The sequence below is a fragment of the Geodermatophilus sp. SYSU D01119 genome (genome assembly GCF_054049975.1).
The window spans coordinates 54346-112016 of record NZ_JBJGYL010000009.1 but is presented as its reverse complement, the minus strand read 5'-3'; the positions used below and the strand labels follow the sequence as shown (position 1 = coordinate 112016).

General features: G+C 73.7%; 51 protein-coding genes and 4 tRNA genes (2 of these 55 only partly in view). 48 read left to right on the top strand and 7 right to left on the bottom strand.

What is annotated here, in order from left to right:
- From ACI79X_RS09435 to ACI79X_RS09350, 18 genes are all read left to right on the top strand, one after another.
- Window positions 1-431 carry the 3' portion of a phosphoribosyltransferase family protein gene (locus ACI79X_RS09435; protein ID WP_457025139.1) on the top strand. Its footprint begins 244 nt before the window's first position, so 431 of the gene's 675 nt are visible here — the last part of the coding sequence; the start codon falls outside the window, past its left edge; its stop codon occupies window positions 429-431.
- A 53-nt stretch (window positions 432-484) separates the two neighbouring features.
- Entirely contained in the window at window positions 485-1759 is a 1275-nt protein-coding gene (locus tag ACI79X_RS09430) for a geranylgeranyl reductase family protein (RefSeq protein ID WP_457025138.1), read from the top strand.
- A gap of 152 nt (window positions 1760-1911) precedes the next feature.
- On the top strand, window positions 1912-2274 hold the full coding sequence (locus ACI79X_RS09425) for an NADH-quinone oxidoreductase subunit A (protein ID WP_425432421.1): 363 nt from the start codon (window positions 1912-1914) through the stop codon (window positions 2272-2274).
- Window positions 2275-2293: 19 nt separating this feature from the next.
- Complete coding sequence (locus ACI79X_RS09420; RefSeq protein WP_457025137.1) at window positions 2294-2971, top strand: NuoB/complex I 20 kDa subunit family protein; 678 nt, start codon at window positions 2294-2296, stop codon at window positions 2969-2971.
- Entirely contained in the window at window positions 2968-3705 is a 738-nt protein-coding gene (locus ACI79X_RS09415) for an NADH-quinone oxidoreductase subunit C (RefSeq protein ID WP_457025136.1), read from the top strand. Before ACI79X_RS09420 ends, ACI79X_RS09415 begins: the two co-directional genes overlap by 4 nt.
- On the top strand, window positions 3702-5036 hold the full coding sequence (locus tag ACI79X_RS09410) for an NADH-quinone oxidoreductase subunit D (RefSeq protein WP_457025135.1): 1335 nt from the start codon (window positions 3702-3704) through the stop codon (window positions 5034-5036). Before ACI79X_RS09415 ends, ACI79X_RS09410 begins: the two co-directional genes overlap by 4 nt.
- Window positions 5033-6052, top strand: coding sequence for an NADH-quinone oxidoreductase subunit NuoE (gene nuoE, locus ACI79X_RS09405; protein WP_457025134.1), 1020 nt, complete (start codon window positions 5033-5035; stop codon window positions 6050-6052). The genes ACI79X_RS09410 and nuoE overlap by 4 nt, the downstream gene beginning before the upstream one ends.
- A gap of 3 nt (window positions 6053-6055) precedes the next feature.
- Window positions 6056-7384 (top strand): NADH-quinone oxidoreductase subunit NuoF, encoded by a 1329-nt coding sequence (gene nuoF, locus ACI79X_RS09400; RefSeq protein ID WP_457025133.1) that lies wholly within the window; start codon window positions 6056-6058, stop codon window positions 7382-7384.
- Between the two features lie 79 nt (window positions 7385-7463).
- Window positions 7464-9932, top strand: a complete 2469-nt coding sequence (locus ACI79X_RS09395; protein WP_457025132.1) for an NADH-quinone oxidoreductase subunit G — start codon at window positions 7464-7466, stop codon at window positions 9930-9932.
- Window positions 9932-11446, top strand: a complete 1515-nt coding sequence (nuoH, locus tag ACI79X_RS09390; protein WP_457025131.1) for an NADH-quinone oxidoreductase subunit NuoH — start codon at window positions 9932-9934, stop codon at window positions 11444-11446. Before ACI79X_RS09395 ends, nuoH begins: the two co-directional genes overlap by 1 nt.
- Window positions 11439-12077: an NADH-quinone oxidoreductase subunit NuoI gene (gene nuoI / locus ACI79X_RS09385; protein ID WP_457025130.1), complete on the top strand. Its 639-nt coding sequence runs from the start codon at window positions 11439-11441 to the stop codon at window positions 12075-12077. Before nuoH ends, nuoI begins: the two co-directional genes overlap by 8 nt.
- Entirely contained in the window at window positions 12074-12886 is an 813-nt protein-coding gene (locus ACI79X_RS09380; protein ID WP_457025129.1) for an NADH-quinone oxidoreductase subunit J, read from the top strand. Before nuoI ends, ACI79X_RS09380 begins: the two co-directional genes overlap by 4 nt.
- Complete coding sequence (gene nuoK, locus ACI79X_RS09375; protein ID WP_073421291.1) at window positions 12883-13182, top strand: NADH-quinone oxidoreductase subunit NuoK; 300 nt, start codon at window positions 12883-12885, stop codon at window positions 13180-13182. The genes ACI79X_RS09380 and nuoK overlap by 4 nt, the downstream gene beginning before the upstream one ends.
- 17 nt (window positions 13183-13199) lie before the next feature.
- Window positions 13200-15104, top strand: a complete 1905-nt coding sequence (gene nuoL / locus ACI79X_RS09370; protein WP_457025128.1) for an NADH-quinone oxidoreductase subunit L — start codon at window positions 13200-13202, stop codon at window positions 15102-15104.
- 37 nt (window positions 15105-15141) lie between these two features.
- Complete coding sequence (locus ACI79X_RS09365) at window positions 15142-16794, top strand: NADH-quinone oxidoreductase subunit M (protein ID WP_457025127.1); 1653 nt, start codon at window positions 15142-15144, stop codon at window positions 16792-16794.
- Window positions 16794-18341 carry an NADH-quinone oxidoreductase subunit NuoN gene (nuoN, locus tag ACI79X_RS09360; RefSeq protein WP_457025126.1) on the top strand — a complete coding sequence of 516 codons (1548 nt, stop codon included), beginning with the start codon at window positions 16794-16796 and terminating at the stop codon, window positions 18339-18341. The genes ACI79X_RS09365 and nuoN overlap by 1 nt, the downstream gene beginning before the upstream one ends.
- A complete protein-coding gene (locus tag ACI79X_RS09355; protein ID WP_457025125.1) occupies window positions 18341-19396 on the top strand; it encodes a polyprenyl synthetase family protein in 1056 nt (351 codons plus the stop codon). The genes nuoN and ACI79X_RS09355 overlap by 1 nt, the downstream gene beginning before the upstream one ends.
- A gap of 40 nt (window positions 19397-19436) precedes the next feature.
- Entirely contained in the window at window positions 19437-20648 is a 1212-nt protein-coding gene (locus tag ACI79X_RS09350; protein WP_457025124.1) for a PQQ-dependent sugar dehydrogenase, read from the top strand.
- On the opposite strand, the gene ACI79X_RS09345 is transcribed toward ACI79X_RS09350, so the two are convergent.
- Window positions 20632-21291 carry a pyridoxamine 5'-phosphate oxidase family protein gene (locus tag ACI79X_RS09345; protein WP_457025123.1) on the bottom strand — a complete coding sequence of 220 codons (660 nt, stop codon included), beginning with the start codon at window positions 21289-21291 and terminating at the stop codon, window positions 20632-20634. The genes ACI79X_RS09350 and ACI79X_RS09345 overlap by 17 nt on opposite strands.
- Before the next feature lie 90 nt (window positions 21292-21381).
- Here ACI79X_RS09345 and pdxR point away from each other — a divergent pair, with 90 nt between their 5' ends.
- A complete protein-coding gene (gene pdxR, locus ACI79X_RS09340; protein WP_457025211.1) occupies window positions 21382-22947 on the top strand; it encodes a MocR-like pyridoxine biosynthesis transcription factor PdxR in 1566 nt (521 codons plus the stop codon).
- Here pdxR and ACI79X_RS09335 read toward each other — a convergent pair.
- Window positions 22842-23954, bottom strand: a complete 1113-nt coding sequence (locus tag ACI79X_RS09335; RefSeq protein ID WP_457025122.1) for a 2-oxoacid:ferredoxin oxidoreductase subunit beta — start codon at window positions 23952-23954, stop codon at window positions 22842-22844. The two genes, pdxR and ACI79X_RS09335, sit on opposite strands and share 106 nt — an antisense overlap.
- On the bottom strand, window positions 23951-25879 hold the full coding sequence (locus ACI79X_RS09330; RefSeq protein ID WP_457025121.1) for a 2-oxoacid:acceptor oxidoreductase subunit alpha: 1929 nt from the start codon (window positions 25877-25879) through the stop codon (window positions 23951-23953). Before ACI79X_RS09330 ends, ACI79X_RS09335 begins: the two co-directional genes overlap by 4 nt.
- Before the next feature lie 235 nt (window positions 25880-26114).
- On the opposite strand from ACI79X_RS09330, the gene ACI79X_RS09325 reads away from it, so the two are divergent.
- Entirely contained in the window at window positions 26115-26963 is an 849-nt protein-coding gene (locus ACI79X_RS09325; protein ID WP_457025120.1) for a M48 family metalloprotease, read from the top strand.
- Window positions 26964-26975: 12 nt separating this feature from the next.
- Here ACI79X_RS09325 and ACI79X_RS09320 read toward each other — a convergent pair whose 3' ends face one another.
- Window positions 26976-27467, bottom strand: a complete 492-nt coding sequence (locus ACI79X_RS09320) for a GtrA family protein (protein ID WP_457025119.1) — start codon at window positions 27465-27467, stop codon at window positions 26976-26978.
- Window positions 27468-27550: 83 nt separating this feature from the next.
- A complete protein-coding gene (locus tag ACI79X_RS09315) occupies window positions 27551-28042 on the bottom strand; it encodes a YajQ family cyclic di-GMP-binding protein (protein WP_457025118.1) in 492 nt (163 codons plus the stop codon).
- Between the two features lie 90 nt (window positions 28043-28132).
- On the opposite strand from ACI79X_RS09315, the gene ACI79X_RS09310 reads away from it, so the two are divergent.
- Window positions 28133-28214 (top strand) — tRNA-Tyr (locus tag ACI79X_RS09310).
- 64 nt (window positions 28215-28278) lie between these two features.
- On the opposite strand, the gene ACI79X_RS09305 is transcribed toward ACI79X_RS09310, so the two are convergent.
- On the bottom strand, window positions 28279-28719 hold the full coding sequence (locus tag ACI79X_RS09305; protein ID WP_457025117.1) for a pilus assembly protein TadG-related protein: 441 nt from the start codon (window positions 28717-28719) through the stop codon (window positions 28279-28281).
- A 505-nt stretch (window positions 28720-29224) separates the two neighbouring features.
- Here ACI79X_RS09305 and ACI79X_RS09300 point away from each other — a divergent pair.
- From ACI79X_RS09300 to ACI79X_RS09270, 7 genes are all read left to right on the top strand, one after another.
- A complete protein-coding gene (locus tag ACI79X_RS09300) occupies window positions 29225-31774 on the top strand; it encodes a putative bifunctional diguanylate cyclase/phosphodiesterase (RefSeq protein WP_457025116.1) in 2550 nt (849 codons plus the stop codon).
- A gap of 69 nt (window positions 31775-31843) precedes the next feature.
- Window positions 31844-31916: transfer RNA gene (locus tag ACI79X_RS09295), tRNA-Thr, on the top strand.
- A 45-nt stretch (window positions 31917-31961) separates the two neighbouring features.
- Window positions 31962-32035: transfer RNA gene (locus ACI79X_RS09290), tRNA-Met, on the top strand.
- 106 nt (window positions 32036-32141) lie between these two features.
- Complete coding sequence (gene rpmG, locus ACI79X_RS09285; RefSeq protein ID WP_073421301.1) at window positions 32142-32306, top strand: 50S ribosomal protein L33; 165 nt, start codon at window positions 32142-32144, stop codon at window positions 32304-32306.
- Window positions 32307-32338: 32 nt separating this feature from the next.
- Window positions 32339-32785, top strand: coding sequence for an FAS1-like dehydratase domain-containing protein (locus ACI79X_RS09280; RefSeq protein WP_457025115.1), 447 nt, complete (start codon window positions 32339-32341; stop codon window positions 32783-32785).
- Window positions 32782-33210, top strand: a complete 429-nt coding sequence (locus ACI79X_RS09275; protein ID WP_457025114.1) for a MaoC/PaaZ C-terminal domain-containing protein — start codon at window positions 32782-32784, stop codon at window positions 33208-33210. The genes ACI79X_RS09280 and ACI79X_RS09275 overlap by 4 nt, the downstream gene beginning before the upstream one ends.
- A complete protein-coding gene (locus ACI79X_RS09270) occupies window positions 33207-34667 on the top strand; it encodes a M1 family aminopeptidase (RefSeq protein ID WP_457025113.1) in 1461 nt (486 codons plus the stop codon). Before ACI79X_RS09275 ends, ACI79X_RS09270 begins: the two co-directional genes overlap by 4 nt.
- On the opposite strand, the gene ACI79X_RS09265 is transcribed toward ACI79X_RS09270, so the two are convergent.
- Window positions 34664-35908: a pyridoxal phosphate-dependent aminotransferase gene (locus tag ACI79X_RS09265; protein ID WP_457025112.1), complete on the bottom strand. Its 1245-nt coding sequence runs from the start codon at window positions 35906-35908 to the stop codon at window positions 34664-34666. The two genes, ACI79X_RS09270 and ACI79X_RS09265, sit on opposite strands and share 4 nt — an antisense overlap.
- 262 nt (window positions 35909-36170) lie before the next feature.
- Between ACI79X_RS09265 and ACI79X_RS09260 the strand changes: the two genes are divergently transcribed.
- The 20 genes from ACI79X_RS09260 to ACI79X_RS09165 form a co-directional block, all read left to right on the top strand.
- Window positions 36171-36243: transfer RNA gene (locus ACI79X_RS09260), tRNA-Trp, on the top strand.
- Between the two features lie 163 nt (window positions 36244-36406).
- The gene (gene secE / locus ACI79X_RS09255; RefSeq protein ID WP_457025111.1) at window positions 36407-36955 is read left to right on the top strand and encodes a preprotein translocase subunit SecE; all 549 of its coding nucleotides are present in this window, start codon (window positions 36407-36409) and stop codon (window positions 36953-36955) included.
- A 44-nt stretch (window positions 36956-36999) separates the two neighbouring features.
- Window positions 37000-37905 (top strand): transcription termination/antitermination protein NusG, encoded by a 906-nt coding sequence (gene nusG, locus ACI79X_RS09250; RefSeq protein ID WP_457025110.1) that lies wholly within the window; start codon window positions 37000-37002, stop codon window positions 37903-37905.
- Window positions 37906-37993: 88 nt separating this feature from the next.
- Entirely contained in the window at window positions 37994-38425 is a 432-nt protein-coding gene (gene rplK, locus ACI79X_RS09245; protein ID WP_073421309.1) for a 50S ribosomal protein L11, read from the top strand.
- A gap of 118 nt (window positions 38426-38543) precedes the next feature.
- The gene (rplA, locus tag ACI79X_RS09240) at window positions 38544-39263 is read left to right on the top strand and encodes a 50S ribosomal protein L1 (protein WP_457025109.1); all 720 of its coding nucleotides are present in this window, start codon (window positions 38544-38546) and stop codon (window positions 39261-39263) included.
- A 378-nt stretch (window positions 39264-39641) separates the two neighbouring features.
- Window positions 39642-40259 (top strand): 50S ribosomal protein L10, encoded by a 618-nt coding sequence (rplJ, locus tag ACI79X_RS09235; protein WP_457025108.1) that lies wholly within the window; start codon window positions 39642-39644, stop codon window positions 40257-40259.
- 16 nt (window positions 40260-40275) lie between these two features.
- Window positions 40276-40671 (top strand): 50S ribosomal protein L7/L12, encoded by a 396-nt coding sequence (rplL, locus tag ACI79X_RS09230; RefSeq protein WP_457025107.1) that lies wholly within the window; start codon window positions 40276-40278, stop codon window positions 40669-40671.
- A gap of 220 nt (window positions 40672-40891) precedes the next feature.
- On the top strand, window positions 40892-42013 hold the full coding sequence (locus tag ACI79X_RS09225; RefSeq protein WP_457025106.1) for an ABC transporter ATP-binding protein: 1122 nt from the start codon (window positions 40892-40894) through the stop codon (window positions 42011-42013).
- Window positions 42010-42825 (top strand): MlaE family ABC transporter permease, encoded by an 816-nt coding sequence (locus ACI79X_RS09220; RefSeq protein WP_457025105.1) that lies wholly within the window; start codon window positions 42010-42012, stop codon window positions 42823-42825. Before ACI79X_RS09225 ends, ACI79X_RS09220 begins: the two co-directional genes overlap by 4 nt.
- A gap of 4 nt (window positions 42826-42829) precedes the next feature.
- On the top strand, window positions 42830-43699 hold the full coding sequence (locus ACI79X_RS09215) for an MlaE family ABC transporter permease (RefSeq protein ID WP_457025104.1): 870 nt from the start codon (window positions 42830-42832) through the stop codon (window positions 43697-43699).
- Between the two features lie 31 nt (window positions 43700-43730).
- Entirely contained in the window at window positions 43731-45098 is a 1368-nt protein-coding gene (locus tag ACI79X_RS09210) for an MCE family protein (RefSeq protein ID WP_457025103.1), read from the top strand.
- Window positions 45095-46132: an MCE family protein gene (locus ACI79X_RS09205; protein WP_457025102.1), complete on the top strand. Its 1038-nt coding sequence runs from the start codon at window positions 45095-45097 to the stop codon at window positions 46130-46132. Before ACI79X_RS09210 ends, ACI79X_RS09205 begins: the two co-directional genes overlap by 4 nt.
- On the top strand, window positions 46132-47166 hold the full coding sequence (locus ACI79X_RS09200; protein ID WP_457025101.1) for an MCE family protein: 1035 nt from the start codon (window positions 46132-46134) through the stop codon (window positions 47164-47166). The genes ACI79X_RS09205 and ACI79X_RS09200 overlap by 1 nt, the downstream gene beginning before the upstream one ends.
- The gene (locus tag ACI79X_RS09195; RefSeq protein ID WP_457025100.1) at window positions 47163-48404 is read left to right on the top strand and encodes an MCE family protein; all 1242 of its coding nucleotides are present in this window, start codon (window positions 47163-47165) and stop codon (window positions 48402-48404) included. Before ACI79X_RS09200 ends, ACI79X_RS09195 begins: the two co-directional genes overlap by 4 nt.
- On the top strand, window positions 48401-49669 hold the full coding sequence (locus tag ACI79X_RS09190; protein ID WP_457025099.1) for an MCE family protein: 1269 nt from the start codon (window positions 48401-48403) through the stop codon (window positions 49667-49669). The genes ACI79X_RS09195 and ACI79X_RS09190 overlap by 4 nt, the downstream gene beginning before the upstream one ends.
- On the top strand, window positions 49666-50934 hold the full coding sequence (locus tag ACI79X_RS09185) for an MCE family protein (RefSeq protein WP_457025098.1): 1269 nt from the start codon (window positions 49666-49668) through the stop codon (window positions 50932-50934). The genes ACI79X_RS09190 and ACI79X_RS09185 overlap by 4 nt, the downstream gene beginning before the upstream one ends.
- Window positions 50935-50992: 58 nt before the next feature.
- Window positions 50993-51700: a hypothetical protein gene (locus ACI79X_RS09180; RefSeq protein WP_457025097.1), complete on the top strand. Its 708-nt coding sequence runs from the start codon at window positions 50993-50995 to the stop codon at window positions 51698-51700.
- A 5-nt stretch (window positions 51701-51705) separates the two neighbouring features.
- Window positions 51706-52482: a hypothetical protein gene (locus ACI79X_RS09175; RefSeq protein ID WP_457025096.1), complete on the top strand. Its 777-nt coding sequence runs from the start codon at window positions 51706-51708 to the stop codon at window positions 52480-52482.
- Window positions 52483-52840: 358 nt separating this feature from the next.
- Window positions 52841-56350: a DNA-directed RNA polymerase subunit beta gene (rpoB, locus tag ACI79X_RS09170; RefSeq protein WP_457025095.1), complete on the top strand. Its 3510-nt coding sequence runs from the start codon at window positions 52841-52843 to the stop codon at window positions 56348-56350.
- A 95-nt stretch (window positions 56351-56445) separates the two neighbouring features.
- Window positions 56446-57671: the beginning of a DNA-directed RNA polymerase subunit beta' gene (locus ACI79X_RS09165; RefSeq protein ID WP_457025094.1), read on the top strand. 2680 nt of this gene lie beyond the right edge of the window; 1226 of the gene's 3906 nt are visible here — the first part of the coding sequence; it begins with the start codon at window positions 56446-56448; its stop codon lies beyond the right edge, outside the window.

Here is a 57671-nt window from a genome sequence, read left to right as displayed (position 1 = left end):
CGGTCGGGGAGACCGTCGAGAGCGTCGCCGTGGAGGAGGTGCTGGCGCGGGTCGACGTCGACGAGGCGGCCGCCGCGGAGGTCCGGCGCGCGGAGCTCGCCGAGTTGCACCGCCGCCGCGCGGCCTACCGCGGCGACCGCCCGCCTCCGGAGCCGGCCGGGCGCACCGTCGTCCTCGTCGACGACGGGCTGGCCACCGGAGCCACGATGCGCGCCGCTCTGGCCGCGGTGCGTCGCGCCGGTCCGGCGGCGGTCGTCGTCGCCGTCCCGGTCGCCGCGCCCGGCGTCGCCCTCGACGCCGACGCCGTCGTCCGCCTGCTCGTCCCGCGGCCGTTCGGCGCGGTGGGCCGCTGGTACGACGACTTCGGCGAGACCGGCGACGACGAGGTGGTCGCCGCGCTCGCCTCCGCCGCCCGCCGGGGCCCCGCCTAGGCTCGGACGGTCGGTCCGCCCGGGCCGCGACCGAGCACCGAGGGGGCCAGCGCGTGACGAGTCCGACCGCCGGGGGCAGTGCCGACGTCGTCGTGGTGGGTGCCGGCCCCGCGGGGTCGGCGGCCGCCTGGGCGCTGGCCACCGCCGGGCTCGACGTCGTCGTGCTGGAGAAGGCCCGGTTCCCGCGCGAGAAGGTCTGCGGCGACGGCCTCACGCCCCGCGCGGTCAAGGCGCTCGACGAGATGGGCGTCGACGTCTCCCCGGCGGCGGGCTGGGTGCGGCACCGGGGGCTGCGCGTCTTCGGTGGCGGCCAGGTCGTCGAGGTCGACTGGCCGCAGCTGGACTCCTGGCCCTCCTACGGCCTCATCCGCGCTCGCCGCGATCTCGATCCGGTGCTGGCCGAGCACGCCGTCGCCGCCGGCGCCCGGCTCGAGCAGGAGGTCACCGTCACCGACCCGCTGCTCGACGACGCGGGCCGGGTCGCGGGCGTGCGCGCCCAGGCCGGGCCGGGGAAGGAGCCGGTCAGCTGGCGGGCGCCGCTGGTGGTCTCCGCGGAGGGGCTGTCGGGCCGGCTGGCCAAGGCCATCGGGCTGACCCGCCGCGAGGACCGCCCGCTCGGCGTCGCCGTCCGCCGGTACGTGGAGACGCCGCGCGGCGAGGACGACTACCTCGACATCTCCTTCGACCTCTCCGCCGAGGGCCCGACCGCCGACTCGATGCCCGGCTACGGCTGGTCGTTCGGCATGGGCGACGGCACCGCCAACGTCGGCTTCGGCCTGCTCGACACCCGCCGCGGCGGGGAGACCGACGCGCGCACCGTGCTGCGCCGCTGGCTGGCCACGCTCCCGCCGGAGTGGCAACTCGGCGAGGAGCACGCGGTCACCCCGCTGCGCGGCGCCGGCCTGCCCATGGCGCTCAACCGCGGCCCCGCCTACACCCGCGGGCTGCTGCTGGCGGGCGACACCGCGGGCGTGGTCAACCCGTTCAACGGCGAGGGCATCAGCTACGCGCTGGAGACCGGCCGGATGGCCGGCGAGACGGCCGCCGCCGCCCTGCGCGCGCCGGAGGGGCCGGCCCGCGAGGCGGTGCTGCGCGCCTACCCCGAGCGGCTGCGCGAGGCCTACGGCCGCCACCACCGGCTCGGGACGGCGTTCCTGGCGCTGCTCGACCGCCCCGGCCTCGTCCGCTTCGCCACGGCGCACGGGCTCAAGCGCCCGGCGATGGTGAACGCGGCGCTGCGGCTGATGGGCAACCTCTCCGACGGCCGCGACGGCGACCGGTTCGACCGCGCCGTCGCCGTCCTCACCCGGCTGACGCCCTCCGTCTGAGGCCTCGTCGCGGCGGTCCGTGACCGGACCGTGACCGCCCGATGTGAACTCACTCACCCCCGGCGCTTCCATCCCCCGGGGACGCGGCATAGGCTCGATGCACCAGTTTGTGAAATTCTTCACAAGCGTCTGAGTCGCCGAGGGAGGCGCCGGTGCTGTCGGCCTACGTCCCGATCGTGGGTCTGTTCGCGCTCGCCGCGGCCTTCGCGCTGTTCTCGGTGGCGGTCGCGCCGTACGTCGGCCCGCGCCGCTACAACCGGGCGAAGCTCGAGGCCTACGAGTGCGGCATCGAGCCGGTCGACCAGCCGCTCCAGGGCGGCCGGTTCCCGGTGAAGTACTACCTGACGGCGATGCTCTTCATCGTTTTCGACATCGAGATCGTCTTCCTCTACCCGTGGGCCGTCGCCAACGACGCGCTGGGGCTGTTCGGCCTGGTCGAGATGGTCGTCTTCATCGCCACCGTCTTCCTCGCCTACGCCTACGTCTGGCGCCGCGGCGGCCTCGAGTGGGACTGACGGCGGGGAGCTGACACACATGGGTCTCGAGGAGAAGCTGCCGAGCGGCTTCCTGCTCACGACGGTCGAGAAGCTCGTCAACTGGACGCGCAAGTCGTCGCTGTGGCCGGCCACCTTCGGCCTGGCCTGCTGCGCCATCGAGATGATGGCCACCGGCGCCGGCCGCTACGACCTCGCGCGCTTCGGCATGGAGGTCTTCCGGGCCTCCCCGCGCCAGGCCGACCTGATGATCGTCGCCGGCCGGGTGAGCCAGAAGATGGCGCCGGTCCTGCGGCAGATCTACGACCAGATGCCCGAGCCGCGCTGGGTGCTCGCCATGGGCGTGTGCGCCAGCTCCGGCGGCATGTTCAACAACTACGCGGTGGTGCAGGGCGTGGACCACGTCGTCCCCGTCGACATGTACCTGCCCGGCTGCCCGCCGCGCCCGGAGATGCTGATGGACGCGATCCTCAAGCTCCACCACAAGATCCAGAACGAGCCGCTGGGTGCCAAGCGGGCCCGCCAGCTCGAGCTCGACCGGGCCGAGGGCCGCGCCCGCGACCTGCTGGTCGAGATGCCCTCGAGCATCCGCGCCGACAAGGAGGCCCGCCGGGCCTACGAGGAGGCCGCGGCGGCCGGCCGCACCGGCCAGTTCCTCATCGAGCGCCGCGGTGGCAACGCCGTCCTGCTGCCCGAGCAGTACGGTGGCACCCGGTGACCGGCCCCGGCGACCGCAGCGGCGCCGACGCGAGCCAGGGCGTCGCGGCCCCGTCCGGGGGCTTCCGCAAGGGCGCGTTCGGTGTCTCCGGCAGCGGCGACACCTCCGGCTTCGGCGGCCTGGTACGGGTCGAGCCCGGCGGCGCGGTGGCGCTGCACTCCACCGAGCGGCCCTACGGCGGCTGGTTCGACGAGGTCACCGACGCGCTGGCCGAGGCGGTCGGCGAGGCCACCTACGCCGCCGCCGTCCAGCGGGTGCTGGTCGACCGCGGGGAGATCACCTACTTCGTCGCCCGCGAGCACCTGCTCAGCCTGATCCGGGCGCTGCGCGACGACGACGCGCTGCGCTTCGAGTTGTGCAGCAGCGTCTCCGGCGTCGACTACGAGGGCAGCGGCGGGCCGGTGACCACGCCGGGCCGGCCGCGGCTGCACGTCGTCTACCACCTGACGTCGATGACCTACCGGCGCCGGATCCGGCTCGAGGTGGCCGTCACCGTCGAGGACCCGCACGTCCCGTCGGTGTCGTCGGTCTACCCGACGGCGGACTGGCACGAGCGGGAGACCTACGACATGTTCGGCATCGTCTTCGACGGGCACCCGGCGCTCACCCGGATCCTCATGCCCGACGACTGGGACGGGCACCCGCAGCGCAAGGACTACCCGCTGGGCGGCGTGCCGGTGGAGTACCACGGCGCCACCATCCCGCCGCCGGACACCCGCCGGAGCTACCGGTGACCGCCACCACCCCGGCCGGCGCAGACCCGTACGCCGGGTCGCGCGAGACCACCGAGGGCCGCGTCTACACGGTCACCGGCGGCGACTGGGACCAGGCCTTCGGCAGCGACCTCACCGGCGAGGAGCGCCTCGTCGTCAACATGGGGCCGCAGCACCCCTCCACGCACGGCGTGCTGCGGCTGGTGCTCGACCTCGAGGGCGAGACGGTGACCAAGGCGCGGGTGGTCATCGGCTACCTGCACACCGGCATCGAGAAGAACACCGAGTACCGCACCTGGACGCAGGGCACGACCTTCGTGACGCGGATGGACTACCTGGCCCCGCTGTTCAACGAGGCCGGCTACTGCATGGCCGTCGAGAAGCTGCTCGGCATCGAGGTGCCGCAGCGGGCGCAGACCATCCGCGTCCTGGTGATGGAGATCAACCGGATCGCCTCGCACCTGGTGTGCCTGGCCACCGGCGGCATGGAACTCGGCGCGCTCACCGGCATGACCAACGGCTTCCGTGAGCGGGAGCTGTGCCTCGACCTGCTCGAGGAGATCACCGGCCTGCGGATGAACCACGCCTACATCCGCCCCGGCGGCGTCGCGCAGGACCTGCCCCCCGGCGCCGAGCAGTCGATCCGCGAGTGGCTGCGGATCATGCCCGAGCAGCTGGCCGGCTACCACAAGCTGCTCACCGGGCAGCCGATCTGGCAGCGGCGGCTCAAGGACGTCGGCTACCTCGACGTCAGCGGCTGCCTGGCCCTCGGCGTCACCGGCCCGCCGCTGCGCGCCACCGGCCTGGCCTGGGACCTGCGCAAGGTCGAGCCCTACCTGGGCTACGAGACCTACGACTTCGAGGTGCCGACCGCCGACACCTCCGACGCCTGGGGCCGGTTCCTGGTCCGGATGGCGGAGATGCAGGAGTCGCTGCGCATCGTCGAGCAGGCGCTCGACCGGCTCGAGCCCGGCCCGGTCATGGTCGAGGACAGGAAGATCGCCTGGCCCGCGCAGCTGTCGCTCGGCGCCGACGGCATGGGCAACTCCCTCGACCACGTCCGGCACATCATGGGCACCTCGATGGAGGCCCTGATCCACCACTTCAAGCTGGTCACCGAGGGCTTCCGGGTGCCGGCCGGGCAGGTGTACGTGCCGGTCGAGTCGCCGCGCGGGGAGCTCGGTTACCACGTGGTCAGCGACGGGAGCACCCGCCCGTGGCGCGTCCACGTACGCGATCCCAGCTTCGTGAACCTGCAGGCCACCGCGGCCATGAGCGAGGGCGGCATGATCGCCGACGTCATCGCCGCGATCGCCTCGATCGACCCGGTGATGGGGGGTGTCGACCGGTGACCGCACTGCCCGGATCGGCGGAGGGCGCGGCGACGACGGGGCTGGTCGACAGCCCCGTCGAGCCCGCGCACGCCGACCTGCCGCCGCTGACCGAGCAGACCCGGCTCGAGGCGCGGGAGATCATGACGCGCTACCCGCAGCCGCGCTCGGCGCTGTTGCCGATGCTGCACCTGGTGCAGAGCTACCAGGGCTACGTCAGCCCCGAGGGCATCGCGCTGTGCGCTGAGGAGCTGGGCCTGACCCGCGCCGAGGTGGGCGCGGTCGCGACCTTCTACACGATGTACAAGCGCCACCCGACCGGCCGGCACATCGTGAGCGTCTGCACCAACACGCTGTGCGCCGTCCTCGGCGGGCAGCGGATCATGGACGCCCTCTCCGACGACCTCGGCGTCCACCACGACGAGACCGCCGCCGACGGGTCGGTGACCCTCGAGCACGCCGAGTGCCTGGCCGCCTGCGACTACGCCCCCGTGGTCACCGTCGACTACGAGTTCTACGACCAGCAGGACGTCGACAGCGCCCGGGCGCTGGTGGCGGCGCTGCGCCGCGGCGAGAAGCCGCTCCCCACCCGGGGCGCGCCGCTCACCGACTTCCGCGGCGTCTCCCGCCAGCTCGCCGGGTTCTCCCAGCACGCCGACCCCGCGGCCGCGGCGGCCGCCGTCGACGCGCCGGGGGAGTGGGGCCCCACGCTGGCCGGCGTCCGGCTGGCGGCCGAGCGCGGCGAGGCCGCCCCGCCGATGACCGGCCCCGAGCCGCAGCCGGCCGACGCCGGCGAGCCCGCCCAGACCGTGGCGCCCCCGGGGCGCACCGGCGGGACCCCCGAGGAGGAGGCCGCCGACGCCCGCGTCGCCGCGGCCGACAACCCCGCCGAGCGGGCCGGCGCCGCGCAGACGCACCCCGACCGGGGCACCGAGTACGGCCGGCGCACCCCCGGCGGCCCCCGTCCCACCCCCGACACCCCCGCGGGCACCGAGCCGGGCACCTCCGGCCAGGGGCCCGCGACCCGGGAGGCCTGACCCATGCCCCTCACCCCCGTCCTCACCTCCCGCTGGGGCGCCGACCAGCCCTGGCGGCTGTCCACCTACGAGTCCCTCGACGGCTACTCCGCGCTGCGCACCGCGCTGACCATGGAGCCCGACGAGCTGGTCTCCCTGGTCAAGGACTCCGGCCTGCGCGGCCGCGGCGGCGCCGGCTTCCCCACCGGCATGAAGTGGAGCTTCATCCCGCAGCCCAAGCCGGGGGAGACGCCCACGGGGCCGGCCGCGCTGCCCAAGTACCTCGTGGTCAACGCCGACGAGGGCGAGCCGGGCACCTGCAAGGACCTGCCGCTGATGATGACCGACCCGCACTCCCTGGTGGAGGGCGTGATCATCTCGGCGTACGCGATCCGCTGCCGGTTCGCCGTCATCTACGTCCGCGGCGAGGCCGTGCACGCCCACCGGCGCCTGGTGTCCGCCGTCGAGGAGGCCTACGCCGCCGGGTACCTCGGGAAGGACGTCCTGGGCTCGGGCTGGGACCTGGAGCTCGTCGTGCACGCCGGCGCCGGCGCCTACATCTGCGGTGAGGAGACGGCGCTGCTCGACTCGCTCGAGGGCTACCGCGGCCAGCCGCGGCTCAAGCCGCCGTTCCCCGCCGTCGCCGGCCTGTACGGCGCCCCGACGGTGATCAACAACGTGGAGACGCTGGCCACCGTGCCGTTCGTCGTCCGCGGGGGCGCCGAGTGGTTCAAGGAGTTCGGGCCGGAGAAGTCGCCCGGGCCGAAGATCTACTCGCTGTCGGGCCGGGTCACCCACCCCGGTCAGTACGAGGCCCCGATGGGCACCACGATGCGCGAGCTGCTGGAGATGGCCGGCGGCGTCCGCGCCGGGCACGAGCTGAAGTTCTGGACGCCGGGCGGCTCGTCGACGCCGTACTTCACCGCCGAGCACCTCGACGTCCCGCTCGACTTCGACTCCGTGGCCGCCGCGGGCTCCATGCTCGGCACCACCGCGCTCATGGTGTTCGACGAGACCGACTCGATCGTCGAGGCCACCCTGCGGTTCACCCAGTTCTACGCGCACGAGTCCTGCGGCAAGTGCACCCCGTGCCGCGAGGGGACCTACTGGCTGGTGCAGGTGCTGCAGCGCCTCGTCGACGGGCACGGCACCGCCGCCGACCTCGACCTGCTCACCGACACCTGCGACAACATCCTCGGCCGCTCGTTCTGCGCCCTCGGCGACGGCGCGACCAGCTGCATCACCAGTTCGCTGAAGTACTTCCGCGACGACTACGTCGCCCTGCTGCCGCCCGAGGAGCAGGCCCGCCTGGGCCGCTCCCTGCGCCTCGAGCCCGTCGGAGTCGCCTCGTGACCGAGCTCGCGAGGTCACGCAGGGGCACAGCACCCCGTGGCACTGGTGCGACGAGCGCCAGCGAGGAGGACCAGTGACCGTGACCCCCGTGAGCCCGGAGCCCGCCGCGGCCGTCCCGCCCGGCGTCCCCGGACCGCACACCCCGCCCGACGCCGTCCACTGCACCATCGACGGGTTCGACGTCGCGGTGCCCAAGGGGACGCTGATCATCCGGGCCGCCGAGATGGTGGGCATCCAGGTCCCGCGGTTCTGCGACCACCCGCTGCTCGACCCGGTCGGCGCCTGCCGGCAGTGCCTGGTCGAGGTGGAGGGGCAGCGCAAGCCGGTGGCCTCCTGCACCATGCCGGTCACCGAGGGCATGGCGGTGAAGACGCAGCTCACCAGCGCGGTCGCCGACAAGGCGCAGCAGGGCACGATGGAGCTGCTGCTCATCAACCACCCGCTGGACTGCCCGGTCTGCGACAAGGGCGGCGAGTGCCCGCTGCAGAACCAGGCCATGAGCAACGGCCGCAGCGAGACCCGGTTCGTCGACGTCAAGCGGACCTATCCCAAGCCGTTGCCGATCAGCACCGAGATCCTGCTCGACCGCGAGCGCTGCGTGCTGTGCGCCCGGTGCACCCGCTTCTCCCAGCAGGTGGCCGGCGACCCGTTCATCGAGCTGTTCGAGCGGGGCGCGCTGGAGCAGGTCGCCGTCGCCGAGGACGAGCCGTTCTCCTCCTACTTCTCCGGCAACACCACGCAGATCTGCCCGGTCGGCGCGCTCACCAGCGCGCAGTACCGGTTCCGGTCGCGGCCGTTCGACCTGCGCAGCGAGCCGTCGGTGTGCGAGCACTGCTCGTCGGGCTGCTCGATGCGCACCGACTACCGGCGCGGGAAGGTCATGCGCCGGCTGGCCGGCGAGGACCCGGCGGTCAACGAGGAGTGGACCTGCGACAAGGGCCGCTTCGCCTTCCGCTACGCCACCACCAACGACCGGCTGACCACCCCGCTGGTCCGGCGCGACGGCGTCCTCGAGCCCGCGTCCTGGCCCGAGGCCTGGGCCGCGGCAGCCGAGGGGCTGCGGGCGGCGCGCGCCGCCGGCGGCGTCGGCGTGCTGCCCGGCGGGCGGCTCACGGTCGAGGACGCCTACGCGTACGCGAAGTTCGCCCGGGTGGCGCTCGGCACCCACGACGTCGACGCCCGCGCCCGCGCCCACTCCCCGGAGGAGCAGGCGTTCCTCGCCGCGCACGTCGCCGGCACCGGACCCGGCCGAAGCGCGGTCACCTACGACGACCTCGCGGCCGCCCCGGCGGTCCTGCTGGCCGGGTTCGAGCCGGAGGAGGAGTCGCCCATCGTCTTCCTGCGCCTGCGCAAGGCCGTGCGGAAGGGGTCGCTCGCCGTCTACGACCTCGCGCCGTTCGCCACCCGCGCGGCGCAGAAGCTCCAGGCCACCGTGCTGGTCACCCGACCCGGCGACGAGGCCCGCGCGCTCACCGCGCTGGCCGAGGGCAGCTGGGGCGGCCCGGCGGTCGAGGCGCTGCGGCAGCCCGGCACGGTGGTCCTGGCCGGCGAGCGCCTGGCCGCGGTGCCGGGCGCGTTCACCGCGCTGGCGGCCCTCGCCCGCGCCACCGGCGCCCGGCTGGCCTGGGTGCCGCGGCGGGCCGGCGAGCGCGGCGCGGTGGAGGCCGGCGCGCTGCCGGGCCTGCTGCCCGGCGGCCGTCCGGTCGGCGACCCCGTGGCCGCCGCCGAGGTCGCCGCGCTGTGGGGCCTCGACCCGGCCGACCTGCCGGCCACGCCCGGCCGCGACACCACCGGGATCCTCACCGCGGTCCGCGACGGCCGGCTCGCCGGCCTGCTCGTCGGCGGCGTGGACCCCGCCGACCTGCCCGACCCGGCGCTGGCCGAGGCCGCGCTCGCCGCGGCGGGCTTCGTCGTCAGCCTCGAGCAGCGGCCCTCGGCCGTCACCGAGCACGCCGACGTCGTCCTGCCGGTGGCCGCCGCGCCGGAGAAGGCCGGCAGCTACCTCGACTGGGAGGGCCGCGTGCGGTCCTTCGACGCGACGCTGCACGGCACCGGCCAGCTGCCCGACGGCCGGGTGCTGCACGGCCTGGCCGACCTCATGGACGCCGACCTGCGGCTGCCCACTCCCGAGGCCGCCCGCGCCGAGCTCGCCGCGCTCGGCGACACCGGCACCCGCGCCGACGGCACCGGCCTCGACGTCGCCCCCGCGGTGGCGCCCGAGCCCGCCGGTGGCGAGGCGCTGCTGGCCTCGTGGCGGCAGCTGCTCGACGTCGGCACCCTGCAGCGCGACGAGCCCGAGCTCGCCGGCACCGCCCGGCTGCCGGTGGCCCGCGTCGGCGCCGAGGCCGCCGCCCGGCTCGGCCTGGCCGACGGCGACCCGCTCACCGTCACCGGCGCCACCGGTTCGGTGACCCTGCCGGTGCTGGTCACCGAGATGCCCGACGGCGTGGTCTGGCTGCCCCTGCGCTCCCCCGGCAGCGAGCTGTACCGCGACCTCGGCACCGCCCCCGGCGGGCTGGTCCGCCTCGGCACCGGAGGGGCCGCCTGATGCTGCTCGCCGCACCCGACCAGCCGACGCTCGAGGACTTCGGGTCCGACGTCTGGTGGATCGTGCTCATCAAGATCGTCGGCGTCTTCGTCGTGCTCGTGCTCATGACGCTGTTCGCGATCGTCTTCGAGCGCAAGGTCGTCTCGCGCATGCAGCAGCGGGTCGGCCCCAACCGGGTCGGGCCGCGCGGGTCGCTGCAGAGCCTCGCCGACGGGCTGAAGCTCGCCTTCAAGGAAGACATCATGCCGGCGCTCGCCGACAAGCCGGTGTACTTCCTGGCCCCGGTGATCGCCGCCGTCCCGGCGTTCCTGGCGTTCTCGGTCATCCCGCTCGGGCCGACGGTGAGCATCTTCGGCGAGCGCACCCCGCTGCAGCTCACCGACGCCCCGATCGGCGTGCTCGTGGTGCTCGCCTGCTCGGCGATGGGCGTCTACGGGATCGTGCTCGCCGGCTGGGCGTCGGGCTCGACCTACCCGCTGCTCGGCGGCCTGCGCAGCGCCGCGCAGATGGTCAGCTACGAGATCGCGATGGGGCTGTCGATCGTCGCGGTGTTCCTCTACGCCGGCACGATGTCGACGTCGGAGATCGTCGCGGCGCAGGCCGACGGCACGCAGCTGTCGTTCTTCGGCCTGGAGTTCACCGGCCCCGGCTGGTTCGCGGTCCTGCTGCCGGTCAGCTTCGTCATCTACGCCATCGCCGTCGTCGGCGAGACCAACCGGGCGCCCTTCGACCTCCCCGAGGCCGAGTCCGAGCTCGTCGGCGGGTTCCACACCGAGTACTCGTCGCTGAAGTTCGCGCTGTTCTTCCTCGCCGAGTACATCAACATGGTCACCGTCTCCGCCCTGGCCGCGACGCTGTTCCTCGGCGGCTGGCGGGCCCCGTGGCCGCTGTCGATCTGGGACGGCGCCAACTCCGGCTGGTGGCCGATGCTGTGGTTCTTCCTCAAGGTCTGCCTGGCGCTGTTCGTCTTCATCTGGCTGCGCGGCACACTGCCCCGGCTCCGGTACGACCAGTTCATGCGGTTCGGGTGGAAGGTCCTCGTCCCGACGGCGCTGGTGTGGATCCTCGCCGTCGCCACGATGCGCACCGTCTCCCGCGAGGCCGACCTGTCCACCGGCGAGGTGGCCGTGTTCGTCGGGGTGCCGATCGCGCTGGTCGTGCTGCTCGGCCTGTCGATCGCCAGCCGGATGAGCAACCGCGACACCCGGCTCATGGCCGAGGAGGCCGCGGCCGGCGGGGTGCACGCCGTCGACCCAGAGCCCGAGGTCCTGCCGCCGGCCGGCCCGCGCACCCGCCCGGCGCAGCGCACCGGGCCCGCCCGCGCCGAGGGCGGCTTCCCCGTCCCGCCGATGGACCTCACCGTCCCGCCGTCGCCCCGGCTGCGGCGCGCGGAGCCCGTCGGCGCCCGCCGGTCCGAGGGCGGCGTCGTGGGCACCGGCCGCCGAGCCGGCAGCACCACGGGCAGCACCACGGGCAGCACCGCCACCAGCGCACAGGAGGACAGCGATGACTGAGCGGACCCCCGCGGGGGCGAGCCCCGCCCGGCGCGGCGGCGGGGAGGTCGAGCGGGCCGGTCGTGACGGCGGCGCGGCGCCCGCCCGGCGCAGCCTGCTGCCCGCGCCCGGTCAGGGCTTCGGCGTCACCTTCGCCCAGATGTTCAAGAAGGTGACCACCGAGGAGTACCCCGAGGTCCCGAAGGTGACCAAGCCGCGCTACCACGGGCGGCACGTGCTCAACCGGCACCCCGACGGGCTGGAGAAGTGCGTCGGCTGCGAGCTGTGCGCCTGGGCCTGCCCGGCCGACGCCATCTACGTCGAGGGCGGCGACAACACCGAGGACGCCCGGTACTCGCCGGGTGAGCGGTACGGCGCCGTATACCAGATCAACTACCTGCGCTGCATCTTCTGCGGGCTGTGCATCGAGGCCTGCCCCACCCGCTCGCTCACGATGAGCAACGACTTCGAGCTCGCCGACGACGACCGGCAGAGCCTCATCTACACCAAGGAGCAGCTCATGGCGCCGCTCCTGCCCGGCATGGAGGCCCCGCCGCACCCGATGCGGCTCGGTGACGACGAGAAGGCCTACTACGTGCGCGAGCCCGAGGCGGGGTCGCAGGCCGAGCCGGTCACGGTGGAGCGGGCATGAGCGTGCTGGCGGCCGCGGCCGACACCACCACCCAGCTCGGGACCGGCGAGGCCGTCGTCTTCTGGGTCCTCGGGCCGGTCGCGCTGGCCGGGGCGCTGGGCATGGTGTTCAGCCGCAACGCCGTCCACTCGGCGCTGTGGCTGGTGAACACGATGCTGGCGCTCGGCGTCTTCTACGTCGTCCAGCAGGCGCCGTTCCTCGGCGCGGTGCAGATCATCGTCTACACCGGCGCGATCATGATCCTCTTCCTGTTCGTGCTCATGCTGGTCGGCCGCGACTCCTCCGACTCGGTGGTCGAGACGCTGCGCGGGCAGCGGGTGGCGGCGACCGTGCTCGGCGTCGGCTTCGCCGGCCTGGTCGGCGCGGGCATCGCGCGGGCCACGCAGGACCTCCCGGCCGGCGGACTGGACGACGCCGGCGGCGTCGGCAACATCGACGCGATCGCCGAGCTGCTGTTCACCCGCTACCTGCTCGCCTTCGAGGTGACCAGCGCGCTGCTGATCACCGCGGCGGTCGGCGCGATGGTGCTCGCCCACATCGAGCGGGAGCCCGGCAGCCGGCAGACGCAGAAGGAGCTGTCGCGGGCCCGCTTCCTCGGCGACCGGCCGCAGACCCTCCCCGGCCCCGGCGTCTTCGCGCGGGCCAACTCCGTCGCCGTCGGGGCGCTGCTGCCCGACGGCCGGACCGCCGAGGACAGCCTGGCCACCGGCATCGAGGCGCAGGAGGCCGACCAGATGCCGCGGCCCACCGGCCGGGGCCAGCTCGGCAGCCCCGACGCCGCCCTCGGCAGCCCGGAGATCGAACGATGACCCTCACGCACTACCTGGTGCTGGCGGCGATCCTGTTCACCATCGGCGCGGTCGGCGTCCTCGTGCGCCGCAACGCCATCGTCGTCTTCATGTGCGTCGAGCTGATGCTCAACTCGGTCAACCTGACGCTGGTCACCTTCGCGCGGGCCACCGGCACCGTCGACGGCCAGATCATGGCGTTCTTCGTCATGGTCGTCGCCGCGGCCGAGGTCGTCGTGGGGCTCGCGATCATCATGTCGATCTACCGGACGCGCCGGTCGGCGTCGGTCGACGACGCCAACCTGCTGAAGTACTGACGGGAGCCGGCGCACCCATGGACACCGTCGCGGCCTCGGGGCTGCTGTCGTCCTCCTGGCTGGTCATCGCGCTGCCGCTGCTCGGCGCCGCGGTGCTGCTGCTCGGCGGCCGGCGCACCGACCGCTGGGGCCACCTGCTGGGAACGGCGACCGTCGTCGCCGCGTTCGTCGTCGCGCTGCTGTGCACGGTGCAGCTCGCCGGCCTCGACGAGCGCGTCGTCGACGTCGACCTGTTCACCTTCGTCTCGGCCGGGTCGCTCGACGTGGAGGCCGGCCTGCTGGTCGACCCGCTGTCGGCGACCTTCATGCTGCTGATCACCGGCGTGGGCGCGCTCATCCACGTCTACTCGATCGGCTACATGGCGCACGACCCGCGCCGCCGCCGGTTCTTCGCCTACCTGAACCTGTTCGTCGCGGCGATGCTGCTGCTCGTCCTCGGCGACAACTACGTGGCGCTCTACGTCGGGTGGGAGGGCGTGGGCCTCGCGTCCTACCTGCTCATCGCGTTCTGGCACGACCGCCCGGCCGCGGCCACCGCCGCGAAGAAGGCGTTCGTGATGAACCGCGTGGGCGACGTCGGCCTCGCCATCGCGATCTTCGTGATGTTCGCCCAGCTCGGGACGGTCTCCTACGAGGGCGTGTTCGGCGGGGTGGGCGCCCTGGCCGGCGGCACGCTGACGGCACTGGGCCTGCTCCTGCTGCTCGGCGCGTGCGGCAAGTCCGGCCAGTTCCCGCTGCAGGCGTGGCTGCCCGACGCCATGGAGGGCCCGACGCCGGTGTCGGCGCTCATCCACGCCGCCACGATGGTCACCGCCGGCGTCTACCTCATCGCCCGGTCGGCGCCGATCTACGACCTCACGCCCACCGCCCGGGCCGTCGTCCTCGCCGTCGGGGCGGTCACGCTGCTCTACGGCGCGATCGTGGGCTGCGCGTACGACGACATCAAGAAGGTGCTCGCGTACTCCACGGTCAGCCAGATCGGCTACATGTTCCTGGCCGTCGGGCTCGGCCCGGTCGGCTACGCGGCGGCCATTGCGCACCTGCTCACCCACGGCTTCTTCAAGGCCGGGCTGTTCCTCGGCGCCGGGTCGGTCATGCACGCGATGGGCGACCAGGTGGACATGCGCCGTTTCGGCGGGCTGGCGCGCGAGCTGCCGGTCACCTTCGTGACGTTCGGCCTGGGCTACCTGGCGCTGATCGGCTTCCCGTTCCTGTCCGGCTACTGGACGAAGGACGCGATCATCGAGGCGGCGCTGGACCGCGGCGACTGGGCGGGCTGGCTGCTCGGCGGGGTCGCCGTCCTCGGCGCGGGGCTCACCGCCTTCTACATGACCCGGCTGATGATCATGACCTTCCTCGGCCGGCCGCGGTGGACCGAGGGACAGCACCCGCACGAGTCGCCGTCGGTGATGACCGCGCCGATGGTGCTGCTGGCGATCGGGTCGGTGGCGGCGGGCTTCCTGCTCGTCGTCGTCGCGCCGCTCGGCGACTGGCTCGAGCCGGTGTTCGGCGTCCCGGAGGAGGCCGAGCACGTCGTCGCGCCGGCCGTCGTCGGGGTGGTGGTCACCGCGGTGATGGCGGTGGGCGTGCTCGCCGCGTGGCTGTTCGTCGGCCGCCGCGAGGTGCCCGAGGTCGCGCCGGCCCGCGTCTCGCCGGTCACCCGCGCGGCCCGGCGCTCGCTCTACGCCGACGCGGTGAACGAGGCGGTGTTCATGCGCCCGGGCCAGTGGCTGACCCGCGCGCTGGTGTGGGTGGACAACCGCGGCGTCGACGGCGCGGTGAACGGGCTGGCCGCCACCCTCGGCGGATCGTCGTCGCGGCTCGGCCGGGCGCAGACCGGCTTCGTGCGCTCCTACGCGCTCGGGATGCTCGGCGGCGCGGTGGTCGTGGCCGGGGCGCTGCTGGCGGTGACGGCGGGATGAGCGGGCGCAGGTCCCTGCCCCAGGAGGAGGAGACGGCGTGAGCGACTCCCTGCTGCTCGTGGCGATGGTGGTGGTGCCCGCGGTCGGCGCCGCCGTCGTCGCCGGGCTGCCCAAGCAACGCACCGCGACGGCCCGGCAGCTCGCACTGGGCGTCAGCCTCGTCGTGCTGGTGCTCGCGGTGCTCGCCACGGTCGCCTTCGACCCCGACGGCGACCGGTTCCAGCTCACGAGCTCCGTGCCGTGGATCCCCGGCTTCGGCGTCGACTTCGCCCTCGGCGTCGACGGCATCGCGCTGGTGATGCTGCTGCTCGTCGGCGTCCTCGTGCCGGTGGTCGTGCTCGCCTCCTGGGAGGACACCGCGCCGGCCAACCGGTCGATGCGCACGTTCTTCGCCTGGCTGCTGCTGCTCGAGGCGTGCATGGTCGGCGTCTTCGCCGCCACCGACGTGTTCCTCTTCTACGTCTTCTTCGAGGCGATGCTCGTCCCGATGTACTTCATCGTGGGCAGCTTCGGCGGCCCGCGCCGGCAGTACGCGGCGGTGAAGTTCTTCCTGTACAGCCTGGTCGGCGGTCTGGTGATGCTCGCCGCCGTCATCGGGCTGTACGTGGTGAGCGAGGCGGCGGGGGAGGGCACCTTCGCCTTCGAGTCCCTGCGCCAGCTCGACATCGACCCCGGCGTGCAGCGCCTGCTCTTCCTCGGCTTCTTCGTCGCCTTCGCGATCAAGGCGCCGCTCGTGCCGCTGCACACCTGGCTGCCCGACGCCGGTGCCGAGGCCCCGGTCGGCGGCGCCGTGCTCCTGGTCGGCGTGCTCGACAAGGTCGGCACCTTCGGCTTCCTGCGCTACTGCCTGCCGCTGTTCCCGGAGGCCTCGCGCGAGTTCGCCCCGCTGGTGCTGGTCCTCGCCGTCGCCGGCGTCCTCTACGCGGCGCTGCTCGCGATGGGCCAGACCGACATGAAGCGGCTGGTCAGCTACACCTCGATCGCGCACTTCGGGTTCATCGCGCTCGGCGTCTTCGCCTTCACCACCGAGGCCGGCACCGGCGCGGTGCTGTACATGGTCAACCACGGCATCGCCACGGGCCTGCTGTTCCTCGTGGTCGGCATGCTGATCGCCCGCGGCGGCTCGCGGCTGGTCGGCGACTACGGCGGCGTCGCCTCCCGGGCGCCGAAGCTGGCCGGGGTCTTCCTGGTCGCCGGCCTCGCGTCGCTGGCGCTGCCGGGCACCAACAGCTTCGTCAGCGAGTTCCTCGTGCTGATCGGCTCGTTCCCGACCCGGCCGGTGTTCACCGTGCTGGCCACCGGCGGGATCATCCTGGCCGCGCTCTACGTGCTGCTGCTCTACCAACGGACCATGCACGGCCCGCCGCGCGGGGTGCTGTTCCCGGCCGACGACGCCGCGGCCGGCGCGGCGCCGCACCACGCGACGGACCCGCACGGCGCAGCTGCCCCTGCGACCGGCGCACACGGGGCGACCGCGACCCTGACCGCGCCCGCCCCGGCCCGGTCCGGCGGAGCCCCGCGGATGTACGACCTGACCCGCCGCGAGACCCTCGTCGTCGCCCCGCTGGTGGCGCTGGTGCTGGTCCTCGGCGTCCACCCCCAGCCGCTCGTACGGCTGATCGAGCCCGCCGTCGCGGCGACGATGAGCGACGTCGGCGCCGGTTCCGCATCGTCCGAGGGGACCGACTGATGCCCATCGAGGCACCCGACCTGTCCTTCGCCGCCCTGGCGCCGCTGCTGTTCGTCCTGGGCGCCGCCTGCGTGGGCGTGCTGGTGGAGGCGTTCGGCCCGCGGGACAGCCGCCACCCCGTGCAGGTCGCCGTCGCGCTGGTCGGCATGCTCGGCGGGCTGGTCACCACGCTGCTGCTGGCCGGCACCCAGGAGGTGACCGCCGGCGGGGCGCTCGCCGTCGACGGCGCCGGGCTCTTCCTGCAGGCGACCATCGCCGGGCTCGGCGCGCTGTCGGTCCTGCTGTTCGCCGAGCGCAACCTCGACCCGGCGCGGTCGGCGTTCGTGGTCTCGGCGGCGGTCCCGGCGGGCAGCGTCCGCGACCGCGAGCTGCTGACCGTCCAGCGCGTGCAGACCGAGGTGTACCCGCTGGCCACCTTCGCCGTCGGCGGCATGATGCTGTTCGTCACGGCCAACGACCTGCTGGTCATGTTCGTGGCCCTCGAGGTGCTCAGCCTGCCGCTGTACCTGATCAGCGGCCTGGCCCGCCGGCGGCGGCTGCTGTCGCAGGAGGCGGCGGTCAAGTACTTCCTGCTCGGCGCCTTCGCGTCGGCCTTCTTCCTCTACGGCCTGGCGCTGGTCTACGGCGCCACCGGCAGCGTGCGGCTGTCCGCCGTCCGCGACGCCGTCGGTGCGGGGGAGACCGACACGCTCCTCGTCCTCGGGCTGGCGCTGCTCGTCGTGGGCCTGCTGTTCAAGGCGAGCGTCGCGCCGTTCCACACCTGGACCCCCGACGTCTACCAGGGCGCGCCCACCCCGGTCACCGCCTTCATGGCCGCCTGCACCAAGGTCGCGGCCTTCGGAGCGATCCTGCGGCTGCTCTACGTCGCGTTCGGCACCGAGGAGTGGACGTGGCGGCCGCTGGTCTACGGCGTCGCGATCGTGTCGATGGTCGTGGGCGCGGTGCTCGGCCTCACCCAGACCGACCTCAAGCGGATGCTCGCCTACTCGTCGGTGGCGCACGCCGGGTTCCTGCTCGTCGGTGTCGTGGGCTTCCCGGCCACCGGCGACCCGGCCGGGTCCGGCCTGCCGGCGGTGCTGTTCTACCTGCTGGCCTACGGCACGACCACGCTCGGCGCCTTCGCCGTCCTCACCCTCGTCCGCAGCGGCGACGGCGAGGCCACCCACCTGTCGCAGTGGGCGGGGCTCGCGCAGCGCTCACCCCTCACCGCCGCCGTCATGAGCCTGTTCCTGCTGGCGCTCGCCGGGATCCCGCTGACCAGCGGCTTCACCGGCAAGTTCGCGGTGTTCCGGGCGGCCATCGAGGACGGCGCCTGGCCGCTGGCCCTGGTGGCGCTGCTGGCGAGCGCGATCGCGGCGTTCTTCTACCTGCGGGTCATCGTGCTCATGTACTTCTCCGAGCCCGCGGCCGACGGCCCGACGGTCGGCGTGCCCGGGATGCCGACCACGATCGTGCTCGCGGTGACCGCCGCGGCCACGCTGGTGCTGGGCGTCGTCCCCGGGGCGGTGCTCGGCCTGGCCGATCGGGCGGCTATCTTCGTCGGTTGATGACCGGATCCCGTGCCGCCGTCGACGGGAACGCCCCGGCCGAGGTCTGGCACCGCATCGCGACCCCCGCCTCCACGATGGGCCCCTGGCTGCCGTCGGGGGCCCTCGGCGAGTCCCTGGCCGAGGGCCTGGCCCGCGTGGAGGCCACCCTGGCCACCGCGGTGGCCAGCGAGCACCCCTTCGTCTCCGAGGCCGCCGGGCACCTGATGGCCGCCGGCGGCAAGCGGTTCCGGCCGATGCTGGCGCTGCTGGCCGCGCACCTCGGCGACGCGCAGGCGCCCGAGGTGGTGCAGGCCGCCGTCGTCTGCGAGCTCACCCACCTCGCGACGCTGTACCACGACGACGTCATGGACGAGGCCGACGTGCGCCGCGGGGCGCAGAGCGCCAACAGCCGCTGGACCAACAGCGTGGCCATCCTGACCGGCGACCTGCTGTTCGCCCGCGCGTCGGACATCCTCGCCGACCTCGGTCCCGAGGCGGTGCGCATCCAGGCGCGCACCTTCGAGCGGCTGGTCACCGGGCAGATCCGGGAGACCGTCGGCGCCCGGCCCGGTGAGGACCGGGTGGCGCACTACCTCGAGGTTCTGGCCGACAAGACCGGCTCGCTGGTGGCCACCTCCGCGCGCTTCGGCGCGAGCTTCGCCGGCGTCGAGCCCGGGCTGGTGGAGGCGCTGACCCGCTTCGGCGAGGAGGTCGGCGTCGCCTTCCAGCTCTCCGACGACCTGCTCGACATCGTCACCGACGGCACGTCGGGCAAGTCGCCGGGCACCGACCTGCGCGAGGGCATCGCCACGCTGCCCGCGCTCATCGCGCTGGCCGGCGACGACCCGGCCGACGCGCGGCTGCGCGAGCTGGTCTCCCGCCCGCTGTCCGACGACGGCGAGCACGCCGAGGGGCTGGCGCTGCTGCGCTCCTCCGCGGCGCTCGAGCGGGCCGGCGGGGTGCTGCGGGAGTACGCCGACCGGGCGCAGGCGTCCCTGTCGGGCGTGCCGGCGGGCGAGGTCCGCGACGCGCTCGCGGCCATGTGCGACTACGTGGTCACCCGCACCAGCTGACGGACGGCGTCGTCCGCCGTTCGCGGGGATGCTCGGCGGGGTGAGGTCCTCCCGCGCCGCGCTGCTGGCCGCCGTCCTCGTGCTCACCGGCTGCTCCGCGGGTGGGACCGGCGACCTGCCCGGCGGTCAGGAGGACGAGGGGGCCACCGACGTCCCCGACGCCGGCGCCCCTCCCGCGCCGGCGCTCCCGGCGCTGCGGGTGGAGACGGTCCTCGACGGGCTCGACCACCCCTGGGACGTCGCGCGGGCGCCCGACGGCACGCTGTTGCTCGACGAGCGCGGCGGCGGCCTCACCGCCGTCCTGCCCGACGGCACCGCCCGCGGGCTCGACGCCGACTTCTCCGACCTCTTCGCCGACGGCGAGACCGGCCTCATGGGCCTGGTCCTCAGCCCCGCCTTCGCCGACGACCGGCGGTTCTACACCTGCCAGGGCGTCGAGGAGGACGGCGGCGCGGAGATCCAGGTGGTCGCCTGGACCGTCGACGACGGCTGGACCCGCGCCACCCGCGTCGCCGACCCGCTCGTCGGCGACATCCCGGTCAACGAGTCCTCCGGGCGGCACGGCGGCTGCCGGGTGCGCTTCGACCCCACCGGTGCGCTGCTGGTCGGCACCGGCGACAACGCCGTCGGCGGCAACCCGCAGGACCTCGGCACCCTGGCCGGCAAGGTCCTGCGGGTCGACCCGGCCACCGGCGGACCGGCGCCCGGCAACCCCTTCGCCGGCGACGCCGACCCCGACACCCGGCTCGTGCTCAGCTACGGGCACCGCAACGTGCAGGGCATCGCCGTCCAGCCGGGCACCGGCGCCGTCTTCACCGCCGAGCAGGGCTCCGACCGCGACGACGAGGTCAACCTCTCGGTGCCCGGCGGCAACTACGGCTGGGACCCCGACGGCGCCGGCGGCCGCTACGACGAGAGCGTGCCCATGACCGACCCGGGCATCCCGGGCGCGATCGCCGCCGTCTGGTCCTCCGGCGACCCGACGATCGCCACCAGCGGCGCGGAGTTCCTGAGCGGCCCGGAGTGGGGCGGCTACGACGGCGTGCTGGTCGTCGGCGTGCAGAAGGACACCGGCGTGCTGGCGCTGCGGCTCGACGACGGCCGGCTGGCCGAGCAGTTCCGGGTGCCCGAGCTCGAGGACACCTACGGGCGCGTGCGCACCCCCGTGCTCGGCGGCGACGGCGCGCTGTACCTGACCACCGACAACGGCGAGGGCGACGACCGCCTGCTGAAGGTCACCCCCGCCGGCTGAGGACGCGTTCGGGGACGGGAGTCCCCTCGGGCAGCCGGGGGCAGGGCTCCGGCTCACCGACGACGGTGCGCAGCGGCAGCACGCCCGCCCACACGGGCAGCGCCAGGTCCTCCTCGTCGTCGTTCGGCGGGCCGGTGCGGACCTTGACGCTGGCCTCGGTCAGGTCCAGCGCGAGCACCGCCGTCGCCGCCGCCTCCTTCCGCGACGGCTGCCGGGTGGCCGTCCACGACCCGGGCGCCAGGTGCTCGGTCAGCACCGCGAAGGCGCGCAGCCGCTCCTCGGGGCCGGTCACCGGCCGGGCGGTCCCGTGCACGACGGCGCAGCGGTAGTTCATCGAGTGGTGCATGGCCGAGCGCGCGTACACGATCCCGTCGAGGTGGGTGACGGTGAAGCAGACCGGCGCCCCCGCCGCGGCCGCCCGCAGCGTCGCCGCCCCCGTGGACCCGTGCAGGTACAGCGTGTCGCCGTCGCGCCCGTAGCCGGTCGGCAGCACGACCGGGGCGCCGCCGAGCACGATGCCGAGGTGCCCGACCAGGCCGGCGTCGAGGACGGCGTACAGGTCGGCGCGGTCGGTGCGGGCGCGGTCGGCGAGCCGCCGGAGGGTGCTGCGAGGGGTCGGGGACAGGGGCGTCGAGGTGGTCACGACCCCAGCCTGCGCAAGGGAGTGGCATCCCGGAAGGGCCAGTACGCTGCCGGTCCACCAGGCCAATCCGAGCGGAGGCTCCCCGTGGACATGCCCCCGGTCGTCCTCGACCGCGCCGCCGGCCGCCCGCTGGCCGTCCAGCTCGCCGACGCGCTGCGCGCCGCGGCCGCCGGCGGCGTGCTGCGCCCCGGCGACCGGCTGCCCTCCACCCGCGAGCTCGCCACCGCGCTGCGGGTGAGCCGGACCGTCACCGCCGCCGCCTACGACCAGCTCGTGGCCGAGGGCTGGGCCGCGGGACGCCGCGGTGCCGGCACCTACGTCGTCGGCCTCGCTCCCGCCGGGACCGCCGCCTCCGCGCCGGGGACGCCTCGACCCGCGGCACCCGCGCCGGCCGTCGACCTGCGCGCCGGCTCCCCGTGCCTGGAGGTCCTCGACCCGGCCGCCTGGCGGCGGGCCTGGCGCGCCGCCGGCGACCGCCCGGCCGACCCCGGTCCCGAGCCGGCCGCCGACGCGGCCTTCCAGGCGGCCGTCGCCGAGCACCTGCTGCGCCACCGCGGGCTGCCGGCCGCGCCGGAGGAGGTCCTCGCCACCGGCGGCACGTCGGCCGCGGTCGCGGAGGTGGCCCGCCTGCTGCCACCCGGCGCCCGCGTCGGCGTCGAGGACCCCGGCTACCAGCGCGCGGTGGGCGCGCTGCGCGCCACCGGCGCGGAGGTGGTGCCCCTCCCGGTCGACGGCGACGGGCTCGTGGTCGACGCCGTCCCGCCCGGGCTCGCCGCCGTCTACTGCACCCCGGCGCACCAGTGGCCGTTGGGACGGCGCCTGTCGGCCGCCCGCCGGGTCGCGCTCGTGGCGCGGGCGCGGGCGGAGGGCTGGTGGGTGCTCGAGGACGACTACGACGGCGAACTGCGCTACGACGTCGCCCCGCTGCCCCTGCTGGCCGCCCTCGCGCCCGACGTGGTGGTCCACCTCGGCACCAGCAGCAAGGTCCTCAGCCCGACCCTCGGCGTCGGCTGGCTCGTGGCCCCGCCGGAGGTGCGCGCCGCCGTCGCGGCCGCCCGGACCGCCACCGGCACCCGCCCCGCACGCGCGGGCCAGCGGGTGCTCGCCGCGTTCGCCGCCTCCGGGGACCTCGCCCGGCACCTGCGCCGGCTGCGGCGCGAGCTCGCGCACCGGCGCGTCCTCGTGGTGGACGGGCTCGCCGGTGCGGGGGTGGCCGTGACCGGCGACCCGGCCGGCGCGCACGTGCTCGTCCCGCTGCCCGGCCGCGCGGCCGAGGAGGCGGTGGTCGCGGCGGCCGCGGCCCGCGGGCTCGCCGTCGACGGGCTGGCCCGGCACCTCACCGGGCCCGGGCCGCACGACCCGCCCGCCGGCCTGGTCCTGGGCTTCGCCGCGCCCGCGCGGGCGGAGCTCCGGCGGGCGCTGCCGGTCCTGGCCGAGGTCCTCCGGGAACGCGACCGGCCCGCCTCCCGGGAGGGGGACGGGCCGGTCGCGGCCTCCCTGCAGGGGCCCGCCGCGAGCGTGCGAGCGGTGGGGGGCAGGGAGGTCCTCGGTCAGGCCGGGACGGTCCAGGTGTCGCTGCCCGCGAGCAGCGCGTCCAGGTCGCCGGCACCCCCGGTGCGGGCGTCGGCGAGCTGGTCGGCCATCATCCGGTCGTAGGTGGGCTTGCGCACCGACCGGAAGACGCCCATCGGCGTGTACCGCAGGTCCTGGCTGGACAGCCGCGACAGCGCGAACGCGTAGGACGGGTCCTCGCGGGTCGCGTCGTGCACGACGATCTCGCTCGCGTCGACCTGGTTGGTCTCGGCGATCCGCAGGCCCCCGGACTCGTCGCGGACCACGCACGAGGCGCCGTCCGGGCCGAACACCAACGGCTGCCCGTGCACCAGCGGGATGGTCCACATCGGGCCGGTCGACGGGTCCTTGAGCAGGTCGAACGCGCCGTCGTTGAAGATGTTGCAGTTCTGGTAGATCTCCACCAGCGCGGTGCCCTCGTGCTCGGCCGCCCGCCGCAGCACCTCGGTGAGGCCCTTGCGGTCGGAGTCCATCGCGCGGCCCACGAAGGTGGCGTCGGCGCCGATGGCCAGCGAGACCGGGTTGAACGGGTGGTCCAGCGAGCCCATCGGGGTGGACTTGGTGACCTTGCCGACCTCGCTGGTGGGCGAGTACTGGCCCTTGGTGAGCCCGTAGATCCGGTTGTTGAACAGCAGGATCGTCATGTTGACGTTGCGGCGCAGCGCGTGGATCAGGTGGTTGCCGCCGATCGACAGCGCGTCGCCGTCGCCGGTCACGACCCACACCGACAGGTCCGGCCGGGAGGCGGCCAGGCCGGTGGCGATGGCCGGGGCGCGGCCGTGGATCGAGTGCATCCCGTAGGTGTTCATGTAGTACGGGAAGCGCGAGGAGCAGCCGATGCCCGACACGATGACCATGTCCTCGCGGGCGATCCCGAGCGAGGGCAGGAAGCTCTGGACCGCGTTGAGGATGACGTAGTCACCGCACCCCGGGCACCAGCGCACCTCCTGGTCGGTCTTCATGTCCTTGGCCTTGAGGGCGGTCTGCTTCTCGCCCTGCGTGGCCACGGAATCGGCGATCGCCTGCTGGATGCGCGCGTCGATCGGCGTGCCCGGCATGCCGAGCTCGTGCACGTGCGGGGAGGTGGTCACTTCTGGCCTCCGGGGGTGGAGTCGATGACGTCCTGGACCACCGCGGCGAGCTCGGCGGCCCGGAAGGGCAGCCCGCGCACCTGGGTGTGGCTCTGGACGTCGACGAGGTACTTGGCGCGCAGCAGCAGGGAGAGCTGCCCGAGGTTCATCTCGGGGCACACGACCCGGTCGTAGCGGCGCAGGACCTCGCCGAGGTCGGCCGGGAACGGGCTGATGTGGCGCAGGTGGATCTGGGCGACCTTGCGGCCCGAGCGGCGGATCCGCCGGCAGGCGGCCCCGATCGGCCCGTAGGTGGAGCCCCAGCCGACCACGGCCACCCGGGCGTCGCCGTCCGGGTCGTCGACGTCGGTCGGCGGGATGTCGGCGGCGATGCCGTCGACCTTGGCCTGCCGCAGCCGGGTCATGAGGTCGTGGTTGGCCGGGTCGTAGGAGATGTTGCCGCTCTTGTCGGCCTTCTCCAGCCCGCCGATGCGGTGCTGCATGCCGGCGGTGCCCGGGATGGCCCACGGCCGGGCCAGCGTCTCGGGGTCGCGCAGGTAGGGGAGGAACTCCGGCGTCCCGTCGGCGGTGGCGCCGTTGGGCTCGGTGGCGAAGTCCACCCGCAGGTCGGGCAGCTCGTCGGCGGCGGGGATCGGCCACGGCTCGGCGCCGTTGGCCAGGTAGCCGTCGGACAGCAGCATGACCGGCGTCCGGTACTTCAGCGCGATCCGGGACGCCTCCAGCGCCGCGTCGAAGCAGTCGCCGGGGGAGCGGGGCGCGATGACCGGCAGCGGGGCCTCACCGTTGCGGCCGAACATCGCCTGCAGCAGGTCCGACTGCTCGGTCTTGGTCGGCAGGCCGGTGGACGGGCCGCCGCGCTGCACGTCGACGATCACCAGCGGCAGCTCGGTCATCACGGCCAGGCCGATCGTCTCGGACTTCAGCGAGACACCGGGGCCCGACGTCGTCGTGATGCCCAGCGCGCCGCCGAACGAGGCGCCCAGCGCCGCGCCGATGCCGGCGATCTCGTCCTCGGCCTGGAAGGTGCGCACGCCGAAGGACTTGTGCCGGGACAGCTCGTGGAGGATGTCCGACGCCGGGGTGATCGGGTAGGCGCCGAGGAAGACCGGCAGGCCCGACCGCTGCCCGGCGGCCACCAGCCCGAGGGCCAGCGCCTGGTTGCCGGAGATGTTGCGGTAGCGGCCCGGCGCCATCGGGGCCGGCTTGATCTCGTAGGAGACCGCGAAGGCCTCCGTCGTCTCGCCGTAGTTGTAGCCGGCGCGGAAGGCCGCGATGTTGGCCGCGGCGATCTCCGGCTTCCGGCGGAACTGCCGCTCGAGGAAGCGCACGGTGCCCTCGGTGGGCCGGTGGTACATCCAGCTCAGCAGGCCGAGGGTGAACATGTTCTTGCTCCGCTCGGCCTCCTTCTTGCCGAGACCGGAGTCCTTGAGCGCCTCGAGGGTCATGCTCGTCAGCGGGACCGCGACGACCTGCCAGCCGTCGAGCGAGCCGTCCTCGAGGGGGTTCGTGGCGTAGCCGACCTTGGCCAGGTTGCGCGGGGTGAACTCGTCGCTGTCGGCGATCACCAGGCCGCCGCCGGGGAGGTCGGCGAGGTTGGCGCGCAGCGCGGCCGGGTTCATCGCGACAAGGACGTCGGGGGCGTCACCCGGCGTCATGATGTCGTGGTCGGCGAAGTGCAGCTGGAAGGAGCTGACACCCGGCAGGGTCCCCGTGGGGGCGCGGATCTCGGCGGGGAAGTTGGGCAGCGTCGACAGGTCGTTGCCGAAGGACGCGGTCTCGCTGGTGAAGCGGTTACCGGTCAGCTGCATGCCGTCGCCCGAGTCGCCGGCCAGCCGGATCACGACGCGGTCGAGCTCGACGACGCTCTTCACGAGCCCACCGGGGGCCGAGCTGCCGGGCGTGGTGGACGGTTCCAGAGCAGTCATCAGGCGTGTTACCTCCAGCAGGCGAGGTTACGTGGCGGTGACGCGGCCGGTTCCGTGAGCCGGATCACGGAGCGTGGTCGACGCGCCCAGCGGGGTGCGGGTCTCCTCCCGAGCAACCCCGCCCGGGCGGCCGCCATTCCGGACGGCTCCGTCCGTGACCCACCTCGCAGGAGGGAGCGGGGAACGGCGGTCCCGTTCGCTCCGTTCACGAGGGGTGCGGCGCTGGGACAACGGGGTGCGGACGGCCCTCCTGCTGGGCCTGGTGGCCGGTTCCGTCCTCGCCGCGGGGGCGCTGGTCGGCGGCCGCGACGGACTCCTCGTCGCCCTCGTCGTCGCGCTCGGGGTCAACGGGTGGGCCTGGTACCGCTCCGACCGGCTCGCGCTGCGCGCCATGCGCGCCTTCCCGGTCACCGAGACCCAGGCCCCCGGGCTGTACGCGATGGTCCGCGAGCTGGCCACCCAGGCGCGCCAGCCGATGCCGCGGCTCTACGTGAGCCCCACCGACCAGCCCAACGCCTTCGCCACCGGCCGCACCCCGCGCCGTGCCGCGCTGTGCTGCACCCAGGGGATCCTCGAGCTGCTCGACCGGCGGCAGCTGCGCGCCGTCCTCGCCCACGAGCTCTCCCACGTCCGCAACCGCGACGTGCTGCTCGGCTCGGTCGCCGGCGCGCTCGCCGCCGTCGTCACCTACCTGGCGCACCTGGCCACGTTCAGCACGCTGCTCGGCGGACGCGACGAGGAGCGCGACGGCGACGGGCTGCTCGGCACCCTGCTGCTGGTGCTCCTCGGCCCGCTCGCCGCGGGCCTGGTGCGGATGGCGGTCAGCCGCGGGCGCGAGTACGAGGCCGACGCCGACGGCGCCCGGCTGTGCGGCGACCCGCAGGCACTGGCCGACGCGCTGCGCCGGATCGCCGCGGGCGCCTCGGCTCGGCCGCTGCTGCCCGAGCGCCGGCTGGTCGCGCAGAGCCACCTGATGATCGCCCCGCCGTTCCGCCGCGGCGGCCTGGCGGGGCTGTTCGCCACCCACCCGCCGATGGAGGAGCGGATCGCCCGCCTCGAGCGCATGGCCCGCGAGGGCCGCTGAGCCGGCCCCGCGTCAGGACCGGCCGCGCCCGGGGCCGGGCCGCAGGACCAGGACCCACCGCAGCCCCGCGAACCGGGCCAGGCCCACGGCCCCGCTGACGGCGACGACCGCGGCGATCGACACCAGCGGCCCGGCCGAGTCGGTCCACACCTCGACGGCGGCCAGCGTGAGGCTCGAGACCGCGAGCCCGACGGCGGCGATGCCCCCACCGGCCCACTGCGCCGTCGCCCAGCCGACCCGGTCGCCGGCGCGGAAGGTCAGCCGCCGGTGCAGCTCGTTGGCCAGCGCCGTGGACGCCAGCACCGCCACGACGTTGGCCGCCTGCTCACCGAACCGGCCGAGGAGCAGGAACAGCGCGGCGTAGACGAGGTTGGCCGACCCGCCGACCAGGACGAAGCGCACGAACTGGACGCTCGCCCGGTCGCCGGCCGCGGTCGGCCGGCGCGTCCCGTCCCCGTCCGCGCGCACCGGCGCGGGCGGGGCGTCGAGCACGGTCGCGGGCACGGGTCCACGCTCCCGCGCCGGCGCCGTCCGGCACATCCGGGAGGACCCTGGTCACCCCCTGATCCGTGCCGGACGGCGGCCCCTCAGCGGTAGTTGTCGAACTGCAGGGCGACGTCGAGGTCCTTGCCGCGCAGCAGCTGCTGCACGGCCTGCAGGTCGTCGCGCTTCTTGCCGCTGACCCGCAGCTGGTCGCCCTGGATCTGCGCCTGCACACCCTTCGGGCCCTCGTCGCGGATGATCTTGGCGATCTTCTTCGCGGTGTCGGACTCGATGCCCTGCTTGATGCGGGCCGAGAGCTTGTAGGCCTTGCCCGACGCCGCCGGCTCGCCGGCGTCGAGCGCCTTGAGCGAGATGCCCCGCTTGATCAGCTTGTCCTTGAAGACGTCGAGCGCGGCGGTCACCCGCTCCTCGGTGTCGGCCTCCAGGAGGACGCCGTCCTCACCGGCCCACGAGATGCGGGCGTTGGTGCCGCGGAAGTCGAAGCGCTGGGAGAGCTCCTTGCCCGCCTGGTTGAGCGCGTTGTCGATCTCCTGGCGGTCGACCTTGCTGACGACGTCGAACGACGAGTCGGCCATGTCTGCTCCTCCCTCCCGCGCGGGGGTGGCCCGGGCGGGACCCGTCGGGCCGGCGTCGGCCCGTCTTGTACTCTTCTCCCGTGGCACCACGGCGGGTTGCCCGAGTGGCCAATGGGAGCGGACTGTAAATCCGTCGGCTTAGCCTACGAAGGTTCGAATCCTTCACCCGCCACACCCACGCACAGCGGCCCCCGACCAGCAGGTCGGGGGCCGCTGTCGCGTCCGGGGGCCGGGGGTCAGAGGGCCGGTGCGCGGGCGCCCGCGACGGCACCGACCTCGAGCGGCCGGCCGCCGAGGAACAGCCAGCCGAAGGCGATCTGCACCGAGCGGCCGCAGCGCACGGTGACCTCCGTGCCGTCGGTCTCCGCCGACCAGGTGTCGAGGGCGGTCCCGCCGTCGGCGAGGTGGTCGGCCACCGCCGCCCGCGCCGTCTCGGTGGTCAGGGGCAGCGCCTCGCCGACGCCCGCGGCGTAGACCCGCCCCTCGTCGGCGCGGTTGGCCGCGGCCAGCGCGGCGCCGTCACAGACGGCCTGGACGTCGCGCTGCTCGAGGAAGGCGTCCGACGCGGCGATCGCCCCGAGGGCCATGACCGCGGCCACGAGCCAGCAGACCAGGACGAAGGGCAGCGCCGAGCCCCGCTCCGCACGGCCCTCGTCGGGCTGCCTCCTCGCCGGCACGGCGCGGAGCGTAGGGCCGCCCAGCCTCTCGCAGGCTGCCCGTCCCCAGGGCCGTCCGTCCCACGCGACACACCGTTCACCCGTTTCGGTGACGCTGTGATGACCAATCCGGACTGACAGTGACGACATAACGGGCCGTCACTCTTCCGTGATCGTCCGTGCTTGACTCGCCTGAGTGACGGGCACGAGCGTCCTGGGCGCGGTCCGTACACGAACGACGCTCTGCCCCCGCGCCTGGGTGACAGCCGCATGACTGAGAGCTGTCTTTCATGCCTGAGGAGGCGTCATGAGCACGCAGCGTGGATCCAAGTGGAGCCGTGGGTCGAAGTGGAGCCGCGGGTCGAAGTGGAGCCGTGGATCGAAGTGGAGCCGCTGACCCAGCGGTAGACCCCGGGGTGGCCGGTCCGGCGATGGGCCGGCTGCCCCCTTCGGGTTGGTGGAGATCCCGGGAACGCCCGTCCCGCTGTTAGCCTCTGCGCGCCGTTCTCCCCTCCCCAGAATCCGGGTGACGTTGGCCAGTCCCGAGCCGCGCGCGCCGCTGCCACGGGCCGCCGCGCCACTCCATCCGTGGGTCATCGCCGTCGGTGGCTGCCTCCTGGCGTTCCTGGCGGCCGTCCTCGTGTTCCCGGCCGCGCCGACGCGGTTCGACCTGCTGCCGTTCCTCATCGTCACGGTCGCCTTCTTCCTCACCGAGACCGTCTCACTGCACGTCGAGTTCAGGCGGCAGACCTGGTCCTGGTCGGTGAGCGAGCTCGCTCTCACCATCGCCCTGGTCGAGGTCGGGGGCTGGTGGGCCGCCGCCGCACGGGTCGTCGGGGTGGGGCTCAGCCTGGCCTTCCAGCGCTACCCGGCGCCCAAGGCCGTGTTCAACATGGCCGTGTCGGTGGTCGAGGTGGCCGTCGCGGTCGCCGTCCTCCAGGTGCTGCCCTTCACGGGCCTGACCCAGCCGACGGGCTGGCTCGCCCTGCTCGTCGCCGTCCTGGCCGCCGACGTGGTCGGCACGGGCCTGGTCATCGGTGCCATCCGGCTGACCGGCGGGAACCCGGACCGCCAGCTGTGGCAGGAGCTGCTCCTGCCGGTCGCGGTCGTCTCCCCGTTCGCGGTCTCCGTGGCCGTCGTCGCGATGCTCCTCATCACGGTGACCGGGTGGGCGGCCGTGCTGATCCTGCCCGCCGCCGTGGCCGTCACCGTCCTCTTCCGGCGGTTCGCCTCCGTCGCGCGGGAGCGGCACACCCTGCAGCGGGTCTACGAGTTCGCCCGGCGCGTGGAGGGCCTGCCGTCGGACGAGGCCGGGACCCTCCAGCTCGTCGACGCCGTCCGGGAGCTGCTCAATGCCGACCGCGTCGCCCTCTGGTTGCCTCCCTACCTCGACGAGGGGCCGCGCCTGGTCGTCGCGGCCGAGGACGGGCGCGACTGGTACGACGGCCCCGGCGACTCGGACGACCTCATCCGCCGGCGCACGACGGACCCGGTGAACGACGGGCCGGTGCTGGTCTCGATGAGCCGGGCCACCGACGCGGAGGCCGCCGCCCTGAGCCGTCGCGGGGCCGAGGACCTCCTCGCCGCCTCCGTCGCCACGGCGGCGGGGGAGCCGGGGTACCTCGAGGTCTGCGACCGGCGCAGCGACGCCCTGTCCTACGCGGACGGCGACCGCTCGGCGCTGGACTCGATGCTCACCCACGTCAACGCGGCGATCCGGGCCCAGCAGCTGCTCACCCAGATCCGCTACGACGCCGACCACGACCGGCTGACCGGCCTGCCCAACCGCCAGCGGCTCGCCGTCGAGATCGACGCGCTGCTGGCCGGGGACCCGGTCGGGGCCCGCGCGGGCCTGGTGCTGGCGAGCCTGGACAACCTCACCGAGATCGTCGACACGCTGGGCCACGCCGCCGCCGACGAGCTGCTGCTGGTCACCGCCGGCCTGCTCCGCGAGCACGCCCCGCCGGACGCCCTCGTCGCCCGCATGGAGGGTGAGCAGTTCGCCGTCCTCCTCCCGGGCCTGTCCCTGGACGCCGCCGAGCGGGCCGCCCGCCGGCTGCGCGAGGCCACCTCGACCCGCGCCCGCGTCGCGGGGCTGGACCTGGAGGTCATGCTGACCATCGGCGTGGCCGCCGCCCCGGTGCACGGCACCGACTCCGGGATGCTCATGCAGCGGGCCGACGTCGCGCTGCTCGCCGCCGCGGACGGGCCGGGCGTGGCCAGCTACCACCAGGTCCTCGACCAGCAGAGCCTGCGCCGCCTGCAGCTGGGCACCGAGCTCGAACAGGCGATGGCCGAGGGCCAGATCAGCGTCGTCTTCCAGCCGATCATCGACGCGCGGACCTCCGACATCGTCTCGGTGGAGACGCTGGTCCGCTGGGCCCACCCGCGCTTCGGCGCGATCCCGCCCGACGACTTCATCCACCTCGCCGAGCAGATCGGGCGGATCGGCGACCTCACCGACCACGTGCTCGACCTGGCGCTGGCGCGCTGTCGCCGGTGGCTCGACCAGGACATCGCGTTGTCGGTCGCGGTCAACCTCTCGGCGCGCTGCCTGTCCGAGCCCGACCTCGTCGAGCGGGTGCAGCGGGCGCTGCGGCTGCACGGCGTCCCCGGCGAGCTGCTCATCCTCGAGCTGACCGAGGGCAGTGTGGTCGACGACTCGGTCCGGTCGAGCACCGTCCTCGCCGAGCTGCACGCGCTGGGCCTGCGGCTGTCGATGGACGACTTCGGCACCGGCTACTCGTCACTGTCCCAGCTGCGCCAGCTGCCGATCGACGAGGTGAAGATCGACAAGTCCTTCGTGCTCGGGATGTCCACCAGCCAGGGCGAGTCGTTCATCGCCCGCTCGATCATCGAGCTGGCGCACAACCTGGGCCTGCGCGTGGTCGCCGAGGGCGTCGAGGACGAGCTCACCCGCAAGCTGCTCACCGAGATGGGCTGCGACAAGCTGCAGGGCTTCCTGGTCAGCCGGCCGCTGCCCGACGAGCGGCTGGAGAGCTGGCTGCTGGCGCGCACCGGCGTGCGCTCGGCCGCTCCCGGCGCCCAGCACCGCCGGCTGTTCGTCCGCGCCTGAGGGGTCCGCCGACCCCTGCCGGAAGGCCCGCGAGGCGTCGTGTATGGTTCTCGACGGCTCCCAGAGCACGCCCCTTTAGCTCAGTCGGCAGAGCGTCTCCATGGTAAGGAGAAGGTCTACGGTTCGATTCCGTAAAGGGGCTCCGACCAGCCGGTCCAGTCGCCAGACCGGGCCGCACGGTCATCCCGGCGGTGTAGCTCAGCCTGGTAGAGCAAGCGGCTCATAATCGCTGTGTCACCGGTTCAAGTCCGGTCACCGCTACTCCAGACGGACCCCGGACCTCCGGGGTCCGTCGCCGTGTCGGCACCCGTCGCCACGGTCCACCGGCCCGTGGCGGGCCGGTCCGCACAAGGCGAGGAGAGCCTCCATGGCAGCCACCGACGTCCGTCCGAAGATCACCCTGGCCTGCCAGGAGTGCAAGAACCGCAACTACATCACCCGCAAGAACCGGCGGAACGACCCCGACCGGCTCGAGCTGAAGAAGTACTGCCCCAAGGACAAGCGGCACACCGTCCACCGCGAGACCCGCTGACGCAGGTCCCGGACGGAGCAGGGAGGGCGGGAGTGGCGCTGGACGCAGGACTGGTCGGGCGCAGCTACCCGCCCTCCGCCGTCTACGAGGTCGGCCGCGCGAAGATCGCCGAGTTCGCCGCCGCGGTCGGCGCCACCCACCCCGCGCACACCGACGCCGACGCGGCCCGGGCGCTCGGCCACCCCGACGTCGTCGCCCCGCCGACCTTCGCCATCGTGGTCACCATGGGCGCCGCCGACGTCGTGATCGCCGACCCCGACGTGGCCCTCGACTACAGCCGCGTCGTGCACGGCGAGCAGCGCTTCACCCACCACCGCCCCATCCGGGCCGGTGACCGGCTGGTCAGCACCACCACGATCGAGGCCGTGCGCAGCGTCGCCGGCAACGACATGCTCACCACGCGGGTCGACGTCGCCACCGAGGACGGCGAGGCCGTCTGCACCGCCACCTCGCTGCTCGTGGCCCGGGGGACGGCGTGAGCGCCCGCCCGGCGGCCGCGGACGTCGCCGTGGGCACCGAGCTGCCCGAGCAGGTCCACCGGGTCACCCGCGCCGACCTGGTCCGCTACGCGGGCGCCTCCGGCGACCTCAACCCCATCCACTGGAGCGACCGGGTCGCCGGCAGCGTCGGCCTGCCCGGCGTCATCGCCCACGGGATGCTCACCATGGGCCTGGCCGCGCGCGCCGTCACCGACTGGGCCGGCGACCCCGGCGCGCTCGTGGAGTACCAGGTGCGCTTCAGCCGCCCCGTCGTCGTGCCCGACGACGACACCGGCGCCGAGGTGACCGTCCGCGGCCGGGTCGGGGCGGTCCTCGACGGCGGTCGCGTGCGCGTCGACCTCACGGTCACCAGCGGCGGCGAGAAGGTCCTCTCGCTGGCCCGCGCCACCGTCGCCCTGGCATGACCCTGCGGCGCGCGGCCCTGGCCGCCGCGGTCCTGCTCGTCTCCGGCTGCACCTCCTTCAGCGAGACCGTCGCCGCGGAGGACGCGCCGGCCGCCGCCTCGCCGTCGCAGCAGCCCCCCGGCGACGGCGAGGGGAGCGGCGGGGACGGCGACCCGGCCTGCCCGGCACCGCGCGCCGAGCCGGACCCCGACCGGCCCGTCGTCGACCTGTCCTTCCGCCTGTCGGAGGACCTGCGCACCGTCACCGGCACCGAGACCGTCGTGTTCACCCCCGACGAGGACACCGACGAGCTGGTGTTCCGGCTGGTGCCCAACGGACCCGGCGGCACCGAGCGCGACAACCGGATCACCGTCGACGACGTGCGCGGCGACGACGTCCGCGAGGCCGGCTACGAGGACGCCGGCGCGCGGTCCCCGGGCGGGCTGTACGTGCTGCGGCTCGACGACGAGCTCGCCGCGGGCGACTCCACCGAGGTCGAGCTGGACTTCACCCTGTCCCTCGGCGAGGGCGACGGCCTCCAGCGCCTCGGCACGGCCGACGGCACCGCCTGGTGGGCCAGCGGCTTCCCGCTGCTGGCCTGGGAGCCGGGCGCGGGCTGGGCGCGCGACCCGTTCGTCGACCTGGTGGGCGAGACCGCGAGCAGCCCGGCTGCCGACACCACGGTCACCGTCGACGCGCCCGAGGACCTCACCGTGCTGATGACCGGCGCGCAGGAGGAGCCCTCCGCGGCCGACGACGGCCGGCGCACGTGGACCTCGCGCGAGCCGGCCGCCCGCGACGTCAGCGTCGCCGCCGGCCCGTTCCGCACCGCCACGCTGACCTCGCCGGGTGGCGTGGAGATCACCACCGGCGTCCTCGACGGCGCCGACGTCGGCCCCGGCGAGCTCGCCGACTGGACCAGCGAGGCCGTCACCGACCTGGCCGACCGCCTCGGCGCCTTCCCCTACGACACGCTCACCGTGCCGCTCCTGCCGGCCGAGGGCGGCGGCATCGAGTACCCGAGCTCGATCCTCATGGCCGGTGCCGACCGGTCGGTGCTCGAGCACGAGGTCGCGCACATGTGGTTCTACGGCATGGTCGGCGGCTCCCAGTTCCGCGACCCGTGGCTCGACGAGGCGTTCGCCACCTACGCCGAGCGGGTCGACGGCCGGGTGTCGCAGGAGTCCCTCGACCGGGCGCTGGCCACCCCGGGCGACGTCGGCGGCGCGATGGACGAGTTCGCCGGGACCGAGGAGTACTTCGCCGCCGTCTACGGCAAGGGCGGCGCCGCGCTGCTCGCCGCGCGGCAGGCGGCCGGCGAGGGCCCGTTCGACGCCGCCCTGCGCTGCTACGTCCAGGTCAACGCCTGGACCATCGCCACGCCGGACGACGTCGCGGCCGCCCTCGCCGACCTGCCGGCCGCCCTCGACGTGCTCGTCGCGGCCGGCGCGCTCGACGAGGGCGACCGGCCGGACTAGCCGGCCGAGCCGAGCAGCCGCTGCAGCCGGCCGACGCCCTCGGCGAGGTCGTCGTCGCCGAGCGCGTAGGACATCCGCACGTAGCCCGGGGTGCCGAACGCCTCCCCGGGGACGACGGCGACCTCGGCCTCCTCCAGCACGATCTCGGCGAACTCCGCGCTCGAGGACGCGGTGCGCCCGTTGATCGGCCGGCCCAGCAGCGCCTTGACCGACGGGTAGACGTAGAACGCGCCCTGCGGCTCGGGGCAGGCGACGCCGGGGATCTCCCGCAGCATCGACACGATGGTCTTCCGCCGCCGGTCGAACGCGGTGCGCATCTCGTCGACCGCCGACAGGTCGCCGGTCAGCGCGGCCACCGCCGCGGCCTGCGACACGTTGGCGACGTTCGACGTCGCGTGCGACTGCAGGTTGGTGGCGGCCTTGACGACGTCGGCCGGCCCGGCGATCCAGCCCACCCGCCAGCCGGTCATCGCGTAGGTCTTGGCCACCCCGTTGACGACGACGCAGCGGTCGGCCAGCCCGGGGACGAGCACGGGCATCGACGGCGCGGTCGCCCCGCCGTAGGTGAGGTGCTCGTAGATCTCGTCGGTGAGCACCCACAGGCCGGTCTCCTCGGCCCAGCGGCCGATCGCCTCGACCTGGTCGGGCGGGTACACGGCGCCGGTCGGGTTGGACGGCGAGACGAACAGCAGCACCTTGGTGCGCTCGGTGCGCGCCGCCTCCAGCTGCGCCACCGACACCAGGTAGCCGCTCTCCTCGTCGGCGACGACCGGCACCGGCACGCCGCCGGCCAGCCGGATCGCCTCCGGGTAGGTGGTCCAGTAGGGCGCCGGGACGAGCACCTCGTCGCCCGGGTCGAGCAGCGCGGCGAAGGCCTCGTAGACGGCCTGCTTGCCGCCGTTGGTCACCAGCACCTGCGCGGGGGTGAGCGCCAGCCCGGAGTCGCGCGCGGTCTTCGCGACGATCGCCTCCTTGAGCACCGGCAGGCCGCCCGCGGGCGTGTAGCGGTGCATCGCCGGCCGGCGGCACGCGGCGACAGCGGCCTCGACGACGTAGTCCGGCGTCGGGAAGTCCGGTTCCCCGGCACCGAAACCGATGACCGGCTTGCCGGCCGCCTTGAGCGCCTTCGCCTTCGCGTCGACCGCGAGCGTGGCGGACTCGGCGATGGCGGCGACGCGGCGCGAGACGCGCGACCGGGCGGGGGACTGGGCAGCGGGCTCCGACGGGGAGACGGCGGTCATGCCCCCATCGTGTCAGGAGCACCGCCGTCCGGGCTGCCCCGTTCCGGGTCGCCGCAGGCCGGGGCGGGGTGGGGGACGGCGGGACACCCCGTCGGGGCACCTGCCGGAGCGCGGTTCCGGACTCCCTAGCGCGGTCCCGTACACTGGCAACCCTGGGGCGATCGACCCCGCCACCGGCGTGCCCCGGAGCTCCTCCTGGGACGGCGCCGGACCGGCGGAGCGGCCGTCCCGGGGCTCGCTCGGGACCCCGGTCCCGGGCACTAGGGGTGTAGCTCAACTGGCAGAGCAGCGGTCTCCAAAACCGCAGGCTGCAGGTTCAAGTCCTGTCACCCCTGCCCGTGCCGCCGGTGTGCGCCGGCGACGAGCACGACCCGGCACCGCCCCGTGTCCCGGCAGCGCCGGCGCGGCCGGTGCCGGCCCGAGGCCCGCGCGGCCCCGGGGGCACGACGCCAGACGGCCCGACGACAGCGGCCACCACCACGACGCGAGCGAGGCGCAGTGAGCGACGAGAAGCCGGGCCGCGGGGAGGACCCCCGCTCCGCCTCCGACGCCGAGCTGACCGACGAGCAGCTCGACCGTGAGGCCCCGGGCGTCGAGGACGCCGCCGAGCTCGAGGCCGCCGAGGACGAGATCGCCGCCGAGGCGCAGTCCGAGGAGGACAAGGTCGTGCCCGCCCCGGCGCGCCGCCGCGGCGGCCGGATCACCGCCGGTGACGACGACGAGGACGACGAGCCGGCCGCGCCGCGCACCCGCCGTCCCGCCCGGGAGCGCACCGCGTCCCGCCCGGCCGGCCGCTCGGAGGAGGGCGCCGGCACCCGGTCCCGCGCCGCCGCCCAGCGCGCCCGGGCCGACGAGGTCCGCCAGAAGCGCAACCTGCGCCGGTTCCTGCGCGAGGTCGTCGCCGAGCTCCGCAAGGTCATCTGGCCGGGCCGCCGGGAGCTGATCACCTACACGACCGTCGTGATCCTCTTCGTGGCCTTCATGGTCGCGCTGGTCGCGGGCCTGGACGTCCTCTTCGCGCAGGGCGTGCTCGCCGTCTTCGGCTGACCGCCCCCCTGCGCCCGCCCGCCACCCGAGAAGGAAGAGAAGCCGTGACCGACCCCCGCGAGCCGTTCGACACCGACAGCGACGTCGAGGACATCGACCTCGACGACGCCCGCATGGACGTGCGCGGCAGCGTCGACGTCGAGACCGGCGCCGACGAGGTGGGTGCCGCCGAGGGCTCGGGCGACACCACCGACCAGGACACCGCCACCGGCGTCGCCGACGTCACCCCGGCGGTCGAGGGCGGCGGCCGCGACAGCCTCGTCGGCGACCCGCTGGCCGCCCCGGCGCCCGACCACGACCCGATCGTGACCGAGGCGCTCGCCGAGGCCGAGGCGGAGGACGAGGACCCGCGGGAGACGCTCAAGCGGACCCTGCGCACGCAGTTCGGCGACTGGTACGTCATCCACTCCTACGCGGGCTACGAGAACAAGGTGAAGACCAACCTCGAGTCCCGCATCCAGTCGCTGGACATGGAGGACTACATCTTCCAGATCGAGGTGCCCACCGAGGAGGTCACCGAGATCAAGAACGGCAAGCGCACCCAGGTCAACCGGAAGAAGCTGCCCGGCTACCTGCTCGTCCGCATGGACCTCAACGACGAGTCGTGGGGCGCGGTGCGCAACACCCCCGGCGTCACCGGTTTCGTCGGCGCCACCTCGCGGCCCTCGCCGCTGTCGATCGACGAGGTCGTGAACCTGCTCGTCCCCGACGCGCCGCCGCAGGCGGCGAAGGCCGCCGAGACGGCCTCGCCGGCCGCCGCGGCCGCGCCGACGGCCGTCGTCGACTTCGAGGTCGGCGAGTCGGTCACCGTCATGGACGGCCCGTTCGCCACCCTCCCGGCCACCATCAACGAGATCAACGCCGAGCAGCAGAAGCTGCAGGTGCTGGTCTCGATCTTCGGCCGGGAGACGCCGGTCGAGCTGTCGTTCACGCAGGTCGCCAAGATCTGACGACGGACCGGGTCGCCCTCCGCCGCTCGTAGAATCGACGGCGGGACCCTGCGACGCGGTCGTCCCACCCCGTCACGAGAAGGAAGTCATGCCCCCCAGGAAGCGGTTGACCGCGGTCATCAAGCTCCAGATCAAGGCCGGTGCGGCCACCCCCGCGCCGCCCGTCGGTCCGGCGCTCGGCCAGCACGGCGTCAACATCATGGAGTTCTGCAAGGCGTACAACGCCGCGACCGAGTCGCAGCGCGGCGACGTCGTGCCCGTCGAGATCTCGGTCTTCGAGGACCGCTCGTTCACCTTCATCACCAAGACGCCGCCGGCCGCGCGCATGCTGCTCAAGGCCGCCGGTGTGGAGAAGGGCTCGGGCGAGCCGCACAAGACCAAGGTCGCCACCGTCACGCGTGACCAGGTCCGCGAGATCGCCCAGACCAAGATGGCCGACCTCAACGCCAACTCGCTCGACGAGGCCGAGAAGATCATCGCCGGCACCGCCCGGTCGATGGGCATCACCGTCCAGGGCTGACGCCCCCCGACGGCACGGCGGCCCCACCGGGCCGCGCCAGCACGTCACCAGTGGGAGGGCCCCGCCAGGCCCGCACACCACGAGATCCCCGCCGACGCGGCGGGGGAGAGGAACCACCATGGCGAAGCACGGCAAGAAGTACCGCGAGGCAGCGGCGAAGGTCGACCGCGAGACCCTCTACAGCCCGCTGCAGGCGGCCGGTCTGGCGAAGGAGACCTCGCCGACCACCTACGACGCCACCGTCGAGGTGGCCATGCGCCTGGGCGTCGACCCGCGCAAGGCCGACCAGATGGTCCGCGGCACGGTGAACCTGCCGCACGGCACCGGCAAGACCGCCCGCGTCATCGTCTTCGCGACCGGTGACCGCGCCGCCGAGGCCGAGGCCGCCGGCGCCGACGTCGTGGGCAGCGACGACCTCATCGAGCGGATCCAGGGCGGCTTCCTGGACTTCGACGCGGCGATCGCCACCCCCGACCAGATGGCCAAGGTCGGCCGGATCGCCCGCATCCTCGGCCCCCGCGGCCTGATGCCGAACCCGAAGACCGGCACCGTGACCGCCGACGTCACCAAGGCCGTCAACGACATCAAGGGCGGGAAGATCAACTTCCGCGTCGACAAGCAGGCCAACCTGCACCTGGTGATCGGCAAGACCTCCTTCGACGAGACCAAGCTCGTCGAGAACTACGCTGCGGCCCTCGACGAGGTGCTGCGCGCCAAGCCGGCCGCCGCCAAGGGCCGGTACGTCAAGAAGGTCACCATCTCCACCACCATGGGCCCGGGCATCCCGGTCGACCCGAACCGCACCCGCAACCTGACGGTGGACGAGCCCACCGCCTAGCAGGGGACCTCGTCCTCCCCACCCTTCGCGAGCTCAGGGCGGGACCCGGGACGAGGCCGTTCCAGCAGCTCACCGGAGGCCCCGTCGCGCACCCGCGCGGCGGGGCCTCCGTCGTCCCCGGGCCGCCCGCCGCCTCCGCCGCGGGATCGCGTACGCTGGTCGTCGTTCACCCATGACCGCTGGTCGTCGCACGTCCGCGTGCGATCGAAGGTCCCGGATCCCCGGGCGGCCCGCGCAGGAGGACGGTTCGATCGGCGGCGCCCCGCGCGCCCGCCCCTCGCCCCGTGCGCCCTGCGCCGGGGCGTTCCTCGTCTCCGGGCCCGATCGCCCGCTCCCGCACGACGCACGAGCGGTCGCCCGACAGACGAGAGGAGGCCCATGCCCACGCAGGCGAAGGCCGCGGTGATCGACGAGATCACCGAGCGGTTCCAGAACTCCAGTGCGGCCGTGCTCACCGAGTACCGCGGGCTGACCGTGGCGCAGCTGACCCAGCTGCGTCGTTCCCTCGGTGCGGGCAGCAGCTACGCCGTCGTCAAGAACACCCTGACGAAGCGGGCGGCGGACTCGGTCGGGCACACCGACCTGGGCCCGCTGCTGAACGGCCCGACCGCGATCGCCTTCATCGAGGGCGACGTCGTCGAGGCCGCCAAGGCCATCCGTGACTTCGCGCGCGCCAACCCGCTGCTCGTCGTCAAGGGCGGCGTGGTCGAGGGCCGCACGGTCTCGCCCGCCGAGGTCACCGCCCTGGCCGACGTCGAGCCCCGCGAGGTGCTCCTGGCCAAGCTGGCCGGCGCGATGAAGGGCAACCTGACCAAGGCCGCCGGCCTGTTCCAGGCCCCGCTGTCGCAGGTCGCCCGCCTGGCCGCCGCGCTGCAGGAGAAGAAGCCCGCCGAGGGCGACGCTCCTGCCGCGGCCGCCCCGGCCACCGATGGCACTGCTGCCGACACCACCACCGACTCCGCCGACGCCGCCGACGCCGCGGCCGGCACCGACTGACCCCCAAGGAGAGATCATGGCCAAGCTGTCCACCGCGGAGCTGCTCGACGCGTTCAAGGAGATGACGCTGCTCGAGCTGTCCGACTTCGTGAAGCAGTTCGAGGAGACCTTCGAGGTCACCGCCGCTGCTCCGGTCGCCGTCGCGGCCGCCCCGGCCGCCGGTGGTTCCGGCGACGGTGGCGCCCCCGCCGCCGAGGAGCAGGACGAGTTCGACGTCATCCTCGAGAGCGCCGGCGACAAGAAGATCCAGGTCATCAAGGAGGTGCGCGGCCTGACCTCGCTCGGCCTCAAGGAGGCCAAGGACCTGGTCGACGGCGCGCCGAAGCCGGTCCTGGAGAAGGTCGCCAAGGACGCTGCCGAGAAGGCCAAGGCCGCCCTCGAGGGCGCCGGCGCCACCGTCACCGTCAAGTGACCCCCGCCCGGCCACCGGCCGGGTAGCACCACCCCGCACCGCACAGGGGCCGTCCTCCTCCGGGAGGGCGGCCCCTGTCGCGTCTCCGGGTGACGCGACAGCGATCCGTGTCACGTGGACCACGTGATCTCCGTAACCTCGCGGAGGCGTCCTCGTTACCCGTCAGTAGAGCCGGACGCACACCGGGGTGCGACCGGCGACGGAGCCGGACGAGGGGGTCGTGGTGGGCGTCGCCGTCGAGGTCGAGGGGCTGACCAAGTCCTTCGGCAGCCAGAACATCTGGAGCGACGTCACGCTGACGCTGCCGCCCGGCGAGATCTCCGTGCTGCTCGGCCCCTCGGGCACCGGCAAGTCGGTGTTCCTCAAGTCGCTGGTCGGCCTGCTCAAGCCCGAGCGCGGCTCGATCGTCATCAGCGACACCGACATCGTCCGCTGCGGCGAGTCGCGGCTCTACGAGGTCCGCAAGCTCTTCGGCGTCCTCTTCCAGGACGGCGCGCTGTTCGGCTCGATGGACCTGTTCGACAACATCGCGTTCCCGCTGCGCGAGCACACCCGCAAGAGCGAGTCCGAGGTCCGCCGCATCGTCCTCGAGAAGATGGACATGGTCGGCCTGCAGGGCGCCGAGAGGAAGCTGCCCGGCGAGATCTCCGGCGGCATGCGCAAGCGCGCCGGCCTCGCCCGCGCCCTGGTGCTCGACCCCGAGATCATCCTGTTCGACGAGCCGGACTCCGGCCTCGACCCGGTCCGCGTCGCCTACCTCAACCAGCTGATCGTCGACCTCAACGCGCAGATCGACGCCACCTTCCTCATCGTCACCCACGACATCGGCACCGCCCGCACCGTGCCGGACAACCTCGGCCTGCTCTACCGCAAGCACCTGGCCATGTTCGGCCCGCGCGAGCAGCTGCTGACCTCGCAGGAGCCGGTCGTCCAGCAGTTCCTCAACGGCCGCCGCGAGGGCCCGATCGGCATGAGCGAGGAGAAGGACGTCGCGCAGGTCGAGGCCGAGATGGCCGCCCTGCAGGCGCGCGGCGGGGACCGGCACAACGGCGTCGGGCCCAAGGGCGCCGTCGGCGGCGACGCCGTCCCGCCGCAGCTCGACCCGTCCCCGGGGCTGCCCGAGCGCCGGGCGCAGCGCCGTCGCCAGGAGCGCGTCGCCCGGATGCTGCACGAGTTCGACCCGGTCACCGCCCAGGCGATCCGCGCCAGCCTGCCCGCCGACCTGCTCGCCCAGGCCGACGCCGGCGTCCTCGCGCCCACCGCGGGCGCCGGCGGGCGGCACTGGGCCCCCGACGGCACGCAGGCCATCGGGGTCCTGCCCGGCCCCCGGGACGGCCGGTGACGGCGACCGGCCGCCCGGAGGCGCCGGGCCTGCTCGACGGGAAGCTGTCCCCGGCCCGCCCGCTGCGCGCGAGCGGGAACCTCTTCGCCTTCGCCCTGGACACCTTCCGGGCGATGCCCAAGCGGCCGTTCCAGCTGCGCGAGTTCGTCCAGCAGACCTGGTTCGTCGCCAGCGTGACCATCCTGCCGACGGCGCTGGTGGCCATCCCCTTCGGCGCGGTGATCGCCCTGCAGCTCGGGTCGCTCACCCGCCAGCTCGGCGCCCAGTCGTTCACCGGCTCGGCGTCGGTGCTCGCCGTGCTGCGCGAGGCCAGCCCGATCGTCACCGCGCTGCTCATCGCCGGCGCCGGCGGCTCGGCCATCTGCGCCGATCTCGGCGCCCGCAAGATCCGGGACGAGATCGACGCGATGGAGGTGCTGGGGATCAACCCGGTCCAGCGTCTCGTCGTCCCGCGCGTGCTCGCCGCGATGGTGGTCGCCACCCTGCTCAACGGCCTGGTCAGCGTGGTCGGCGTCGCCGGCGGCTACTTCTTCAACGTCGTCCTGCAGGGCGGCACCCCGGGCGCCTACCTCGCCTCCTTCGGCGCGCTCGCCCAGGTCGAGGACTTCTGGTCGGGGGAGCTCAAGGCCCTCGTGTTCGGGCTGATCGCCGGGATCGTCGCCTCCTACAAGGGGCTGCGCGCCGGCGGCGGGCCCAAGGGCGTCGGCGACGCGGTGAACCAGTCGGTCGTCATCACCTTCCTGCTGCTGTTCGCGGTGAACTTCGTGATGACGGCGATCTACTTCCAGCTCGTCCCGCCGAAGGGGCAGTGACCCCGTGGCCCTGCTCTCCCCGGCCGACCGCGTCCGCGTCGGCGTGCGCCGGCTGGTCCGCCGCGTCCACGGCCGGCCGATGGACACCCTCGAGGACCTCGGCGACCAGCTGTCCTTCTACGGCCGGGCGCTCGGCTGGACGCCGCGCACGCTGCGCCGCTACAAGCGCGAGACCCTCCGGCTGCTCGCCGAGGTCACCTTCGGCACCGGCGCGCTCGCCGTCATCGGCGGCACGGTCGGCGTCATCGCCTTCCTGTCGTTCTTCACCGGCACCGAGGTCGGGCTGCAGGGCTACGCGGCCCTCGACCAGCTCGGCACCTCGGCGTTCACCGGCTTCCTCTCGGCGTACTTCAACACCCGCGAGATCGCGCCGCTGGTCGCGGGCCTCGCCCTGTCGGCGACCGTGGGCTGCGGGTTCACCGCGCAGATCGGCGCCATGCGGATCAACGAGGAGATCGACGCGCTCGAGGTCATGGGCGTGCCCTCGCTGCCGTTCCTGGTGACCACCCGCATCGTCGCCGGCTTCGTCGCGGTCGTCCCGCTCTACGTCATCGGCCTGCTGAGCAGCTACTTCGCCACCCGGACCATCACCACGCAGGCGTACGCCCAGTCGGCCGGCACCTACGACCACTACTTCAACCTCTTCCTGCCGCCGCAGGACGTGCTGTGGTCCTTCGTCAAGGTGCTCGTGTTCGCCGTCGTGATCATCCTGAGCCACTGCTACTACGGCTACCGGGCCAGCGGCGGCCCCGCCGGCGTCGGCCTCGCGGTGGGCCGGGCGGTGCGCTTCTCGATCGTCGCGGTCATGGTCATCGACCTGTTCCTGTCGCTGGCCATCTGGGGCTCGACGACGACCGTGCGGATCGCGGGGTGAGCGGCCGGTGAGCGGGGGCAGGGGAGCGGTCGTGCGCCGCCGTCTCCAGGGCGTGGCGTTCCTCGTCGTCCTGGCGCTGCTGCTGGCGCTGACCGTGGCGCTCTACCAGAAGGCGTTCACCGACACCGCCCGCGTGGTGCTGCGCGCCGACACCGCGGGCAACCAGCTGCAGGAGACCTCCGACGTCAAGGTCCGCGGCGTGATCGTCGGCGAGGTGCGCTCGGTCGAGGCGAGCGCCGAGGGCGCCACCATCGAGCTGGGCATCCGGCCGCAGTACCTCGAGCAGATCCCCGCCGACGTCACCGCCCGGCTGCTGCCCAAGACGCTGTTCGGCGAGCGCTACGTGTCGCTCGTGGTGCCCGAGCAGCCCTCGCCGGAGCGGCTGGCCGACGGCGCGGAGATCAGCCAGGACCGCACCGAGAACGCCGTCGAGCTGCAGCGGGTCATCGACGACCTGCTGCCCCTGCTGCGCGCCGTCGAGCCGCAGGACCTCAGCTACACGCTCGGCGCCGTCGCTTCCGCGCTGCGCGGCCGCGGCGAGGCCCTGGGCGAGAACCTGGCCGCCATCGGCAGCTACGTCGGCGAGCTCAACACCGTGCTGCCGGAGCTGCAGGCCGACATCAGCGGCCTGGCCGACGTCGCCGACACCTACGACTCGGCCGCCGACGACCTGCTGGCGGTGCTCGACGACCTGGCCGTGACGTCGCAGACGCTGGTCGACCAGTCCGAGCAGCTGCGCCGCACCTTCACCGTCGTCGGCGCGTCCGCGGCCACCGCGGCCGGCTTCCTGGAGGCCAACGAGCGCAGCCTCATCTCGCTGGCCGCCACCTCCCGGCCGGTGCTCGGCACCTTCGCCGAGTACTCGCCGGTCTACCCCTGCCTTCTCGACGGGCTCGCCCGGTTCACGCCGATGATCACCGAGGCCTTCGGCGGCGACGGCGACCCGGCGCTGAACCTGGACATCGTCGTGACCCTGCCGCCGCGCAACCCCTACCGGCCCGGCGACCAGCCGGCCTACCTCGACCGGACCGGGCCCGACTGCCAGGGCCTCGACGACATCGACGCGATCATCGCCGCGGCCGACCGCGGCGAGTACTACTGCCCGGTGCCGCCGCGCGACGGCGTCGACTCGGTCGACAACCCCTCCAGCGGCAACCCCAACTGCCTGGGCGGGCGGGACCCCGACGACGTGCCCGCCGGCTCCGGCGAGCCGAACGCCGCCGTCCCCACCGCGTTCGGCGACTCGCTGCCCGGCGCGCTCCCCGGGTCGACGGCGGAGCTCGACCTCGTGCGCAGCATCCTCGGGTACCAGACCGGCACCGAGCCGGCGCAGGTCTCCGACCTCGCCGCCTCCACCCTGGCGCCGCTGTTGCGCGGGACCCAGGTGGCGCTGCGGTGAGGGGCCTCGCCGCGCCGCTGACCAAGCTGGCCGTCTTCGCGCTGGTCACCGTGCTGGCCAGCTACGTCCTGGTCACCACCATCACCAACGCCGGGTACGGCGAGTCGCTCGGCTACCGCGCCCAGTTCAGCGACGTCGCCGGCCTGGTCGAGGGCGACGAGGTGCGCATCGCCGGCGTCCGGGTGGGCCAGGTGACCGGCATCGGGCTGTCCGACCGGACGGAGCGGCCGGTGGCCGAGGTGGCCATCGAGGTCGACGCCGAGGTCCCGCTGCCCACCTCGGTGCAGGCCACCATCCGGTACCGCAACCTCGTCGGGCAGCGGTACGTGGCGCTCACGGAGGGCGAGGGCTCGGCCGGGGCCACCCTCGAGGAGGGCGCCACCATCCCGCTGGCGCAGACCAGGCCGGCGCTGGACCTCACCACCCTGTTCGGCGGGTTCCAGCCGCTGTTCCAGGCGCTGTCCCCGCAGGACGTCAACCGGCTGTCCTACGAGGTCATCCAGGTGTTCCAGGGCGAGGGCGGCACCGTCGAGAGCCTGCTCGGGCACGTCGCCTCGCTGACGTCGTCGCTGGCGGACGAGGACGCCGTGATCGGCAGCGTCATCGACAACCTGACGACCGTCCTGGGCACCGTGGCCGCGCGCGACGAGCAACTGTCGGCGCTCGTCGTCTCGCTGCAGCAGTTCGTCAGCGGCCTGGCGCAGGACCGCGACGCGGTCTTCGACTCGCTGCAGACCATCGACGGGCTCGCGGTGAGCACGGCCGGCCTGCTCGAGGACGCCCGCGCCCCGCTGGCCGCCGACATCGAGCAGCTCGGCAGCCTGGCCGGCAACCTCGCCGACAGCGGCGACGTCCTGGAGGACTTCCTGCAGCTCGCGCCGTCGAAGATCGACCTGATCACGCGCACCGCCGTCAACGGCTCCTGGTTCAACTTCTACCTGTGCGGGGCGTCGGGCTCGGTGACGCTGCCCGGCGCCGCGGAGCCGGGCACCGTCCCCGCGGGCGGGCTGTCCTCCGGCGGGAGAGGCTGCTGATGGCCCGCCGCGCGAGCACGCCCTTCCGCGACCGGGACCCGGTCACCATCGGCGCGGTCAGCCTCACCCTCATCGCGCTGCTGGTGCTGCTGGCCTTCAACGCCAGGGACCTGCCGCTGATCGGCGGCGGCACCGTCTACCGCGCCCAGTTCTCCGAGGGCGCCGGCCTGCGCCCGGACGACCCGGTCCGCGTGGCCGGCGTCAAGGTCGGCCAGGTCGAGAGCCTGTCCCTCGAGGACGGCGCGGTCACCGTGGAGTTCCGGGTGCGCGACGCCTTCGTCGGCGACGCCTCCGAGGCCGCGATCCGGATCGAGACGGTGCTGGGCGCCAAGTACCTGGCGCTGGTGCCGCGCGGGGCGTCCCCGCTGGACCCGGAGGAGCGGATCCCGCTGACCCGGACCGCCGCGCCCTACGACGTCGTCGAGGCCTTCGCCGACCTGTCCACGACGGTGGGGGAGATCGACACCGCCCAGCTGGCCGGCTCGTTCCAGGTGCTCTCGGAGACCTTCGCCGACACCCCCGACGAGGTGCGCACGTCCCTCGACGGACTCGCCCGGCTCTCGGACACCATCGTCTCCCGCGACGCGCAGCTGCGCGAGCTGCTGTCGGCCACCCGGGACGTGACCCGGGTCCTGGCCGACCGCAACGGCGAGTTCACCCAGCTCATCCTGGACTCGAACACGCTGCTCACCGAGGTGCAGGAGCGCCGGGCGCTCATCGACGCGATCCTCACGAACACCCAGACGCTCGCCGAGCAGCTGACCGGCCTGGTCGCCGACAACCGCGAGGCGCTCACCCCGGCGCTGCAGCAGCTGGCCGCCGTCACCGACATCCTGTCGCGCAACCGGCAGGCGCTGGGGGAGACGGTCGCGAACCTGGCGCCGTTCGTGCGGGTCTTCACCAACACCCTGGGCAACGGCCGCTGGTTCGACAGCTTCGTCGAGAACCTGCTGCCCGGCGCCGTCGGCTCGGTGCTGTGCGGCGGCGCCGCGCAGGTGCCCGCCGGTCCCGTCTCCTGCGAGGCGGGGCAGTGAGCGGCACCCTGCAGCGCGGCGTCGCACTGGCCGCCGCGCTGGTCCTGGTGGTCGCGCTCGGCTGGGCGATCCTGCGCCCGGCCGGCCAGATGCGGGTCACCGCGTACTTCGGCCAGGCCGTCGGCGTCTACGAGGGCGGCGACGTGCGCGTCCTCGGCATCGACGTCGGCGAGATCACCGCCGTCGTGCCCATGGGCGACCGGGTGCGCGTCGACATGCTCGTCGACGAGCAGTACGACATCCCGGCCGACGCCGACGCCGTCGTCCTCGCGCCCTCCCTGGTCAGCGACCGGTACGTGCAGTTCTCCCCGGTGTACGACGGCGGCCCGACGATGGAGGACGGCGCGAAGCTCGACCTCTCGCGCACCGCCACCCCGGTCGAGCTCGACGCGGTCTACGGCGCGCTCGACCAGCTGTCGGCGGCGCTCGGGCCCACCGGCGCCAACGCCGACGGCGCCCTGTCGGACCTGCTCGCCGTGGGCGCGGACAACCTGGAGGGCAACGGGGGTGCGCTGAACCGCACGCTGACCGGCTTCTCCCAGGCCGTGGAGACCCTGTCGGAGAACCGCGACGACCTGTTCGGCTCGGTGGAGGACCTGCAGACCTTCACCTCGGCGCTGGCCTCCATCGACGCCCAGGTCGGGCAGTTCAACGAGAACATGGCCGCGGTCGCCGCCCAGCTCGAGGGCGAGCGGGAGGACCTCGCGGCCGCCGTCGCGCTGCTCTCGCAGGCGCTGGGGGAGATCGCGAGCTTCGTGCAGACCAACACCACGCTGCTGACCACCAACGTCGACCGGCTCGCCGACGTCACCCTCACCCTGGTGCAGCAGCGCCAGGCGCTGGCCGAGGTCCTCGACGTCGCCCCGGCCGCCCTGGGCAACATCGCGCACGCCTACAACCCCGACTACGGGACGCTCGACACGCGGGACAACTCGCTCGGCTCGACCAACCCGGAGGTCATGGTCTGCCAGCTGCTGGCGCAGGCCGGCCGGCTGCAGCTCGGCGGGGTCGCGCTGACCGACCTGACCTCCTTCCTGCAGCTGCCGCCCACCGAGCAGATCTGCGTGCGGCTCCTCTCGGGCGACCCCGGCAACGACGGGCAGCTCGACGACCTCGACGGCAACGGCGTGCCCGACCTGCAGGAGTTGCTCGGCACCCTGTTCGGCCGGTCCGCCACCACCACCGCCGCCGGCGGCACCCCGCTGGTCGGCCTGCCGCCGGTCGGGGGTCAGCCGTGACCGCCCGCGCCCGTCGCCGGGCGGCCGCGCTGGCCGCCGGGGCGCTGCTGCTGTCCGGCTGCGGGTTCCGCGGCGCCCACTCCCTCGACCTGCCCGGCGGCGCCGACACCGGCGAGGACCCCTACACCGTGCAGATCGAGTTCCTCGACGTCCTCGACCTGGTGCCGCAGGCCGGCGTCCGGGTGGCCGACGTCCCCGTCGGGCGGGTGGAGGACATCGCGCTCGGCGACGACTGGACCGCGGTGGTCACCGTGGAGGTCGACGGCGACGTCGAGCTGCCGGCCAACGCGGTGGCGATGATCCAGCAGTCGTCGCTGCTGGGGGAGAAGTACGTCGAGCTCGCCGCGCCGGGCAGCGAGGAGCCCACCGGCCGGCTCGCCGACGGCTCGCTCATCGGCCTGGGCCGCACCAACCGCAACGTCGAGGTCGAGGAGCTGCTCGGGGCGCTGTCGCTGGTCCTCGACGGCGGCGGGCTGGCGCAGCTGCAGACCATCAGCCGCGAGCTCGGCGTCGCGCTCGAGGGCCGCGAGGACGCCGTCCGCCGGACCCTCACCGAGCTCGACACGTTCATCGCCGGCCTCGACGACCAGCGCGAGGAGATCAGCCGGGCGCTGGACAGCATCGATGCGCTGGCCGAGTCGCTCGCCGCGCGCACCGGCACGATCGAGACGGCGCTGGACACCATCGGCCCCGGCCTCGACGTGATCACCGAGCAGCGCGACCTGCTCGTGTCGATGCTCGGCAGCCTGGCGCGCCTCGGCGACGTCGGCACCCGGGTGATCGAGCAGGCCGGCGCGGACACGGTCGCCGACCTGCAGCTGCTGCAGCCGATCCTGTCCCAGCTCGCCGCGGCCGGCCCCGACCTCGCCGGGTCGCTCGACCTGCTGCTCACCTACCCCTTCCCGGCCAGCTCGCTGTCGGCGCTGCAGTACCGGCCCGACGCCCGCACCGGCGGCTACGGCCTGTTCACCAACATGACGGCGAACCTCGACCTGGACCTGTCCGAACTCCTGTGCCGCTACGTGGTCGACCCGGTCACCGGCGGGCTGGAGACCCTGGAGCCGCAGGACCTCGTGGGCGCCGAGTGCGGCACGCCCGGCACCCCGCCGTCGAACGCCGCCGGGGGAGCCGCCGGCGGGCAGGCGCCGGGCGGTACCTCGTCGCTGGCGCCGGTCCTCGGCGGCCTGGCCGGCACCGTCCTCGGCGGGCAGCCCGCGGACGCGGGCCTCGTGGGCCTGCCGCCGATGCCCGGGAGCGGCTCGTGATCACGCGCAAGGTCAAGCTGCAGCTGCTCGCCTTCGCGACGGTGGCGCTGCTCGGCATCTCCTACGTCGGCTTCACCTACGTCGGCCTCGACCGGGTGCTCCTCGGCAGCGGCTACGACGTCTCCGCCGACTTCGCCGACTCCGGCGGCATCTTCGTCAACGCCGAGGTCACCTACCGCGGCGTCGCGGTGGGCCGGGTCAGCGACATGCAGCTCACCGGCGACGGCGTCCGCGTCACCATGACCATCGACCCCGACGCCGAGCCCGTCCCGGCCGACACCGACGCCGTGGTGGCCACCCGCAGCGCCGTCGGCGAGCAGTACCTCGACCTGCGCCCGGCCACCGCCGACGGGCCGTTCCTCGAGGACGGCGCGGTGATCCCGCGGTCGCGCACGGCGATCCCGATCCCGGTCGAGCAGCTGCTGCTGAACGTGGACGAGCTGGTCACCTCCCTCGACGCGGAGGACCTGCGGGTGGTCGTCGACGAGCTCGGCCGCGCCTTCGCCGGCGCCGGGGACGACCTGACCCGCCTCATCGACAACGGCGACCTGCTGCTCGCCCGCGCCGAGGAGTCGCTGCCGGAGACGCTGCGGCTGATCGCCGACGGGCAGGCGGTGCTGCGCACCCAGGCGGAGAGCCGGTCGGCGATCGAGCAGTGGGCCGCCGACCTGCGCGCGGTCAGCGACACCCTCGTCGACATCGACCCCGACCTGCGCGGCCTGGTCGTGAACGCCCCCGACGCCGCCGCGGCACTGCAGCAGCTCGTCGACGACGCCGGCCCGGGACTCGGCTCGCTGGTGCGGAACCTCGACGTCCTCAACGGCGTCACGATCCCGCGCCTCGACGGCGTCGAGCAGCTGCTGGTCACCTACCCCGACGTGGTCAGCGGCGGTTTCAGCGTCGTCCGCAACGACGGCGGCACGCTGCGCGCCCACTTCGGCCTCGTCCTCAACAGTGACGACCCGCGGGCCTGCACGAGCGGCTACGTGCCCACCGGGCAGACGCCGACGCCGGGCTCGGTGGCCGCCGTCGACGTCGACGCCGTCGGCTGCGACGTCGTCGACGGCGCCGACCCCTCGCCGGGCGACGGCGTGGACGAGAGCGGCTCCAACATCCGCGGCGAGCAGAACATCGGCCGCGACGGCGGCGTCGGCTCGCCCGGGCCGCAGGGGCAGCTCGGCGCGGGCGCTCCGGGGGCCGCGGTGCTCGACGACGTCCTCGGCGGGCTCCTCGGCGCCCTCCCCTTCGTACGGACCCAGGGCTAGGTCAGGCATGCTCGTCACCCAGAGGAACCGATCAGGCACAGGGCGAGAGGAGGACGCGGTGACCCGCGCGGAGCAGGACACGGAGCAGGACACGGAGCAGGACACGGAGCAGGACACGCACCAGGACACGCACCAGGACGCGGTCGGCACCGTCGCCTCCCCGGCCGGGGAGGGCCGCGGGCGCCGCCGGTCCCGCCATGCCGCCGCCGAGGCCGCCCCCGAGGCCGCCCCCGAGGCGGAGGACCGGGCCGCCGGCGACGCCGCGCACCGGCGCCGCCGGCCGTCGCTGCCGCTCGTCCCGGTGCTCGCCGTCCTCCTTCTCGCGCTGGTCGCCGTCGGCGTCTGGCTGGCGCTGCCGCTGTTCCGCGGCGACACCGACTCCCCGGTGCGCACCGACACCTACGTCGAGGTGCTGCAGGCGGCCCGGTCCGGCGTCGTCGACCTGACCTCCTTCGACGCGGTCACGATCGACGACGACATCGAGCAGGTCCGCCGCGTCGCCACCGGCGACCTGCGCGACGAGTCCCTGGCCCAGCTGCAGGACCGGCGGCAGGAGCTCGTCGACGCGCAGGCCGTGGTGCAGACCGAGGTCGTCGGCGCCGGCGTCGTCGCCGCCGCCGAGGACAGCGGCACCGTGCTGCTGGTCATCCAGTCCACCCAGCGGAGCACCGCGAGCCCCCAGGCCCAGGTGCTGCGCTACCGCATCCAGGTGGAGCTCGTCCGCGAGGACGGCCGCTGGGTGCTGTCCGGGATCCAGGGGAGGTGAGCGGGGTGACCGGGACGCCCGACGACCGCCCGCGCCCGACGCCGCGACCGCGCGCCGCCGCGCGCCCGTCGCCGCGTCCGCGGGTGGCCGGCAGCCGCCGCGACCGTGACGCGGGCGCCCGGTCGACCGACGCGCCCGCACCGACCTCCCCGGCGAAGGCGCCGGCGGGGGAGGAGCGCCGCCCCGCGCGGGCCGGCGCCTCCGCCCGGCGCACCCGCCCCGCCCGCGCGGCCGCGCCGGTCGGCCGTCACCACGGCCCGTCCGCCGCCGCCGTCCTGGCGGTGCTGTGCGTGCTCGCGGCCGCCGCCGTCGGGGTCCTCGCCTGGCAGCGGGCCGACCCCTCGACGGTCCCGGCCACGGTGTTCAGCGCCGCCCGCGACAACGTCCAGGCGCTCTACGCCTACGACTACCAGGACTCCGAGGGCAGCGTGCAGCGCAAGCTCGACGTCCTCACCGGCGACCTGCGCGACCAGTACGAGCGGGACCTCTCCCAGGGCGGGATCGTCGACACCTACGAGCAGGTGTCGGCCACCACCCGCTACGAGGTCCTCGACGTCGGCCTGCAGCAGGTCTCCGACGACCAGGACTCCGCGACGGTCGTGGTCTTCGGGCAGTACGTCGTGGAGTCGGTGAACAGCGGCACCCAGGCACCGCCCGAGGGGTCGGAGTGCACCGTGACGCCCGAGGGCGCGCAGTCGTGCACCCAGACCGTGCAGGTCGCCATGACCCGGGTCGACGGCGACTGGCGGATCAGCGACCTGACACTGCTCACGACGAGCTGAGCGCCGGGCCGTCGCGCTCCGGTGCGGCGTGGCGGAGACAACCGGGCGGTCCGGCTGGCATCATCTGTGCCGCGGCCCACCGCCGGTGTTGCGGAGGTGCTGTCCTTCCCGGGAGTGTGGCGCGGGTCCCCCCACCCCCGACGTGGACAGCGCTGACGAGCAGGGGTAGGGTTCTCTGTTGCGCTGCCCCCTGACTGCCTGCCCGCCGAGCCGGGTCGAGTGGGGTGCCCGGGATCACCCGGCACCCGGTCGACCGCGCGGGCCGGACGCCGTCGGCAGCCCCGCCGAAACCGACGACGACCCAGGACGAACCCGCACCCACCGCCCGCACGTCGTGAGGTCCTTGGAAGGACGCATCTTGGCAGGCTCTCGCCCCACCAGCATCTCCCCCAGCACCACCGAGTCCGGCGGCTACGGCCAGCAGAACCAGACTCCCCAGGCCGGCCCCCGCACCGGTGAGGCCGACCAGCAGAAGATCCCCGGGGCCCCCCTCCGGGTCTCGTTCGCGAAGATCTCCGAGCCCCTCGAGGTCCCGGACCTGCTCGCGCTGCAGACCGCCTCCTTCGACTGGCTGGTCGGCAGTCCCGAGTGGCGGGCCACCCTCTCGCCCGAGGAGCAGGCCACCGCCGTCGGCGGTCTCGCCGAGATCCTCGAGGAGATCTCCCCGATCGAGGACTTCAGCGGCTCGATGTCGCTGTCCTTCTCCAACCCGCGCTTCGAGGACGTCAAGGCGTCCCTCGAGGAGTGCAAGGACAAGGACATGACCTACGCGGCGCCGCTGTTCGTCACCGCCGAGTTCATGAACAACACCACCGGCGAGATCAAGTCGCAGACGGTGTTCATGGGCGACTTCCCGATCATGACGAACAAGGGCACGTTCGTCATCAACGGCACCGAGCGCGTCGTGGTCTCCCAGCTCGTCCGCAGCCCGGGCGTCTACTTCGACAAGACCCTCGACAAGACCTCCGACAAGGACGTCTTCAGCGCGAAGGTCATCCCCAGCCGGGGTGCGTGGCTGGAGTTCGACGTCGACAAGCGTGACACCGTCGGCGTCCGCATCGACCGCAAGCGCCGCCAGCCGGTCACCGTGCTGCTCAAGGCCCTCGGCTGGACCGAGGACCGCATCCGCGAGCACTTCCAGTGGTCGCCCACGGTGCTGGCCACCCTGGAGAAGGACCACATCGCCGGGCAGGACGAGGCCCTGCTCGACATCTACCGCAAGCTGCGGCCGGGCGAGCCGCCGACGCGTGAGTCGGCCCAGGCCCTGCTGGAGAACCTCTTCTTCAACCCGAAGCGCTACGACCTGGCGAAGGTCGGCCGCTACAAGGTGAACAAGAAGCTCGGCGTCGAGGTGCCCCAGGCCACCCTCACGCTGACCGAGGACGACATCGTCGCCACCATCGAGTACGTCGTGCGCCTCCACGCCGGCGAGCCCGACCACGGCGTCGACGACATCGACCACTTCGGCAACCGCCGCCTGCGCACCGTCGGTGAGCTGATCCAGAACCAGATCCGGGTCGGCCTCTCCCGCATGGAGCGCGTCGTCCGCGAGCGGATGACGACCCAGGACGTCGAGGCGATCACGCCGCAGACCCTGATCAACATCCGGCCGGTCGTCGCCTCCATCAAGGAGTTCTTCGGCACCAGCCAGCTGTCCCAGTTCATGGACCAGACCAACCCCCTCGCGGGCCTGACCCACAAGCGCCGCCTGTCGGCGCTGGGCCCCGGCGGTCTGTCCCGTGAGCGGGCCGGCATGGAGGTCCGCGACGTGCACCCGAGCCACTACGGCCGGATGTGCCCGATCGAGACCCCCGAGGGTCCGAACATCGGCCTGATCGGCTCCCTGTCGGCCTACGGCCGGGTCAACGCCTTCGGCTTCATCGAGACCCCCTACCGGCGGGTCGAGAACGGCGTCGTCACCGACCAGATCGACTACCTGACCGCCGACGAGGAGGACCGCTTCGTCGTCGCCCAGGCCAACTCGCCGCTCGACGCGCAGGGCCGCTTCGCCGAGGACCGCGTCCTGGTCCGCACCAAGGGCGGCGAGGTCGACTACCTGGCGCCGGAGAACGTCGACTACATGGACGTCTCGCCGCGGCAGATGACCTCGGTCGCGACGGCGATGATCCCGTTCCTCGAGCACGACGACGCCAACCGCGCGCTCATGGGCGCGAACATGCAGCGTCAGGCGGTGCCGCTGCTGCGCAGCGAGGCCCCGCTGGTCGGCACCGGCATGGAGCTGCGCGCCGCCGTCGACGCCGGCGACGTCGTGGTGGCCGAGAAGGCCGGTGTGGTCGAGGACTCCACCGCCGACTACGTCACCGTCATGGCCGACGACGGCACCCGGCAGACCTACCGGCTGCTGAAGTTCCGCCGCTCGAACCAGGGCACCTCGATCAACCAGACCCCCGTCGTCGACGAGGGCCAGCGCGTCGAGGTCGGCCAGGTCATCGCCGACGGCCCGTGCACCGACCAGGGCGAGATGGCGCTGGGCAAGAACCTGCTCGTCGCCTTCATGCCGTGGGAGGGCCACAACTACGAGGACGCGATCATCCTGTCGCAGCGCCTCGTGCAGGACGACGTCCTGTCCTCGATCCACATCGAGGAGTTCGAGGTCGACGCCCGCGACACCAAGCTCGGTGCCGAGGAGATCACCCGGGACATCCCGAACGTCTCCGAGGAGGTCCTCGCCGACCTCGACGAGCGCGGCATCATCCGCATCGGTGCCGAGGTCGTCCCCGGCGACATCCTCGTCGGCAAGGTCACGCCCAAGGGCGAGACCGAGCTGACCCCCGAGGAGCGGCTGCTGCGCGCGATCTTCGGCGAGAAGGCCCGCGAGGTCCGCGACACGTCGCTGAAGGTCAAGCACGGTGAGTCCGGCAAGGTCATCGGCGTCCGCGTGTTCTCGCGCGAGGACGGCGACGAGCTGCCCGCCGGCGTCAACGAGCTCATCCGGGTCTACGTCGCCCAGATGCGCAAGATCTCCGACGGTGACAAGCTCGCCGGCCGCCACGGCAACAAGGGCGTCATCGCGAAGATCCTGCCGCAGGAGGACATGCCGTTCCTCTCCGACGGCACCCCGGTCGACATCGTGCTCAACCCGCTCGGCGTCCCCGGCCGGATGAACGTCGGCCAGGTGCTGGAGACCCACCTCGGGTGGATCGCCAAGTCCGGCTGGCAGGTCGAGGGCACCCCGGAGTGGGCGGCCAACCTGCCGGAGCAGGCGCGCCAGGCCGAGCCCGGCACGCGGACCGCGACGCCGGTGTTCGACGGCGCCCGCGAGGAGGAGATCATCGGCCTGCTCGGGTCGACGATCCCGAACCGCGACGGCGACCGGATGGTCCAGGAGACCGGTAAGGCCCGGCTCTTCGACGGCCGTTCCGGCGAGCCGTTCCCCGAGCCGATCTCGGTGGGCTACGTCTACATCCTGAAGCTGCTGCACCTGGTCGACGACAAGATCCACGCCCGGTCGACCGGCCCCTACTCGATGATCACGCAGCAGCCGCTGGGTGGTAAGGCGCAGTTCGGTGGCCAGCGCTTCGGTGAGATGGAGTGCTGGGCGATGCAGGCCTACGGCGCGGCCTACGCGCTGCAGGAGCTGCTGACCATCAAGTCCGACGACATCCTGGGCCGCGTCAAGGTCTACGAGGCCATCGTCAAGGGCGAGAACATCCCCGAGCCGGGCATCCCCGAGTCGTTCAAGGTGTTGCTCAAGGAGCTGCAGTCGCTGTGCCTCAACGTCGAGGTCCTCTCCGGCGACGGGCAGGCCATCGAGCTGCGTGACACCGACGACGAGGTGTTCCGGGCCGCGGAGGAGCTGGGCATCGACCTGTCCCGCCGCGAGCCCTCCAGCGTCGAGGACGTGTGATCGGCCGCCGGCCGGCCCCGTGACGGGGCCGGCCGGCGCCCCTCCGACAACTGCTAGAAGTGCACCAACCGAGCCCCGGGAAAGGGGTCCACTCAGTGCTCGACGTCAACTTCTTCGACGAGCTCCGCATCGGTCTGGCCAGTGGCGACGACATCCGCCAGTGGTCGCACGGTGAGGTGAAGAAGCCCGAGACCATCAACTACCGCACGCTCCGTCCGGAGAAGGACGGTCTCTTCTGCGAGAAGATCTTCGGTCCCACCCGGGACTGGGAGTGCTACTGCGGCAAGTACAAGCGCGTCCGCTTCAAGGGCATCATCTGCGAGCGCTGCGGCGTCGAGGTGACCCGTGCCAAGGTCCGCCGTGAGCGGATGGGTCACATCGAGCTGGCCGCGCCGGTCACCCACATCTGGTTCTTCAAGGGCGTCCCCTCGCGCCTTGGCTACCTGCTCGACCTGGCGCCCAAGGACCTCGAGAAGATCATCTACTTCGCCGCGTACCTGATCACCTCGGTCGACGACGAGGCGCGCCACCGCGACCTCCCGACCATCGAGGCCGAGATCAGCGCGGAGAAGCACAACCTCGAGAGCCGGCGCGACGCCGACGTCGAGGCCCGGCAGCAGAAGCTCGAGGCCGACCTGGCCGAGCTCGAGGCGGAGGGCGCCAAGTCCGACGTCCGCCGCAAGGTGCGCGAGGGCGGCGAGCGCGAGATGCGCCAGCTGCGCGACCGCGCCCAGCGGGAGATCGACCGCCTCGAGGAGGTTCTCGACACCTTCCGCAAGCTCGAGGTCAAGCAGCTCATCGCCGACGAGGGCCTCTACCGCGAGCTGCGCGACCGCTTCGGTGAGTACTTCGAGGGCGGCATGGGTGCCGCGGCCCTCCAGAAGCTGCTGGCCGACTTCGACCTCGACGCCGAGGCCGCCTCGCTGCGCGACACCATCCGCAACGGCAAGGGCCAGCGGAAGCTGCGCGCCCTCAAGCGGCTCAAGGTCGTCGCGGCGTTCCAGCAGACGCGCAACTCGCCCATGGGCATGGTGCTCGACTGCGTGCCGGTCATCCCGCCGGACCTGCGCCCGATGGTGCAGCTCGACGGTGGCCGCTTCGCCACCAGCGACATGAACGACCTGTACCGCCGGGTCATCAACCGGAACAACCGGCTCAAGCGTCTGCTCGACCTCGGCGCGCCCGAGATCATCGTGAACAACGAGAAGCGGATGCTGCAGGAGTCCGTGGACGCGCTGTTCGACAACGGCCGTCGCGGCCGGCCGGTCACCGGCCCGGGCAACCGTCCCCTCAAGTCCCTGAGCGACCTGCTCAAGGGCAA

Excerpts from the sequence above, each read along its gene's own strand:
- rpmG (WP_073421301.1), top strand. The coding sequence starts at position 32,142 with ATGGCAGCCACCGACGTCCGTCCGAAGATCACCCTGGCCTGCCAGGAG.
- rplJ (WP_457025108.1), top strand. The coding sequence starts at position 39,642 with ATGCCCACGCAGGCGAAGGCCGCGGTGATCGACGAGATCACCGAGCGG.
- pdxR (WP_457025211.1), top strand. The coding sequence starts at position 21,382 with ATGCCCCCGGTCGTCCTCGACCGCGCCGCCGGCCGCCCGCTGGCCGTC.
- nuoK (WP_073421291.1), top strand. The coding sequence starts at position 12,883 with ATGACCCTCACGCACTACCTGGTGCTGGCGGCGATCCTGTTCACCATC.
- ACI79X_RS09270 (WP_457025113.1), top strand. The coding sequence starts at position 33,207 with ATGACCCTGCGGCGCGCGGCCCTGGCCGCCGCGGTCCTGCTCGTCTCC.
- nuoL (WP_457025128.1), top strand. The coding sequence starts at position 13,200 with ATGGACACCGTCGCGGCCTCGGGGCTGCTGTCGTCCTCCTGGCTGGTC.
- nuoH (WP_457025131.1), top strand. The coding sequence starts at position 9,932 with ATGCTGCTCGCCGCACCCGACCAGCCGACGCTCGAGGACTTCGGGTCC.
- ACI79X_RS09420 (WP_457025137.1), top strand. The coding sequence starts at position 2,294 with ATGGGTCTCGAGGAGAAGCTGCCGAGCGGCTTCCTGCTCACGACGGTC.
- rplK (WP_073421309.1), top strand. The coding sequence starts at position 37,994 with ATGCCCCCCAGGAAGCGGTTGACCGCGGTCATCAAGCTCCAGATCAAG.
- nuoI (WP_457025130.1), top strand. The coding sequence starts at position 11,439 with ATGACTGAGCGGACCCCCGCGGGGGCGAGCCCCGCCCGGCGCGGCGGC.
- ACI79X_RS09380 (WP_457025129.1), top strand. The coding sequence starts at position 12,074 with ATGAGCGTGCTGGCGGCCGCGGCCGACACCACCACCCAGCTCGGGACC.
- nuoF (WP_457025133.1), top strand. The coding sequence starts at position 6,056 with ATGCCCCTCACCCCCGTCCTCACCTCCCGCTGGGGCGCCGACCAGCCC.
- ACI79X_RS09315 (WP_457025118.1), bottom strand. The coding sequence starts at position 28,042 with ATGGCCGACTCGTCGTTCGACGTCGTCAGCAAGGTCGACCGCCAGGAG.
- ACI79X_RS09330 (WP_457025121.1), bottom strand. The coding sequence starts at position 25,879 with ATGACTGCTCTGGAACCGTCCACCACGCCCGGCAGCTCGGCCCCCGGT.
- rplL (WP_457025107.1), top strand. The coding sequence starts at position 40,276 with ATGGCCAAGCTGTCCACCGCGGAGCTGCTCGACGCGTTCAAGGAGATG.
- ACI79X_RS09265 (WP_457025112.1), bottom strand. The coding sequence starts at position 35,908 with ATGACCGCCGTCTCCCCGTCGGAGCCCGCTGCCCAGTCCCCCGCCCGG.
- rplA (WP_457025109.1), top strand. The coding sequence starts at position 38,544 with ATGGCGAAGCACGGCAAGAAGTACCGCGAGGCAGCGGCGAAGGTCGAC.
- ACI79X_RS09355 (WP_457025125.1), top strand. The coding sequence starts at position 18,341 with ATGACCGGATCCCGTGCCGCCGTCGACGGGAACGCCCCGGCCGAGGTC.
- ACI79X_RS09200 (WP_457025101.1), top strand. The coding sequence starts at position 46,132 with ATGGCCCGCCGCGCGAGCACGCCCTTCCGCGACCGGGACCCGGTCACC.
- nuoN (WP_457025126.1), top strand. The coding sequence starts at position 16,794 with ATGCCCATCGAGGCACCCGACCTGTCCTTCGCCGCCCTGGCGCCGCTG.